49 protein-coding genes, 1 tRNA gene and 1 pseudogene (2 of these 51 cut by a window edge) are annotated in these 57099 nt (G+C 67.2%); 25 read left to right on the plus strand and 26 right to left on the minus strand.

Features of this window, described 5'->3' with window-relative positions; translation table 11 throughout:
- The 7 genes and pseudogenes from D8S75_RS10575 to D8S75_RS10605 form a co-directional block, all read left to right on the plus strand.
- Positions 1-4, plus strand: the 3' portion of a protein-coding gene (locus tag D8S75_RS10575) for a DUF1365 domain-containing protein (protein ID WP_119966295.1). It extends 809 nt beyond the left edge of the window; 4 of the gene's 813 nt are visible here — the last part of the coding sequence; its start codon lies beyond the left edge, outside the window; the stop codon is at positions 2-4.
- A 1-nt stretch (position 5) separates the two neighbouring features.
- Positions 6-1229, plus strand: coding sequence for an SAM-dependent methyltransferase (locus D8S75_RS10580; protein WP_119966296.1), 1224 nt, complete (start codon positions 6-8; stop codon positions 1227-1229).
- Positions 1230-1316: 87 nt separating this feature from the next.
- The gene (locus tag D8S75_RS10585) at positions 1317-1895 is read left to right on the plus strand and encodes a chalcone isomerase family protein (RefSeq protein WP_232829012.1); all 579 of its coding nucleotides are present in this window, start codon (positions 1317-1319) and stop codon (positions 1893-1895) included.
- Positions 1892-3187 (plus strand): MFS transporter, encoded by a 1296-nt coding sequence (locus D8S75_RS10590; RefSeq protein ID WP_119966297.1) that lies wholly within the window; start codon positions 1892-1894, stop codon positions 3185-3187. Before D8S75_RS10585 ends, D8S75_RS10590 begins: the two co-directional genes overlap by 4 nt.
- Positions 3184-3720 (plus strand): DUF3833 domain-containing protein, encoded by a 537-nt coding sequence (locus D8S75_RS10595; protein WP_119966298.1) that lies wholly within the window; start codon positions 3184-3186, stop codon positions 3718-3720. The genes D8S75_RS10590 and D8S75_RS10595 overlap by 4 nt, the downstream gene beginning before the upstream one ends.
- 13 nt (positions 3721-3733) lie before the next feature.
- Positions 3734-4516 carry an SDR family NAD(P)-dependent oxidoreductase gene (locus tag D8S75_RS10600; RefSeq protein WP_119966299.1) on the plus strand — a complete coding sequence of 261 codons (783 nt, stop codon included), beginning with the start codon at positions 3734-3736 and terminating at the stop codon, positions 4514-4516.
- A 3-nt stretch (positions 4517-4519) separates the two neighbouring features.
- Positions 4520-4992, plus strand: a pseudogene (locus D8S75_RS10605) (nuclear transport factor 2 family protein).
- Between the two features lie 75 nt (positions 4993-5067).
- Here D8S75_RS10605 and D8S75_RS10610 read toward each other — a convergent pair.
- From D8S75_RS10610 to tolB, 5 genes are all read right to left on the minus strand, one after another.
- Positions 5068-5143: transfer RNA gene (locus tag D8S75_RS10610), tRNA-Lys, on the minus strand.
- Positions 5144-5180: 37 nt separating this feature from the next.
- Complete coding sequence (locus D8S75_RS10615) at positions 5181-5978, minus strand: tRNA threonylcarbamoyladenosine dehydratase (RefSeq protein WP_232829018.1); 798 nt, start codon at positions 5976-5978, stop codon at positions 5181-5183.
- Positions 5979-6004: 26 nt separating this feature from the next.
- Complete coding sequence (gene ybgF, locus D8S75_RS10620) at positions 6005-6796, minus strand: tol-pal system protein YbgF (RefSeq protein ID WP_119966300.1); 792 nt, start codon at positions 6794-6796, stop codon at positions 6005-6007.
- Positions 6796-7332 (minus strand): peptidoglycan-associated lipoprotein Pal, encoded by a 537-nt coding sequence (pal, locus tag D8S75_RS10625; RefSeq protein ID WP_119966301.1) that lies wholly within the window; start codon positions 7330-7332, stop codon positions 6796-6798. Before pal ends, ybgF begins: the two co-directional genes overlap by 1 nt.
- Positions 7333-7376: 44 nt before the next feature.
- Positions 7377-8696, minus strand: coding sequence for a Tol-Pal system beta propeller repeat protein TolB (gene tolB / locus D8S75_RS10630; RefSeq protein WP_119966302.1), 1320 nt, complete (start codon positions 8694-8696; stop codon positions 7377-7379).
- A 118-nt stretch (positions 8697-8814) separates the two neighbouring features.
- Between tolB and msbA the strand changes: the two genes are divergently transcribed.
- Positions 8815-10605: a lipid A export permease/ATP-binding protein MsbA gene (gene msbA / locus D8S75_RS10635; protein WP_119966303.1), complete on the plus strand. Its 1791-nt coding sequence runs from the start codon at positions 8815-8817 to the stop codon at positions 10603-10605.
- Positions 10606-10718: 113 nt separating this feature from the next.
- Here the strand turns inward: msbA and D8S75_RS10640 are convergent, their stop codons facing one another.
- Genes D8S75_RS10640 through mltG form a run of 6 tightly spaced genes read right to left on the minus strand, consistent with a single transcriptional unit; the run spans position 10719 to position 15334 of the window.
- Complete coding sequence (locus D8S75_RS10640; RefSeq protein ID WP_119966304.1) at positions 10719-11396, minus strand: ankyrin repeat domain-containing protein; 678 nt, start codon at positions 11394-11396, stop codon at positions 10719-10721.
- Positions 11393-12199 carry a TatD family hydrolase gene (locus tag D8S75_RS10645; protein WP_119966305.1) on the minus strand — a complete coding sequence of 269 codons (807 nt, stop codon included), beginning with the start codon at positions 12197-12199 and terminating at the stop codon, positions 11393-11395. The genes D8S75_RS10640 and D8S75_RS10645 overlap by 4 nt, the downstream gene beginning before the upstream one ends.
- Positions 12200-12257: 58 nt before the next feature.
- Positions 12258-12617: a PilZ domain-containing protein gene (locus D8S75_RS10650; protein ID WP_119966306.1), complete on the minus strand. Its 360-nt coding sequence runs from the start codon at positions 12615-12617 to the stop codon at positions 12258-12260.
- Positions 12614-13639, minus strand: coding sequence for a DNA polymerase III delta subunit-related protein (locus D8S75_RS10655; RefSeq protein WP_119966307.1), 1026 nt, complete (start codon positions 13637-13639; stop codon positions 12614-12616). Before D8S75_RS10655 ends, D8S75_RS10650 begins: the two co-directional genes overlap by 4 nt.
- The gene (gene tmk / locus D8S75_RS10660; protein ID WP_119966308.1) at positions 13636-14301 is read right to left on the minus strand and encodes a dTMP kinase; all 666 of its coding nucleotides are present in this window, start codon (positions 14299-14301) and stop codon (positions 13636-13638) included. The genes D8S75_RS10655 and tmk overlap by 4 nt, the downstream gene beginning before the upstream one ends.
- 13 nt (positions 14302-14314) lie before the next feature.
- Positions 14315-15334, minus strand: a complete 1020-nt coding sequence (gene mltG, locus D8S75_RS10665; RefSeq protein ID WP_119966309.1) for an endolytic transglycosylase MltG — start codon at positions 15332-15334, stop codon at positions 14315-14317.
- 9 nt (positions 15335-15343) lie between these two features.
- On the opposite strand from mltG, the gene ygfZ reads away from it, so the two are divergent.
- Both ygfZ and dusA read left to right on the plus strand, forming a co-directional pair.
- A complete protein-coding gene (gene ygfZ / locus D8S75_RS10670) occupies positions 15344-16261 on the plus strand; it encodes a CAF17-like 4Fe-4S cluster assembly/insertion protein YgfZ (protein WP_119966310.1) in 918 nt (305 codons plus the stop codon).
- Between the two features lie 256 nt (positions 16262-16517).
- A complete protein-coding gene (gene dusA / locus D8S75_RS10675) occupies positions 16518-17465 on the plus strand; it encodes a tRNA dihydrouridine(20/20a) synthase DusA (protein WP_232829013.1) in 948 nt (315 codons plus the stop codon).
- A 19-nt stretch (positions 17466-17484) separates the two neighbouring features.
- Here dusA and D8S75_RS10680 read toward each other — a convergent pair whose 3' ends face one another.
- From D8S75_RS10680 to D8S75_RS10690, 3 genes are read right to left on the minus strand one after another with little or no spacing between them, the layout of a single operon-like run.
- Positions 17485-18687, minus strand: a complete 1203-nt coding sequence (locus tag D8S75_RS10680) for an MFS transporter (RefSeq protein ID WP_306419022.1) — start codon at positions 18685-18687, stop codon at positions 17485-17487.
- A gap of 47 nt (positions 18688-18734) precedes the next feature.
- Positions 18735-20471: a methyl-accepting chemotaxis protein gene (locus tag D8S75_RS10685; protein WP_119966313.1), complete on the minus strand. Its 1737-nt coding sequence runs from the start codon at positions 20469-20471 to the stop codon at positions 18735-18737.
- A 19-nt stretch (positions 20472-20490) separates the two neighbouring features.
- Positions 20491-21009 (minus strand): chemotaxis protein CheW, encoded by a 519-nt coding sequence (locus D8S75_RS10690; protein ID WP_119966314.1) that lies wholly within the window; start codon positions 21007-21009, stop codon positions 20491-20493.
- Positions 21010-21336: 327 nt separating this feature from the next.
- Between D8S75_RS10690 and D8S75_RS10695 the strand changes: the two genes are divergently transcribed.
- The 4 genes from D8S75_RS10695 (at position 21337) to rsxB (ending at position 27381) form a co-directional block, all read left to right on the plus strand.
- Positions 21337-24021: a bifunctional diguanylate cyclase/phosphodiesterase gene (locus D8S75_RS10695; protein WP_232829014.1), complete on the plus strand. Its 2685-nt coding sequence runs from the start codon at positions 21337-21339 to the stop codon at positions 24019-24021.
- 105 nt (positions 24022-24126) lie between these two features.
- Positions 24127-25233: a GTP pyrophosphokinase gene (locus D8S75_RS10700; protein WP_119966316.1), complete on the plus strand. Its 1107-nt coding sequence runs from the start codon at positions 24127-24129 to the stop codon at positions 25231-25233.
- A gap of 151 nt (positions 25234-25384) precedes the next feature.
- A complete protein-coding gene (locus tag D8S75_RS10705; protein WP_119966317.1) occupies positions 25385-26719 on the plus strand; it encodes a polyhydroxyalkanoate depolymerase in 1335 nt (444 codons plus the stop codon).
- 8 nt (positions 26720-26727) lie between these two features.
- Positions 26728-27381, plus strand: a complete 654-nt coding sequence (rsxB, locus tag D8S75_RS10710) for an electron transport complex subunit RsxB (RefSeq protein ID WP_119966318.1) — start codon at positions 26728-26730, stop codon at positions 27379-27381.
- A gap of 10 nt (positions 27382-27391) precedes the next feature.
- On the opposite strand, the gene D8S75_RS10715 is transcribed toward rsxB, so the two are convergent.
- Positions 27392-28906, minus strand: a complete 1515-nt coding sequence (locus D8S75_RS10715) for a methyl-accepting chemotaxis protein (protein ID WP_119966319.1) — start codon at positions 28904-28906, stop codon at positions 27392-27394.
- Between the two features lie 231 nt (positions 28907-29137).
- Here D8S75_RS10715 and dapC point away from each other — a divergent pair, with 231 nt between their 5' ends.
- From dapC to D8S75_RS10745, 6 genes are read left to right on the plus strand one after another with little or no spacing between them, the layout of a single operon-like run.
- Positions 29138-30352, plus strand: coding sequence for a succinyldiaminopimelate transaminase (gene dapC, locus D8S75_RS10720; protein WP_119966320.1), 1215 nt, complete (start codon positions 29138-29140; stop codon positions 30350-30352).
- Complete coding sequence (gene dapD, locus D8S75_RS10725; RefSeq protein ID WP_119966321.1) at positions 30349-31182, plus strand: 2,3,4,5-tetrahydropyridine-2,6-dicarboxylate N-succinyltransferase; 834 nt, start codon at positions 30349-30351, stop codon at positions 31180-31182. The genes dapC and dapD overlap by 4 nt, the downstream gene beginning before the upstream one ends.
- A 52-nt stretch (positions 31183-31234) precedes the next feature.
- Complete coding sequence (locus tag D8S75_RS10730; RefSeq protein ID WP_119966322.1) at positions 31235-32404, plus strand: PilT/PilU family type 4a pilus ATPase; 1170 nt, start codon at positions 31235-31237, stop codon at positions 32402-32404.
- Between the two features lie 18 nt (positions 32405-32422).
- The gene (gene dapE / locus D8S75_RS10735; protein ID WP_119966323.1) at positions 32423-33613 is read left to right on the plus strand and encodes a succinyl-diaminopimelate desuccinylase; all 1191 of its coding nucleotides are present in this window, start codon (positions 32423-32425) and stop codon (positions 33611-33613) included.
- Positions 33610-34542, plus strand: a complete 933-nt coding sequence (gene prmB, locus D8S75_RS10740) for a 50S ribosomal protein L3 N(5)-glutamine methyltransferase (RefSeq protein WP_119966324.1) — start codon at positions 33610-33612, stop codon at positions 34540-34542. Before dapE ends, prmB begins: the two co-directional genes overlap by 4 nt.
- The gene (locus D8S75_RS10745) at positions 34543-36594 is read left to right on the plus strand and encodes an ABC-F family ATP-binding cassette domain-containing protein (RefSeq protein WP_119966325.1); all 2052 of its coding nucleotides are present in this window, start codon (positions 34543-34545) and stop codon (positions 36592-36594) included.
- A gap of 320 nt (positions 36595-36914) precedes the next feature.
- Here the strand turns inward: D8S75_RS10745 and phbB are convergent, their stop codons facing one another.
- From phbB to phaC, 4 genes are all read right to left on the minus strand, one after another.
- Positions 36915-37652 (minus strand): acetoacetyl-CoA reductase, encoded by a 738-nt coding sequence (gene phbB, locus D8S75_RS10750; RefSeq protein WP_119966326.1) that lies wholly within the window; start codon positions 37650-37652, stop codon positions 36915-36917.
- A gap of 180 nt (positions 37653-37832) precedes the next feature.
- Entirely contained in the window at positions 37833-38609 is a 777-nt protein-coding gene (locus D8S75_RS10755) for an EAL domain-containing protein (protein WP_119966327.1), read from the minus strand.
- Positions 38610-38713: 104 nt separating this feature from the next.
- On the minus strand, positions 38714-39892 hold the full coding sequence (locus D8S75_RS10760; RefSeq protein ID WP_119966328.1) for an acetyl-CoA C-acetyltransferase: 1179 nt from the start codon (positions 39890-39892) through the stop codon (positions 38714-38716).
- A 92-nt stretch (positions 39893-39984) separates the two neighbouring features.
- Entirely contained in the window at positions 39985-41691 is a 1707-nt protein-coding gene (gene phaC / locus D8S75_RS10765; RefSeq protein WP_119966329.1) for a class I poly(R)-hydroxyalkanoic acid synthase, read from the minus strand.
- 123 nt (positions 41692-41814) lie between these two features.
- On the opposite strand from phaC, the gene D8S75_RS10770 reads away from it, so the two are divergent.
- Positions 41815-42120: a hypothetical protein gene (locus D8S75_RS10770; RefSeq protein WP_119966330.1), complete on the plus strand. Its 306-nt coding sequence runs from the start codon at positions 41815-41817 to the stop codon at positions 42118-42120.
- On the opposite strand, the gene pgeF is transcribed toward D8S75_RS10770, so the two are convergent.
- Together pgeF and D8S75_RS10780 are read right to left on the minus strand one after the other, a co-directional pair.
- Positions 42040-42867: a peptidoglycan editing factor PgeF gene (pgeF, locus tag D8S75_RS10775; protein ID WP_119966331.1), complete on the minus strand. Its 828-nt coding sequence runs from the start codon at positions 42865-42867 to the stop codon at positions 42040-42042. The two genes, D8S75_RS10770 and pgeF, sit on opposite strands and share 81 nt — an antisense overlap.
- Complete coding sequence (locus D8S75_RS10780) at positions 42864-43292, minus strand: MarR family winged helix-turn-helix transcriptional regulator (protein ID WP_119966332.1); 429 nt, start codon at positions 43290-43292, stop codon at positions 42864-42866. The genes pgeF and D8S75_RS10780 overlap by 4 nt, the downstream gene beginning before the upstream one ends.
- A gap of 91 nt (positions 43293-43383) precedes the next feature.
- Here D8S75_RS10780 and D8S75_RS10785 point away from each other — a divergent pair, with 91 nt between their 5' ends.
- Positions 43384-44079, plus strand: a complete 696-nt coding sequence (locus tag D8S75_RS10785; protein ID WP_119966333.1) for a fumarylacetoacetate hydrolase family protein — start codon at positions 43384-43386, stop codon at positions 44077-44079.
- Between the two features lie 73 nt (positions 44080-44152).
- A complete protein-coding gene (locus D8S75_RS10790) occupies positions 44153-44704 on the plus strand; it encodes an NUDIX hydrolase (protein WP_119966334.1) in 552 nt (183 codons plus the stop codon).
- Positions 44705-44750: 46 nt separating this feature from the next.
- Here D8S75_RS10790 and D8S75_RS10795 read toward each other — a convergent pair whose 3' ends face one another.
- Positions 44751-47378, minus strand: a complete 2628-nt coding sequence (locus D8S75_RS10795; RefSeq protein ID WP_119966335.1) for a penicillin-binding protein 1A — start codon at positions 47376-47378, stop codon at positions 44751-44753.
- A gap of 492 nt (positions 47379-47870) precedes the next feature.
- On the opposite strand from D8S75_RS10795, the gene D8S75_RS17455 reads away from it, so the two are divergent.
- Entirely contained in the window at positions 47871-48494 is a 624-nt protein-coding gene (locus D8S75_RS17455) for a hypothetical protein (RefSeq protein ID WP_157982633.1), read from the plus strand.
- Between the two features lie 157 nt (positions 48495-48651).
- The gene (locus D8S75_RS17460) at positions 48652-49620 is read left to right on the plus strand and encodes a hypothetical protein (protein ID WP_157982634.1); all 969 of its coding nucleotides are present in this window, start codon (positions 48652-48654) and stop codon (positions 49618-49620) included.
- A gap of 500 nt (positions 49621-50120) precedes the next feature.
- Here D8S75_RS17460 and rssA read toward each other — a convergent pair whose 3' ends face one another.
- The 4 genes from rssA to smc all read right to left on the minus strand — a co-directional run.
- Positions 50121-51050: a patatin-like phospholipase RssA gene (gene rssA / locus D8S75_RS10810; protein WP_119966337.1), complete on the minus strand. Its 930-nt coding sequence runs from the start codon at positions 51048-51050 to the stop codon at positions 50121-50123.
- Positions 51047-53134: an NAD-dependent DNA ligase LigA gene (ligA, locus tag D8S75_RS10815; RefSeq protein ID WP_119966338.1), complete on the minus strand. Its 2088-nt coding sequence runs from the start codon at positions 53132-53134 to the stop codon at positions 51047-51049. Before ligA ends, rssA begins: the two co-directional genes overlap by 4 nt.
- Positions 53135-53149: 15 nt before the next feature.
- Positions 53150-54265: a cell division protein FtsZ gene (locus D8S75_RS10820; RefSeq protein WP_119966339.1), complete on the minus strand. Its 1116-nt coding sequence runs from the start codon at positions 54263-54265 to the stop codon at positions 53150-53152.
- Positions 54266-54458: 193 nt separating this feature from the next.
- On the minus strand, positions 54459-57099 hold the 3' portion of the coding sequence (gene smc, locus D8S75_RS10825; RefSeq protein ID WP_119966340.1) for a chromosome segregation protein SMC. Its footprint extends 887 nt past the window's final position; only the last 2641 of its 3528 coding nucleotides appear in the window; its start codon lies beyond the right edge, outside the window; the stop codon is at positions 54459-54461.

Raw genomic sequence — 57099 nt, forward strand, 5'->3', positions numbered from 1 at the left:
CTGAGATGAACACCACCACCATCTGCCCCCCCGCCGCGCTGTTGCCCACCGATGTTCCCGCCGCCGCGCGCAGCGGCCTGCGGCTGCTGCAACGCCTGCACCATGGCAGGCTGCAACTGGAGCTGCCCGACGGCCGTGTCCTGCACCTGGGCAGTGGCGCGCACCCCGTGGCCAGCATGCGGCTGCACAACTGGAAGGTGTTCGGCGCCGTGCTGCGCTCGGGCGATATCGGACTGGCGGAAACCTATGTCGCGCAGGACTGGAGCACGCCGCACCTGGCCGACCTGCTGCGCCTGCTGCTGGCCAACCGCGACGCGCTGGAGTCGCTGGTCTATGGCGTCTGGTGGGAGCGGCTGGCGCACCGCCTGCGCCACCTGCTCAACCGCAACACGCGCACAGGCAGCCGCCGCAACATCCACGCGCACTATGACCTGGGCAACGCGTTCTATGGCCTGTGGCTGGACCCGAGCATGAACTATTCCTCGGCCTGGTTCCAGGGCGACCTGCAGGGCGATCTCACCCAGGCGCAGCATGCCAAGGTGCGCCGGGCCCTGCACAGCGCCGGGGTGCGGCCGGGCAGCCGTGTGCTGGAGATCGGCTGCGGCTGGGGTGCGCTGGCCGAGATGGCGGCGGGCGAATGCCAGGCACAGGTGACCGGCGTGACCCTGTCCACCGAACAGCTCGCGTTCGCCCGGGCGCGCCTGCAGGCCGTCGGCCTGCAGGCGCGCGCCGACCTGCGCCTGCAGGACTACCGCGACATCCGGGACGAGCCCTTCGACGCCATCTGCTCGATCGAGATGGTGGAAGCCGTCGGGCAGGAATACTGGCCCGACTACTTTCGCGCGCTGCAACGCCTGCTCAAGCCGGGCGGCAGGGCCTGCGTGCAAAGCATCGTGATCGACGACGCGCTGTTCGACCGCTACGTGCAGGGATCGGATTTCATCCAGCAGTACATCTTTCCGGGTGGCTGCCTGCCGAGCCCGGCGCGCTTCCGGGCCGCCGCGCAACAGGCCGGTCTGCGCGTGGAGCAGGAGTTCGCCTTCGGCCGCGACTATGCCGAAACCCTGCGCCGCTGGCACCAGCGCTTTGCGCAGCAGCGCGCCCAGGTGCTAATGCAGGGCTTTGACCAGCGCTTTATCCACCTGTGGGAGTTCTACCTGGCGTATTGCGAGGCGGCGTTCGATGCGCGGAGCATCGACGTGGTGCAGTACACCCTGGTCAAGGACTAGGGCCTGTTCATGCATGGCAATCATGTCGTGAAAATGCTCAAAAACCATAGCATCTCGCGCTTGCTGCATATGCCATGGAGCCGTTTTTTGCTTGAAAAACCCTGGCGCCATGCCGCTGCGCTTTGGGCCGTGCTGGCGCTGCTGCTGGCCCCGCAGTGGGCAGTGGCCTCGGGTACGCTGGCGCCACCGGCCCCCGTGCAACAGGCACTGGCCTCGGCCACGCTGGCGGGCGAGGGGCAGATGCGCTTCTGGGGCCTGCGCATTTACGACGCCCGGCTGTGGGTGCAGCCACGGTTTGAGCCCTCGGCGTTCGACCGCCTGCCCCTGGCCCTGGAACTGACCTACCACCGCGCCTTCAGCGGCGCGGCGATCGCGCAGCGCTCGATCGAGGAAATCCAGCGCCAGGTGCCTCTGTCGTCCGAGCAGTCCGAACGGTGGCAGCGCACCCTGAGCCGCTGGATTCCCGACGTGCAGCCCGGTGACCGGCTGACCGGCCTGTACCAGCCCGGCAGCGGCATGCGCCTGTGGCTGGGCGAGCGCGATCTGGGCGTGGTCCACGACGCGGAGCTGGCGCGCTTGTTCTTCGGCATCTGGCTGTCGCCGCGCACGTCGGAGCCGGGGTTGCGCGGCGCCCTGCTCGGGCGCGTGGTGGAGCGTGCGCCATGACGTCGCCGGCAGCCGCCCTGCCCTGGCGTGCCGGGCTGGCCTACGGCCTGCTGGGGATGCCGCTGGCCTTTGCCGCCCTGCCGCTGTATGTGGTGCTACCCCACCACTACGCGCGCGGCCTGGGGCTGTCGCTCGCCACGGTGGGCGCCCTGCTGATGGTGGTGCGCCTGATCGACGCCGTGGCCGAGCCGCTGCTGGGGCGCCTGAGCGATGCCTTGTATGCCCGCTCCTTGCGCGCCGTGCTCGGCGTGATGGGGGTATCGGCCCTGGCGCAGGTGCTGGGCATGTCGGGGCTGTTCCATCCGCTGGTGCAGGGCGAAGCCGCATTGGCGGCCTGGATGGTGGCCGGGCTGCTGCTGACCTGCCTGGCGCACAGCCAGTTGCTGATCGCCCACCAGGCCTGGGGCGTGCGCCTGGGAGGCGACCCGCTGCAGCGCGGCCGCATCGTCGCCTGGCGCGAAGGCCTGGGCCTGCTCGGTGTGATCGCGGCCTCGGGGCTGTCGGTGGCCTGGGGCACGGGGCCCATGCTCGCCACACAGGCGCTCGCGCTGGTTCTGGGCTGGCTGGCGCTGCGGCGGGCACCAGCGCCGCTGCCGGGCCCGGCATCCCCAGCCACCCGTGCGGCCACCTGGCAGCCCTTGCGCACGGCGGATTTCCGCCGCCTGCTGGCGGTCTATCTGTGCAACGGGATCGCCAGCGCGGTGCCGGCATCGCTGATGCTGTTCTTCGCGCAGGACCGGCTGGAGGCCAGCGATGCGCAGATCGCGTTGTGCCTGGCGCTGTATTTCCTGTGCGGCGCGGCGTCCATGCCCGGCTGGCTGTTGCTGGTGCGGCGCATCGGGCTGCAACGCGCCTGGCTCGCCGGCATGTTGCTGGCCGTGGCCTGCTTTGGCTGGACGGCCGGGCTGACGCGCGGCGAGACCGGGTCCTTTCTGCTGATCTGCGCGTTCACTGGCGTGGCGCTGGGGGCCGATCTGGCGCTGCCCGGCGCCCTGCTCGCGCTGCTGATCGAGCGCCAAGGCGCCCAGGGTCGCAACGACGGCGCCTACCTGGGCTGGTGGAACCTCGCCACCAAGCTGAACCTGGCGCTGGCCGCGGGTGCCGCGCTGCCGCTGCTGCAATGGGCCGGCTACGAGCCCGGCACCCAGGACCCGCAGGCTCTTGCGCACCTGGCCTGGGCCTACGCCCTGCTGCCCTGCGCCCTCAAGCTGTTGGCGGCCGCGCTGCTGTATGCCCTGCTGATCCGCCGCGAAACCCACATACCGGCCCCCACGAAAGGAATCACCCCATGACCACACGCCGCCTCGTGATGCTGGCCGCCCTGGGCGGTGCCGCCGGCCTGATGGGCTGCGCCAGCCCGCAGCCATCGCAGTACGCGCAGGAACGTCCGCTGCTCGAACTGGACCGCTACTTCAACGGCCGCGTGCGGGCCCATGGCATTTTCCAGAAGCGCGGCGGCGAGGTGGTGCGGCGCTTCACGGTGGTGATGGACTGCCACTGGGAAGGCAACCAGGGCGTGCTGGACGAGCGCTTCACCTATGCCGATGGCAGTACCGAGCGCCGCGTCTGGCGGCTGACCAAGCACGCGGACGGCCGCTACACCGGCCGCGCCGACGACGTGGTGGGCGAGGCCCGTGGGCAGACTGCCGGCAACGCCTTCCGCTGGAACTACACCCTGCGCCTGCCCGTGGACGGCACCGTGTACGAGGTGCAGTTCGACGACTGGATGTTCCTGATCGACGACCGCGTCATGCTCAACCGCGCCACCATGAGCAAGTTCGGCATCCGGCTGGGCGAGGTGCTGCTGTCCTTCACCAAGGAATGAACACGGGAACGCCATGGGACTGAACCCGGGAATCACCGACTGGCAGGGCCGGCGCGTCTGGCTGATCGGCGCATCGAGCGGCATCGGCCGGGCCGTGGCCGATGCGCTGCACGCCCGTGGAGCGCAGGTCTGCGTGTCGGCGCGGCAACGCGCCGCGCTGGAGGATTTTGAGCGCAGCCACCCCGGCAGCCGGGCGCTGGCGCTGGACGTGACCGACCGCAGCGCGACGCTGGCCGCGGCGCAGCACTTGCTCGCGGAAGGACCGCTCGACCTGGTCTGCTACTGCGCGGGCCACTACCGGCCCATGCGCGCGGACGCGCTCGACCTGGACGAAATGCTGCGCCACCAGCAGGTGAACCAGACCGGAGCGCTGCATGTGCTCGCCGCCGTGGTACCCGCATTGCTGGAGGCCGCGCGCCAGGGCCGCGCGCCGCACCTGAGCCTGGTAGCCAGCGTGGCCGGCTGGCGTGGGCTACCGCAAAGCCTTGCCTATGGCCCGACCAAGGCGGCGCTGATCAGCCTGGCGGAAACCCTGTTCCTCGACCTGCGGCCTCGGGGCGTGGGCGTCAGCGTGGTCAACCCGGGCTTTGTCGATACGCCGCTGACAGCGCAGAACCGCTTTCGCATGCCGGCATTGATCACGCCCGACCAGGCCGCCGCCGCGATGCTGCGGGGCTGGCAACGGGGGGACTTCGAGATGCACTTTCCCCGACGTTTCACGGGCATGCTCAAGGCCATGCGCTTGCTGCCTTACCGCTGGTACTTCGCGCTGGTGCACCGCATGACAGGACTTTGAACCATGGACCACGCTGCCCCCCCTCCCTCCACCGGTCTCGGCGAGGCCGTGCTGCGCGTCGCCCGCTGGTACGAACAGCTCACTCCCGCGAGCCTGCGCGATCTGGAGCACCACTACGCGCCGGCCGCCCGCTTCAAGGACCCGTTCAATGATGTCCAGGGCATACCGGCCATCGCAGGCATCTTCGAGCACATGTTCGCCACCCTGGATGCCCCCGGTTCCGCATCACCGACCGGGTGCTGCAGGGGGACCAGGCCTTCCTCACCTGGGAGTTCCACTTCCGCTTCCGGGGTTGGGACACGCGGAACACCCAATGCGTGCGGGGCGCCACCCACCTGCGCTTCAATGCCGAGGGGCTCATCGTCCTGCACCGCGACTACTGGGATGCGGCCGAGGAACTGTACGAAAAACTGCCAATCGTGGGCCGGCTGATGCGCTGGCTGCGCGGCAGGATGCGCTCGGCCGAACAGCGCTGAAGGCACTTCAGGGTAAAACGCCGATCGGGAGCCGCAATGAAAAAGGCCCTGTATCGCTACAGGGCCTCGAAGGATTGGTAGGACGTACAAGATTCGAACTTGTGACCAACGGATTAAAAGTCCGCTGCTCTACCAACTGAGCTAACGTCCCATCCACTGAACCAAATCAGGTCCAGCAAAGCCTTGAATTATAGCGCCTTTTTCGCGCCTGAATCGGAACTTCGAGCTAGCGCGTCGAGAATCCAACCCGCCGCACACTGGCCAAAGGTGGCCGTCACGGCCACCACGGAACCATAGCCGTGGCAGTTGAGTGTTCCATCGCCTTCGATGCCGCACGATGCATCGGGCGGTGCCACGGATTCACGGCTGAAAACACAGGCGATGCCGATTTTCTTGCCTTCTTTCGGGGCGCCGTGGTGCTTGCGCAAGCGGTAGCGCAGCTGGGCCAGAAGAGGATCGTGGGTGGTCTGCGAGAGGTCGTCCACATCGACTTTGTGGGCCAGGCGCTTACCACCCGCCGCGCCCACGCTGATGAACAGCTGGCGCGTGCCACGGGCCCACGCCGCCATGGCTGTCTTGGCCGGCACCTGGTCGCAGGCATCCACCACGGCATCCACGCCGCCGGGCAGCAGTGCGGGCCAATTGCCGGGCTCTACGAACTCTTCGATGCAAGTGACCTCGCAGTCCGGATTGATGCCAGCGATGCGTTCGCGCATGGCCTGCACCTTGGCTTGGCCCACGGTTTCTTCGAGGGCGTGGATCTGGCGGTTGATGTTGGACTCCGCCACATGGTCCAGGTCGATCAGCGTGAGGCGACCCACACCGCTGCGCGCCAAGGCCTCGGCGGCCCAGGAGCCCACGCCGCCGATGCCCACCACGGCCACATGCGCGGCCCGGATGCGGGCCGCGCCTTCCCTGCCATACAGGCGGTCGAGCCCACCGAACCGGCGCTGCTGCAGTGCCTGTCGCTCGGCCGCATCCACCACCGTGGTCCCGGGCGTGGTCTGCTCCACTATTTCAACCGCGACAGGCGTTCCTTGGCCGCTGCTGCGGCTTCGGATTGCGGGTAGGCGCGCAACAGGTCTTCCAGCGTCTTGCGAGCGCCGCGTGTTTCCTTGAGTTCGATCTGGCAATTGGCGATCGAAAGTGCGGCCTCGGGCGCGCGGGCATGGTTGGGCGCGCTGGCCAGCATCGCCTTGAAGTTGGTGATGGCTTCCTTGTAATCGCGGTTGGCATACTGGGCATTGCCCAGCCAGAAACGCGCCGAAGGCGCATAGCCGCTGCGTGGGTACTGCCGCGCGAATCCCGCGAACGCGGTTTCTGCCTCCGCGAACTTGCCTTCGCGGAACTTGGCCAGCGCGGCCTCGAAATCGCGTTTTTCAGCGGGATCGGCCTGGAACTCCAGCCCGTCGACCGTCACCTTGACGGGCTCGAACTGGCGCAACCGCTCATCCACGCCCTGGGCAATGTCTTTCTGGCGGCGCTGCAACTCGGCCGCTTCGCGCATCAACTGCTCGTTCTGCCCGCGCAGCGTGGCCATCTCGCTGCGCAAGGTTTCGATTTGCGTCTGCAAATCGAGCAGGCTGCGCCGCAGCTGGGTCGAGTCTTCCTGGGCTCGGCGCAGCTCGTCGGCAGAGCGCTGGCCGGTTTGCTGGAGCATGTCCACCCGTTGCCGCAGTTCCAGGATGGCGCGACGGGCTTCGCCGTCCTCGAAAATCGCGGCGCGGGCGGGCAGGAAGGCGCACGCCAGCGAAAGGGCCAGCAGCGTGCTGCGTGCAAGGCGCGGGGCGTTCATGGGGCGCATCAACGGTAGGACAGCTCGGCGCGGCGGTTCTGCGCGTGGACGTCTTCGCTGTTGCCTTGGGCCGCCAGCTTCTCCTTGCCGAAGCTCACGGCTTCCATCTGGCCGTCGGGCACGCCCAGCAGGCCGAGCGATCGGCGCACGGCCTCGGCGCGCTTCTGGCCCAGCGCCAGGTTGTATTCACGGCCGCCGCGCTCGTCGGTATGGCCCTCGATCACGACCTTGCGGGTATTGCCGGACTTGATGAAGCGCGCGTGCGCATCCACCACCGACTGGAAGTCGGGCTTGATGACGTAGCTGTCGTAATCGAAGTAGATCACGCGGCTCACACCCACTGGGCCGGCGCCATCGCGGCCCGACTGGGTCAGGTCCACGCCGCGCACGCCGCTCTGGCCGGTGTTGCCGGCATTGGCGCCGCCGTTGGTGGACAGGGCCGAACCGTTCTTGTCTTCGACGGGCACATTGTCGAGGTCGACGCCCGAACTGCAGCCGGCGACGATGGCAACGGCGGCAAGGGCAAAAGGAATGCGTTTGAACATGGAAAAAATCTCCTGAAATACAGAAATCGAAAAAGCGGAAAAGTTCAGTGCTGCTGGAACGGGCCCCAGTCGGGCTCGCGGATGTCTCCGCCCTGTCCAGCCAGGCGGGCCTTGATCTTGCCGTCCAGCGTGGTGGTCATCAGGGCTTCGCGGCCCTGCTGCTGCGAGGCGTAGACGATCAGGCGGCTGTTGGGCGCGAAGCTGGGGCGTTCGTCGGCGCCGGTATCGGTGATGGCCGTGACGGTGCTGGTGGCCAATTCCATCACATGCAGCTTGAAGGCACCGCCCACGCGCGAGATGTAGGCCAGCCAGCGGCCATCGGGGCTGAGGCTGGGCGAGATGTTGTAGCTGCCGCTGAACGTGACGCGTTCGGCGTTGCCGCCCGTGCTGGGCACCTTGTAGATCTGCGGCGCACCACCCCGGTCGCTGACGAAGTAGATGAAACGGCCGTCCGGCGAGTACGACGGCTCCGTGTCGATGCCGGAGCTTTGCGTGAGCCGGCGCGGCTCGCCACCGTTGGCGTCGATGGTGTAGAGCTGGGAGTTGCCGTCGCGGCTCAGCGTGACCGCCAGGGTACGACCATCGGGCGACCAGGCCGGTGCGCTGTTGGAGCCTCGGAAGTTGGCCACCAGGCGGCGCTTGCCGCTGGCCACGTCGTGCACATAGATGACGGGCTTGCGCGACTCGAACGACACATAGGCCAACTGGCCACCCGAGGGCGACCAGGCGGGCGAGATGATGGATTCCGGGCTGGAGAGCGCGGCCTGCGCGTTTTCGCCATCGGCGTCGGCCACCCACAGGCTGTAGCGCGAACCGGCCTTGGTGACATAGGCGATGCGCGTGGAGAACACGCCGCGCTCGCCGGTCAGCTTCTCGTACACGAAGTCGGCGATGCGGTGGGCTACCAGGCGCAGGTCACCCTGCACCACCACGTAGCTCTGGCCACCGAGGTCCTGGCCGCGCACCACGTCCCACAGACGGAAGCGCACATCGAAGCGGCCGTCCGCCAGGCGCGTGATGCTGCCCGAAACCAGGGAGTCCGCGCTTTTCTGGCGCCACAGGGCGACGTCGGGGCGCGAGGTTTCGTCCAGGCGTGCGCCAGCGGTGTCCACGCTGCGGAACTGGCCGCTGCGTTCCAGGTCGGCCTGCACGATGGCGGAGATTTTCTGCGGTGCCTGGGCCTCGTCGCGGAACTGCGCGATGGCGATGGGCAACTGGGTCATGCCCACGCCCGACACCTCCACCCGGAACTGGGCCAGTGCCGGCGCGGTGGCCAGGGCGGCGAAGGATGCCACCAGATGGCGGCGAGAGAGATGCGGCTGTGCCGCTGCGGAAGGGATTGGGAGGAATCGGTCGTTAGTCATTCGCAGCCATGGGAGCAACCGGACAACAGCCGATTGTCAGGCCCGAATGTTACACACTCGAACATACCCCCATGTCACAAACTGTTGGGCAGGGCGCCAAAAGTAGAATCCGTCCTACATGCAAGCCCCAGACACCGGCTCCAGGCCTTCCTCTTCCCTCCCCGCCCCCGAGCCCACCGACCGCCTGACGACCCGGCTGGCACGGCTTTCCGTTTATTTTGGCAACCAGCGCCTGGGCTGGACAGCGGCCATCATCGCCACGCTCGTCGGCGCCATCACCGAGCCACTGATCCCCGCCCTGCTCCAGCCCCTGCTCGACCGCGGCTTCACCGAGGGCTCGCTCCAGTTGTGGATGGTGCCCGTGGCCATCATGGGCGTTTTCCTGGTCCGCGGACTGGCGCAGTTCGTGGGCCAGTACGCGCTGGCGCGCATCGCCAACGAGGGCATGTTGATCCTGCGCAAGGCCCTGTTCGATCGGCTGCTGGCCGCCGAGATGGGCTTGTTCTCGCGCCAGACGGCCAGCGCCCTGTCCAACACCGTGGTGTACGAGGTGCAGACCGGCGCGACGCTGCTGGTGCAGGCCCTGCTGGGCATTTCGCGCGACGGTTTCACCCTGGTGGCGCTGCTGGCGTACCTGCTGTATCTGAATTGGCAGCTCACGCTGATCGTGGCCGTGGTCGTGCCGGGCGTGGCCTGGATCATGAAGACGCTCTCGCGCCGGCTCTACCACCTCACCAAAAGCGGCCAGCAGGCCACGGACGAGCTGGCCTACGTGGTCGAGGAAAATGTGCTCGCGCACCGCATGGTGCGCCTGCATGCGGCGCAGCCGTCGCAGGCCAAGCGTTTCGACACCCTGAGCCAGCGTCTGCGCGGGCTGGCCATCAAGTCCACCATCGCCTCGTCGGCCATGACACCGCTCACCCAGCTGCTGGCGGCGGCCGCGCTGTCGGCCGTGATCTGCGTGGCGCTGTGGCAAAGCCGCGCGGCCGGGACGAACGACGTGACGGTGGGCGGTTTCGTGGCCTTCATCACGGCCATGCTGATGCTCATCGCGCCCATCCGCCGCCTGGCCGACGTGGCCAGCCCCATCACGCGCGGCGTGGCGGCGCTGGAGCGCGGCCTGTCGCTGCTGGGCGAGACGCCCGCCGAGCGCGGCGGCACCCATGCGCCGGCCCAGGTACAGGGCGCGCTTTCGCTGCGCGAGGTGAGCGTGGCCTTCGCAGCCGACCAGGCGCCGGCGCTGGACCGTGTGAGCCTCGATGTGCGGCCCGGTGAGATCGTGGCGCTGGTGGGCCCCTCGGGCGCGGGCAAGACCACGCTGGTCAACCTGCTGCCACGCTTCGTGCAGCATGCATCCGGCCAGGTGCTGCTGGACGGCCATGCGCTTCAGGACTGGGACCTGGCCACGCTGCGCGCGCAGTTCGCGCTGGTGAGCCAGGACGTGGTGATGTTCAACGACAGCATCGCCGCCAACGTGGCGCTGGGCCAAGCCGTGGACGAGCAGCGCGTGCACGACTGCCTGGCGGCCGCCAACCTGGCAGGGCACGTGGCGGCGCTGCCGCAGGGCATCCACACGCTGGTGGGCCACAACGCCACGCAGCTCTCGGGCGGGCAGCGCCAACGGCTGGCGATTGCGCGCGCGCTCTACAAGAACGCGCCCATCCTCATCCTCGACGAGGCCACTTCGGCGCTGGACACCGAATCCGAGCGGCTGGTGCAGGAAGCCCTGCAACGCCTGATGCAAGGCCGCACCACGCTGGTGATCGCGCACCGCCTCTCCACCATCGAGCATGCCGACCGCGTGGTGGTGATGGAGCGCGGCCGCATCGTGGAACAGGGCACGCACGCCGAGCTGGTGGCGCTGGGCGGGCTGTATGCCCGGCTGCAGGCGCGGCCGGCCCAGGGCTGACCAGCCCCCTATTTCCATTTCCGAAATCGTTTGTGTCTAGGCACGAGGCCGCAGGCAGTGCGGTAGCACGGCAAGGCCGAGCAACGACGACACGGACGATTTAGAAATGGAAACTACCAGCGGCCCCGGTTGGGCTGGCGCTTGCGCACCGCGGCGCTGATGAGATCGGCCATGTCCTTGCGGCTGGCGCGCAGGGCGAAGTCGGCGGCGGTGAGGCCCAGATGGTTCTTCAACGAAGGGTCGGCCCCTTCTTGCAGTAACAGTTGCACCGAATCGCGCGTGCCGTAGTGCACGGCCATCATCAGCGGCGTGGTGCCGTTGGGCGATTCGGCATCGATGTAGGCGTGGTGCTCCAGCAGCAGCGCGATGATTTCGGGCTGCTGCGGCTGCGTACCGGTGGCGGCATAGTGCAGCGGCGTCCAGCCGGTCTTGTTGACATCGGCGCCGCGTTCGATCAGGGTGCGCGCGGCGTTCACATGGCCACGCAGCGCCGCCATCATGAGCGGCGTTTCGTCCTGGGCGTTGCGGGCATCCACCTGCAGGTTGCTGCCCAGCAGCAGCACCTCGAAGGCCTTGAGGTTGCCGCCCTGCAAGGCCAGCGTCAGCCCGACCTGCCCCTTGGTGTCGCGCGTGTTGACGTCGAAGCCGCGCAGCAGCAATGTGGTGAGGGTGCTGGCATCGTCGCGCTGGATGGCTACGAAGAAATCCTCGAACGAGCCCGCACGGGCCGCTACGGATGCGAGGCCCGCCGCCAGGGGCAGCAGCAGCAGGCCGCGGCGCAGGGGGCTCATGCCAGCACTCCCTTGAACAAGGTGTCGAAATTGCGGCTGGTGGCCTCGGCCACCGCCTCGACCTCCATGCCGCGCACAGCCGCGATCTGCCGCGCCACATGGGGCACATACGAGGGGTTGTTGGTCTTGCCCCGGTAGGGCACGGGGGCCAGGTAAGGGCTGTCGGTCTCGATGAGCATGCGGTCCAGCGGCACGAAGGCCGCGACGTCGCGCAGGTCCTGCGCGTTCTTGAAGGTGATGATGCCCGAGAACGAGATGTAGAAGCCCAGGTCGAGCGCGGCGCGCGCCACCTCGGCGGTTTCGGTGAAACAGTGGAACACGCCGCCCGCGCTGCCTGGGCCGCCGTCCTCGCCCTCCTCGCGCAGGATGGCCAGGGTATCGGCGGAGGCGCTGCGCGTGTGGATCACCAGCGGCTTGGCACAGGCGCGGGCGGCGCGAATGTGAGCGCGGAAGCGCGCGCGCTGCCATTCCAGGTCGGCGATGCTGCGGCCGCCCTTGCGCTCTTCCATGCCGTAGTAGTCGAGCCCGGTCTCGCCGATGGCCACCACGCGCGGCAGCGCGGCGCGGTCGAGCAGGTCCTGCACCGAGGGTTCGGCAATGCCTTCGTTGTCGGGGTGCACGCCGACGGAGCACCAGAAGTTATCGTGGGCCATGGCCAGGGCATGCACCTCGCCGAACTCTTCCAGGGTGGTGCAGATGCACAGCGCGCGGTCCACCTGGGCGGCCTGCATGGCCGCGCGGATGGCGGGCAGCTCGCTGGCCAGTTCCGGGAAGGTGAGGTGGCAGTGGGAATCGGTGAACATGGTCGTCAAGTAAAAAAGCCGACCCGCGCGGCGGATCGGCATCCGGAGCGAGGGCCGCTCAGATGGTTTGCGTGGGGCGGTCCGAGCCCAGCGCGGTGCCGAGCAGCTCCTCGATCTTGGCCTTGAGCTGGCGCGATTTCTCGTCCTTGGGGAACTGGATGCCCACGCCCTGCGTGCGGTTGCCGCCCGCGCGCGCGGGCGTCACCCAGGCCACGCGGCCGGCCACGGGGTAGCGCTGGGTGTCCTCGGGCAGCGTGAGCAGCACGTACACATCGTCGCCCAGCTTGTATTCGCGCGGGGTCGGCACGAAGATGCCGCCTTCGACGAAAAACGGGATGTAGGCCGCATGCAAGGCCGCCTTTTCCTTGATGGCCAGCTGCATGACGCTGGGGCGGGGTGCGGTGGTGGGGCTGCTCATGGTCTTGCGGGCGGTGGGGACTGGGGAGAGTGTAGGACGTTTCGCGCCTGGGCGACAAGCGCCTCCAGCATCAGCCCGGCGTTGAAGGGGTGCTCGGCCGTGCGCGCCTCCTGCATGAGGGCGCGCGACCAGCGGGCCAGCGCGCCGATGGAAGGCGGTGCCGGCAGGTCGGCGGCGGCGAAGTAGCGCGGCTGGGCGCCCACGCGCAGCGCCAGCAGGTCGTGGCACAGCTTCTGCAGGGCCTCGACGGCCTGCGCGGGCGTCCCGTCGGCCAACGCGCCCGGGGTGCCGCGCTGCAGCGCCTTCGGCAACTGCGCCCAGGCTTCGGGACCAGGGCCGGCCTGGGCCAGCGCCAGGGCGTCGTCGGGGCGCCCGCCCGTGGCGCGCAGGAAGGCCTCCGCCGCCGCGGGCGCCACGCCCTGCCCGGCCAGCCATTCCAGCATCTGTTCTTGCGCGGGCCAGACCATGGTGTGCCCCAGGCAGCGGCTGCGGATGGTGGGCAGCAGCTGGTGCGCGGCCTCGCTGGCGAGCACGAAGCGCACATCTCCGGCGGGTTCCTCCAGCGTCTTGAGCAGCGCATTGGCGGTGATGGTGTTCATCTGCTCCGCCGGATACACCAGCACGGCCTTGCCGCGACCGCGCGCGCTGGTGCGCTGGGCGAACTCCACGGCATCGCGCATGGCCTCGACACGGATCTCACGGCTGGGCTTGCGCGCCTTGTCGTCGATCTCGGCCTGGGCCTTCTGCGGCAGCGGCCAGCCCAGGGCCAGCATATCCACCTCGGGCATGAGCACGCAGAGGTCGGCGTGGGTGCGCACGTCGATGGCGTGGCAGCTCGCGCACTGGCCGCAGGCGCCCTGCGGTGTAGGAGCGTCGCACAGCCAGGCGCGCACCAGTTCGAGGCCCAGCCGGTACTGGCCCAGGCCCGAGGGGCCGTTCAGCAGCCAGGCATGGCCGCGCTGGGCCAGCAGCAGGTCGCGTTGCGCGGCGATCCAGGGAGCGAGCGGTGCCGTCGTGCTCAAGCCGTGACTCCCACGGCGGGCAGCCAGCCGCGCCGGGCCAGCACATCCTGCAATTGGCGCCAGACCCGCTCGCGCTCCTGCGCCGCGTCAAGCCGGGCAAAGCGGTTGGGTGCCTCGGCGGCGCGGCGCGCATAGCCCTGGGCCACGCGCTCGAAGAAGGCCACATCCAGCGCCTCGAAGCGGTCGGGCGCGCGTGCGCCCGCCAGGCGCTCGGCCGCCACGGCGGGCGCCAGGTCGAACCACAGGGTCAAATCGGGTTCACGCATCAAATCGGGCTGCAGGGCAAGACCAGTCTGCGCCAGGCGCTCCAATAATGAGAGCGCATTCCAGTCGAATCCGCGCCCGCCGCCCTGGTAGGCGAAGGTAGCGTCGGTGAAGCGGTCGCACAACACCACCTCGCCCCGCGCCAGCGCGGGCTCGATGACGTTGCGCAGGTGGTCGCGCCGGCCGGCAAAGACGAGCAGCGCCTCGGTCAGGGCGTCCATGCTGTCGTGCAGCAGCATCGCGCGCAGTTTCTCCGCCAGCGGTGTGCCGCCGGGTTCGCGCGTGCTGACCACGGCGCGGCCCTGGGCGCGGAAGGCCTCGGCGAGGGCCTCGATGTGCGAGGACTTGCCGGCGCCGTCGATGCCCTCGAAACTGATGAACAGGCCTGTGGATGCCATGCGTGGATCTTTCTTACTGGCCGCGCTGGTAGCGGTTGACGGCGCGGTTATGCTCGTCCAGCGTGGCGCTGAAATGGCTGGAGCCATCGCCGCGCGCCACGAAATACAGGGCCTTCGTGCGCTCCGGCTGCACCGCCGCCAGCAGCGAGGCCTTGCCGGGCATGGCGATGGGCGTGGGGGGTAGCCCCGCGCGGGTGTAGGTGTTCCAGGGGGTGTCGGTCAGCAGGTCCTTGCGGCGCAGGTTGCCGTCGAACTTCTCGCCCAGGCCGTAGATCACGGTCGGGTCGGTCTGCAGCAGCATGCCGTTGCGCAGCCGGTTGGTGAAGACTCCGGCGATCTGCGCGCGGTCGGAGGCGCGGCCGGTTTCCTTCTCGACGATGCTGGCGAGGATCAACGCCTCGTCGGCCGACTTGAGCGGCGTGTCGCTGGCGCGCTGCGCCCAGGCGGCCTCCAGGCGCCGGTCCATGGCGTGCAGCGCGCGGCGCAGCACGGCCAGTTCGCTCGAACCCTTGGCGTAGGTGTAGGTATCGGGGAAGAAGCGCCCCTCGGGATGCGCTCCGGGACGGCCCAGGCGCTCCATGAGGGCGGCGTCCGAAAGACCGGCCGTGTCGTGCTTGATCTGCTCCTCGCGGGCCAGCGCGGCGCGCACCTGGCGGAAGGTCCAGCCTTCCACCAGCGTGAGCGTGCGCAGGGTTTCCTCGCCGCGCACCAGCTTGTCGAGCAGCGTCAGGGGCGTGGTGCCGGGCGGAATTTCATAGTTGCCGGCGCGGATGTCGCGCCCACGGCCCGAGAGGCGGAAGAAGGCGTAGAGGATGCGCGCGTCCACGCGCACGCCGGCCGCCTGCACCTCCTGGGCCACGCCGCGCGGCAAGGTGCCGGGCTCGATGGCCAGCTCCAGCGCTTCGCTGCCCATGGGCAGCGGGGCATGCAGCCACCAGGCGGCCCCACCGCCGAGCGCCACCGCCAGAAACAATAACCATGCCAGAAGACGACGCACAACCCTGCTGCCTGTGTGAATGGGAGCGGGCATCATAATTCAGGGATGACTTTGAATTTCCAGGGCGTTGCCCCCCTGAACCACCTGGGCGTGATCCGCGCCGAAGGCGAAGACGCCGTCAAATTCCTCCATGGCCAGCTCACCCACGATTTCGCCCTGTTGGGCCTGGACCATGCCCGCCTGACTGCCTTTCTCTCGGCCAAGGGCCGCATGCAGGCCAGCTTCATCGGCTTCAAGCGCAGCCCCACCGAGGTCTGGCTGGTGTGCAGCCGCGACCTGCTGGCGCCCACCCTCAAGCGCCTGTCCATGTTCGTGATGCGCGCCAAGTGCAAGCTGAGCGATGCCACGGCAGACATCCAGGTGTTTGGCCTGGCCGGAAACGCTATTGAAACAATAGCTGGTAGCGCATATCCTGCTTGGTCAAAAGCCGATTTTGATGCAAAAACCGTGGTACACCTGCCCCCGGCGGCGGGCCAGCCCCGCGCGCTGTGGCTGGCGCCCGTGGGCGAGCCTGCCCCTGCCGGCCCCGCTCTCGACCCCGCCCTGTGGGCCTGGGGCGAGGTGCAGAGCGGCGTGGCGACCTTGACCGCCCCCCTGGTGGATGCCTTCGTGCCGCAGATGCTCAACTACGAGTCGGTCGACGGCGTGAGCTTCAAGAAGGGCTGCTACCCCGGCCAAGAGGTGGTGGCGCGCAGCCAGTTCCGGGGCGCCATCAAGCGCCGCGCCTACATCGCCCATGCGGACGCCGAACTGGCACCTGGCGCCGACGTGTTCTCGCCCGCCGACCCCGAGCAACCCTGCGGCACCGTGGTGCAAGCCGCCGCCGCGCCCGCTGGCGGCTGGGACGCCATCGTCTCGCTGCAGATCGCCGCCACCGGACAGGGACCGCTGCATGTGGGCTCGCCCACCGGCCCCCAGCTCACCCTGGGTACCCTGCCCTACGCGCTGCTCGAAGACATTTGAGAAGGTGTGAACGAACCCACCATGCCCGCTCATTCCGCCAAAACACACCCGCTCATCGTTGCAAATGCTCGCCATAGCCCGCGCTATGGCTGTGCTTTGCGCCTAGATCGGCCGCGTTTTGGCGGCCTGCTCGGGCACGCCGGATTCATTCGCACCTTCTGATTCCCTCCGGGGTGCCACCGCGCCCCGGCCGCCCCGATCCGCAGGCCTTCCCTTGGAACACCCACCGAACTCCCCTACGCACAGCCTTTGGCGCATGTCCGTCGCGCCCATGATGGACTGGACCGACCGCCACTGCCGCTACTTTCATCGCCTACTGACACGCCACACGCTGCTGTACACCGAGATGGTGAACGTGGGCGGCATCCTGTATGGCGGCACGGAACGGCACCTGCGTTACAACGCCGAGGAACACCCCGTGGCCCTGCAACTGGGCGGCAACGAGCCGGTCAAGCTGGCGCAGGCGGCGCGGCTGGGCGAAGAATGGGGCTACGACGAGATCAACCTCAACTGCGGCTGCCCCAGCGACCGGGTACAGCGCGGCGCCTTTGGCGCCAGCCTGATGAAGGCGCCCCAGCTGGTGGCGGACTGCGTCAAGGCCATGAAGGACGTGGTCGACGTGCCCGTGACCGTCAAGCACCGCATCGGTATCGACAAGGTGGAGGACTACGGGTTCGTGCGCGACTTTATCGGCACCGTGGCCGATGCGGGCTGCACGGTGTTCATCGTGCATGCGCGCAATGCCTGGCTGCAGGGCCTCTCGCCCAAGGAAAACCGCGACATTCCGCCGCTGCGCTACGAGGTGGTGCACCGCCTCAAGCAGGAGTTTCCGCAGTTCACCATCGCCATCAACGGCGGCATCCAGACCGATGAGGTGGTGCAGGAGCAGCTCCAGCACCTCGACGGCGTGATGATCGGCCGCGAGGCTTACCACAACCCCTGGTGGCTGGCGCGCTGGGACCAGCTCTACTACGGCGCGCCTGAAAACACCCTGACCCGCGAGGCCGTGGAGGAAGCGATGGTGGAGTACATGGAACGCGAGGCGGCCGCGCACGGCACGTCTTGGTACGCCATCGCCCGCCACATGCTGGGCTTGCGCCACGGCCTGCCGGGGGCGCGCCGCTGGCGCCAGGTGTGGAGCGACCACCGCCTCAAGGACAGCCCGGCGCGCGAAGTGTTCGCCCTGGCCCAGGCGCAGGCTTGAAGCGCAAGCCGGCTGACCCTCAGCCGGCCACGGCTGCAGGCCGCCCGCCGGAGCCCGTGTGGCGCACGCGCCAGTACAGCCAGCCGGAGATGGACAGGTTCAGCAGGTTCCACAGCAGGCCGTTGACGAAGGCCATGCGGTAGCTGCCCGTGGCGTCGAACACCCAGCCCGACATCCAACCCCCCAGCGCCATGCCCAGCAGCGTGGCCATGATGACCGCGCCCACCCGGGCGCCGGCCTCGTGCAGCGCGAAATGCTCGCGCACGATGATGGCGTAGGACGGCACGATGCCCCCCTGGAACAGCCCGAACATCGCCGAGATCACGTAAAGCGGCACCAGCCCGTCAAACGGCAGGAACAGCAGCAGCGCCACGCCCTGCAAGGCCGAGCCCAGCAGCAGCGTGCGGATGCCGCCGATGCGGTCGCAGATGGCGCCCGAGACCAGGCGGCTGACGATGCCGCACGCCAGCATCAGCGACAGCATTTCCGCGCCCCGCGCGGCGCCAAAACCCAGATCGGTGCAGTAGGCCACGATGTGCACCTGCGGCATGGCCATGGCCACGCAGCAAGCCACGCCCGCGATGCACAGCAGGAGCTGCGCATGCGCGGGAGCCAGGCCAAAGGGCCGGCTGCGGTCCTGCACCGGCGCATGGGCGCCGCCAGCAGGCACGGCCGACAACACCAGGGGCGGCCGCTGGCGCATGCACAGCGACAGCAGCAGCATGCCCGCACCGCACAGTAGGCCGAGCCCGATGTAGCTCTGGCGCCAGCCAATGGTCTCGATGCCATGCTGGACGATGGGCGGCCAGAGGGCCCCGGCGATGTAGTTGCCGCTGGCGCAGATGGCCACGGCGATGCCGCGCCGCCGGTTCCACCACAGGGCCGTGTCGGCCATGAGCGGCGCGAAGGTGGCCGAGCTGCCGATGAGGCCCATCAGCCCATGGGCCAGGCCGAAGCCCCAGACGCTGCCGGACATGCCGGCCCAGACAAAGCCGCCGCACACGGCCAGCGCCCCCACCCAAAGTACCGGCGCCAGGCCATGGCGGTCGGCCAGGCGCCCAGTCCAGAGGCCGCCGATGCCCAGGCAGACCATCATCAGGGTGTAGGGCATGGAAGCATCCGCCCGGCTGATGCCAAACTCGGCCTGGACCGCGGGCAGCACGACGGACACCACGTACATGCTGCTGTTGCCCAGCACCACCAGGCCCAGCGTCGCGAGCAACCGCCAGGCGGCCTGGCGGGAGTCGATGAGGGAGGGATCGGCAGGCTTCAGAACTGCTCCCAGTCACCGCCATCGTCGGTCTTGGCCGGCGATGCAGCGGGCGCGGGCGCCGCCGGAGCCAGCGCCTTCTTCACAGCGGGCTTGTGAGGCACCGGTTTTGCGGCCGGCTGCGCCGGCACGCTGGCGGCGGGCGTGGGCACGGGCGCCGCCACGGGACGCGCTGCCACGGACACCCCCTGCCCCTGGGCCAGCCTGAACACGGCCACGGTCTGCACCAGCTCCTGCGCCTGCGCACGCAGGCTGCTGGCGGCGGCGGCCATTTCCTCCACCAGCGCGGCGTTCTGCTGCGTGGCCTGGTCCATCTGCGTCACGGCCTCGCCCACCTGGGCCACGCCCGAGCTTTGCTCGCTGCTGGCCGCGCTGATCTCACCCATGATGTCGGTCACGCGCCGGATGCTGTTGACCACCTCGTTCATGGTGTGGCCCGCCTGGTCCACCAGCTGCGTGCCCTGCTCCACGCGCTCCACGCTGTCGGTGATGAGCTGCTTGATTTCCTTGGCCGCCTCGGCGCTGCGCCCGGCCAGGCTGCGCACCTCGCTGGCCACCACGGCGAAGCCCCGGCCCTGCTCGCCCGCGCGCGCCGCTTCCACGGCGGCGTTCAAGGCCAGGATGTTGGTCTGGAACGCGATGCCGTCGATCACGCTGATGATGTCGGCGATCTTGCGGGAACTGTCGCTGATGCCGCGCATGGTGTCCACCACCTGCGACACCACCTGCCCGCCCTGCACCGCCACGCTGGAAGCACTCTGCGCGAGCTGGTTGGCCTGGCGCGCGTTGTCGGCGTTCTGGCGCACGGTGGAGTTGAGTTCCTCCATGGAGGCCGCCGTCTGCTCCAGCGCGCTGGCCTGGGATTCGGTGCGCGCGCTCAGGTCCTGGTTGCCCTGGGCAATCTGCGTGCTGGCCGAGGCCACCGATTCACTGCCCTGGCGCACCGTGCTCACCACCTTGGCCAGGCTGTCCTGCATGGTGGCGAGCGTGTTGACCAGCTGCGCCACTTCGTCCCTGCCCTCGGCGTGGATGTCGCGCGAGAGGTCGCCCTGGGCCACGGCGGAAACGGCGTCCATGGCCCGGGACAGGGAGCGCTGGATGCCGCGGATCAGGCTCCAGCCGAGCAGGATGCCGAAAGCGGCCGCCGCCGCGAACAGCGCGATGCCGGTGATGCGGGTCGTCGAGAAGCTTGCCTGCGAGGCTTCGTATTCCCGCCGGGCTTCGTCCACCTGGATCTGCGTCAGCTTGGCCAGGCTGTCGCTGACCGGGCCGGACAGGGCTTCTTCCCGCTCGACGATCAGTTGCGTGGCCTTGACGGTGTCGTAGGCGGTCAGTGCCTCCACCGCGGGATTGATGAATTCGGTGACGAACTTCCCCCGGCTGGCCTCGAACTGCTTGACGAGTTGCTCCTCTTCGGAGGTCAGCCCCGTGGACGAATACTGCTTCCAGAGAGCCGTGATCTGCTCGCGGTTCTTGGCGACCTCCGTGCTCAGGCTGTCGAATCCCTTGGAATCGTTCAGCGCCACCGCGCGGTTGATCGCCACGCGGTTGCGCAAGATCAGCCGCTGCACCTCGTTGAGCTGCGCCAGCGCGACCGTCCGGTCTTCGTAAACGGTTTTCAGGCTGGCATTGGTCCGGTTCATGCCATTGATACCGATGAAGCCAACCACGAACATCAGCAGCGTGAGAACGCCGACCAGAACCGCCAGGCGGACGGAGATTTTCAGGTTGTTCATGTCACCTCTCCTTGTGGTCTTACCGTGCCTGCTGCGCCACCAGCCCCATGTCGGCGCTGGTCATGAGCTTCTGGATATCCAGGAGGATCAGCATGCGCTGGGTGTCGCCCTGCTGCAGCGCTGCCAGCCCGATCACGTTCTCGGTGGCGACGTTGCCGCTGAATTCAGGCGCTGGCCGGATTTCCCCGGCCTTCAGGGCCACCACGTCCGACACCGCATCGACCACCATGCCCACCACCCGGTCGCCGATGTTGAGCACGATGGTCACGGTCTGGCTGCCATACGCCACATCGGTGATGCCGAACTTGATGCGCATGTCCAGGATCGGAACGATCACGCCACGCAGATTGAGCACGCCGAGCAGATAGGCCGGGGCATTGACGATGCGCGTCGATGGCTCGTAGCCCCGGATCTCCTGCACGCTGAGTATGTGGATGCCGTATTCCTCGGTGCCCAGCCGGAACGTCAGGTATTCGCCGCCGCCCTCGCTGGCCGCGCTCTCTCCCACCAGATTTTCACCCCTGGCCATGGTATTCATATGCTCTCCCATCGTTTGTGCAACATTGCCGACCCGGCCGATTGTGACGACAAGGCCCCATGTCGATGCGGGCCTGGGGAATGTCCCTAGTCACCATCCCGCCCGGCCCGACAAATTCAACAGTAACCTGCAAAGCACCATGCCACAAGCCCATTGCAGCTTTCCGCCACCAATGGCCCCGTGCGACCCGGGCCGCCAGGCCGGGCCCGGGCCTGTGCGCGTGTCCTGGCGACTGCGGTCCGGCTCCGTTTCCCGATGCAAGCATCCGCTCCGTCGCCGTTGAAACTCCAACCCGCGGCCCCCAGCGGGTGGCGCAGGCCCGGGCGCGTGGCGGTCCTGATCACCATTTTCCTGCTGTGCCTGACCTTCGTTCACTGGCGCACCGAGATCGAGAAAGCGCACAGCCGCAAGCAGCAAGCCTTCGCCCTGGCGGCGGACCGGATCGCCTACAGCCTGAAGAACCGCATGGACACCTACCAGATGGTGCTGCGCGGGGTGAAGGGCTACCACGATGGCTCGGAGCAAATCGATGCCGACGAATTCCAAGCTTACGTGGGCGCGCTCGACCTGCAGCAAACCCTGCCTGGGCTGCAGGGCGTGGCCTACATCAAGCGCCTGCCCCGGGAGCAGTTGCAGACCCATGTGCAGATGGCACGCATGCAGGGGAATGCGCAATACCGCGTCTGGCCCGAGGGGGAGCGGCCGGCTTACTTTCCCATCACCCACATCGAGCCGTCCACCGAGGTCAACAAGCGGGTCGTGGGGTTCGATGTCGGGACCCTGCCAGGAGCCCTGGAAGCCTTGGAACGCGCCCGCGACCGTGGTGAACCCGCGCTCACGGAGGCCATCGCCCTGCGGCAGTTCAATGATCCCACGGAGCGCAAGGGCCTGGTCATGTACGTCCCGCTGTATCAGGGCGGCAACACGCCCGTGACCGTGCAGGAGCGCCAACGCCTGCTGGAGGGGTGGGTTTCGGCGCCCTTTCGCATGAGGGATCTGCTGCTGGGCATGCGCCAGCAGCTGGACAGCGACGTCGATCTGTCCATTCACGACGGTCCCGCGAGCGACCCCGCCAATCGCCTGACCGAAGCCGTTGATGTGCTCGCCACCCCCTTGCAGGAAACACGGTGGATCGACATCGGAGGCCGGCGGTGGACGCTGGTCATGCGGGCGCTGCCGGGTTTCGACGCCCGCCTGCAGGACACCGGGCCCGGGTTGGTGGCCCTGATGGGCATGGTTCTGAGCGTGCTCGTGGGCGGTATGGCCTGGATTCTGGCGACCGCGCGCGAGCGCGCCATGGCGCTGGCCATGCGCATGACCGAGACCTTGCGGACGACCAGCAACGACCTCGAAAGCACGCTCAATGCCATTCCAGACCTGCTGTTCGAGCTGGACCCCGAGGGCCGCATCTGCCACTTCCGGCCTGGGGGCGCCGATGTGCTGCAAGCCCCCGCGCAGATGTTCGTCGGACGCTTGCTGCAAGACGTCGTGGGCCCCGAAGCCGCCTCGGGCTGCCGTGCCGCGCTGGAGGCGGCCCAGCGCACAGGCCATTCCACCGGCCAGCAATTCCGGCTGGAGCTGGGACCGATGACCCGCTGGTTCGAACTGTCCATCGCGCGCAAGGCGGGTGAACAGCCTGGCCAAGTGCCTCGTCTCATCGCCTTGTCGCGCGATATCACCGAGCGCAAGCAGTCCGAGGCGCGCACACACCAGCTGGCATATTTCGACACGCTGACCAGCCTGCCCAACCGCCGCATGCTGCTCGACCGGCTCGACAATGCGCTGGCCTGGGCACGCAACTCGGGCCAGGTCGGCGCGTTGCTGTTCATCGATCTGGACAACTTCAAGCAGATCAACGATGCGCGGGGACACACCTTGGGGGACGGGCTGCTGCTGCAGGTCTCGCAGCGCCTGAGCGGCCTGATCCGCCCCGGCGATACCGTGGCGCGCCTGGGCGGGGATGAATTCGTGCTGCTGATCAATGAAATCGGGACCGACCTTGAAAGCGCGGGCCGCCAGGCCCTGCTTGCGGGCGAGCAGGTGCGCGTTACGCTGGAGGCGCCCTACAGCATCAAGGCCCATGCCTACGGCAGCACCGCGAGCATTGGCATCACGCTGTTCCCCAAACGCTCCGAAGGTATCGAGGATCTGCTGCGCGAAGCCGACACGGCCATGTACCGCGCCAAGGATCTGGGGCGCAACCGCATCTGCTTTTACGAGGAAGCCATGCAGGCCGACGTGCAGGAGCGCCTGGCCCTGGAACAAGACCTGAAAAAGGCGATGGCCACCGGTGAATTGGCTGCCTACCTCCAGCCCCAGGTGCGGCCCGATGGCACCGTGGTGGGGGGCGAACTGCTGATGCGCTGGAGCCATCCGGTGCGCGGCAGCGTGCCACCCTCGCGTTTCATCCCGGTGGCCGAGTCCTCGGGCCTGATTTTGCGCATGGGCGACTGGATGCTGCAGCAGGCCTGCGAGACGCTCGCGCGACTGCAATCGGCGCAGCGCCTGGTGTCCCTGTCGGTGAACGTGAGCCAGCGCCAGTTTCGCCAGGACGACTTTGTCGAGCGCCTGCGCGCCATGCTGGAGCTGACTGGCGCTCCGCCCGGATTCCTGGTCCTGGAAGTGACCGAAAGCCTGCTGATCGAGGATCTGGACAACACCATCGCCCGCATGACCGAGCTGGTGCGCATGGGCCTGAGGTTCTCCATCGATGACTTCGGCACCGGCTATTCCAGCCTGGCCTACCTCAAGCGCCTGCCGCTGTATGAACTCAAGATCGACCGCAGTTTCGTGCAGGACACGCCGGACGACCCGAACGACACGGCCATCGTCCAGTCCATCCTGTCGGTGGCGCGCCACCTCAGGCTGCATGTGGTGGCCGAAGGGGTGGAGACGCGCGCGCAGGCCGACTTCCTGACCGCCAGCCACTGCGACTGCCTGCAGGGCTATCTGTTCGGCCGCCCAGAGCCCCTGGCGGGGTGGTTGCGGCGGTTCCTGGAGTCGCCCCGCTGACGACCGGGCGGGGCCACCCGGCACGATTCCAGCCATCCTTGCCGCAATTGCGGTATACCGGCGCATCCGCTTCGCAAGACCCCGGCCTCTCCAGAAAGCCCCTCCATGCCATCGCTTGACTTCGAGCAGGAAGAAACCCGGTTTCTATCCTTTCACGCCCGGCACCTCCAGGAACTGCAGACCGCCTGCTCTGCCTTCGTGGCGCTGGTGGCGGGGCAACTGGCGTGCCATGGGCAGGTGGAAGTCTCCAAGATCGAAGGCCGCGTGAAGGACGGCGAGGAATGCGTGCGCAAGTTCTCCCGCAAATACCGCGCGGCACTGGAGGAAAGCGGCACGCCCTACGAGATCCGCCACTACATCAGCGATCTGATCGGCGTGCGGGTGGTCTGCCTCTACGAGGACGAGCTGGAAAAGGTGGCCGAGGCCATGAAGGCCCTGTTCGAGGTGATCGAGGTGACCGACAAAGTCAGCGCCGTCGAGGGCACGGAGGCATCGTTCGGCTACAAGGGCCTGCACCTGGATCTGCGGCTCAACGCCTCCCATTGCGCACAACCCGCCCACGCGGTCATGGCCCCCTGGCCCATCGAACTGCAGATCCGGACCATCATCCAGGACTCCTGGAGCGTGCTGGACCACAAAATCAAGTACAAGAAGGCCATTCCCGGGCCGCTCAAGCGGCGCATCAATGTACTGGCCGCGCTGTTCGAACTGGCCGACCGGGAGTTCCGGCAGATCCGCGATGAAACCGAGGCGGAACTGCTCAAGGCGCCAGATGACTCCGACGAAGAGTCCGCCACCGGCACCGAAACCCAGCCCACGCTCCAGGTGTCGGCCCTGGGCGGGCTCAACGCCTTCACGTTTCTCAAGATCGCCAACCACTTTTTCAAGGATTTCACGTTCGAGGCCCACAAGGTGGACAGCTTCGTCGATGACATCAATGCCTGGGCGCCCGGCATCACCCGCGCGCGCTTCAATACCCTCCTGCGGCACACGATCGGCATCGTCAAGCGCTACAAGCAGCATGCCGAGGAGCAAAAGCCGAACGGGAAATTCAATCCCTACACGGTCATCCGCCATTGCCTCTATCTCAGCGACAGGCAACTGTTCAACCAGGCGCTGCGCAAGGCGTCCCGCACACCCTTCGACGCCTGGCTGGACAGCCAAGGCGTTGCATCGCCGCCCTTCAAGAATTCAGATAAAAAACCGTCATAAGCCAATCTGGAATTGCGCCAAATGCTATATATTAAATAGCAAAAACCGCCCTCGCGCACTGTCGCGCACGCGACCTCTTCTTGGTATTTTCACCGCCTGCAGCCGTAACAAATTGCTGTTATATTGCACTGCAACATTTCGGATTCCGCCCATGCTCTACCAGATCTACGAAACCCAGCGCTCCTTCATGGAACCCTTTGCGGACTTCGCGCTGGCCGCCTCCAAGCTCTACAGCAACCCTTCATCGCCGCTGCAGAAAATGCCCCTGGCGCAGCGCATGTCGGCCGGCTACGACCTGATCTACCGCCTGGGCAAGGACTACGAGAAGCCCGAGTTCGGCATCAAGACCGTGCCGGTCGGCAGCGTGGACGTGGCCATCCACGAGCGCGTGGAGGTCGACAAGCCCTTCTGCGAGCTGCGCCGCTTCAAGCGCTTCTCGGACGATCCGAAAACGCTGGAAAAGCTCAAGGCCCAGCCCGTGGTGCTGATCGTGGCGCCCCTGTCGGGCCACTACGCCACGCTGCTGCGCGACACCGTGCGCTCCATGCTCGGCGACCACAAGGTCTATATCACCGACTGGAAGAATGCCCGCATGGTGCCGCTGTCCGAGGGTGAATTCCACCTGGACGACTACGTCAACTACGTGCAGGAATTCATCCGCCATCTGCAGTCGGTCTACGGCAACTGCCACGTCATCAGCGTCTGCCAACCCACCGTGCCGGTGCTGGCCGCCGTGTCGCTGATGGCCAGCCGGGGCGAGACCACGCCGTTGTCGATGACCATGATGGGCGGCCCGATCGACGCGCGCAAATCGCCCACGGCCGTGAACAACCTGGCCAACGAGCGCAGCTTCGAGTGGTTCGAGAACAACGTGATCTACCGCGTGCCGGGCAACTTCCCCGGTGCCGGGCGGCGCGTGTACCCCGGCTTCCTGCAGCACGCGGGCTTCGTGGCCATGAACCCCGACCGCCACGCGGTGAACCACTACGACTACTTCAAGAACCTCATCAAGGGCGACGACAACAGCACCGAGGCGCACCGCAAGTTCTACGACGAGTACAACGCCGTGCTCGACATGGACGCCGACTACTACCTCGAAACCATCCACACGGTGTTCCAGGAGTTCAAGCTGGTGAACGGCACCTGGGACGTGCGCTCGCCAGAGGGCAAGCTCGAACGCGTGCGCCCGCAGGACATCACCCAGGGCGCCCTGCTGACCGTCGAGGGCGAGCTGGACGATATTTCGGGCGCCGGCCAGACACGCGCGGCGCACGATCTGTGCAGCGGCCTGCCCGGCAAGGAGCAGCGCCACCTGGAAGCCAAGGGCGCGGGCCACTATGGCATCTTCAGCGGCCGGCGCTGGCGCGAGGAGGTCTATCCCCTGGTGCGCGCCTTCATTCTGGAACACCAGCAGCAACAGCCGGCCAAGGCTCTGGCCCCCTCGGTGCCCGCCACCAAGCGCCCTGCCCGCGCCAAGGCGGTCTGACCCCGGAAATGCCACGGCAGGAGGATCTGGCGGACCGCATCGACGCGGCCCTGCCCCAGACCCAGTGCACGCGTTGCGGCTACCCCGACTGCGCCGCCTACGCGCGCGCCATCGCCCAGGGCGAGGCGGGCATTGACCAATGCCCGCCCGGCGGCGAGGACGGCGTGCGCAGGCTGGCCGCGCTCACCGGCCTGCCCGCGCGGCCGCTCAACACCCAGCACGGCGCGGAAGGCCCGCGCGGCGTGGCGCTGATCGACGAGAACTGGTGCATCGGCTGCACCCTGTGCATCAAGGCCTGCCCCACGGACGCCATCGTCGGCGCCAACAAGCTCATGCACACGGTGATGCCCGAGCATTGCACGGGCTGCAAACTCTGCATCCCGGCCTGCCCGGTCGATTGCATCACCATGGAGAACGCCAGTGGCACGGCCACAGGCTGGTCGGCCTGGTCTCCGGAGCAAGCCGGGCACGCCCGCGCGCGCTATGCCCGGCACCAGGAACGCCTGGCGCGCGAGGAGGCCGAGGCCCTGGAAAAACACGTTCCACCGGCCGTGCAGCCGCGCACCAGCGCCGCTGCCGAAGCACCGCCCGAGGCCACGGACCCGAAAAAAGCCGCCATCGCGGCCGCGATGGCCCGAGCGCGCGCGCGCCGCGCCCCCTAACGCGAGCCGCTCACGCCCGCGCGGCGAGGGTTTTGTAGACGCCGCACCCCACGTACAGATCATCCACCTTGCGCACGAACGACATCTTGGTCTGCACCGCCCCGGTGGTCGGGTTGGCGATGTCGTATTCGACCCAGCCAGGGCCGCGCTCGGCCTGCGCGATGATGTCATCCACGAGCCGCTGACCGGCGATGCCCGGGATGTCCTGGACGCGCGTTCCCACCTTGGCCGGATTGCCGCCAAAAGACAGGTAGGTGCCCGCCGCGTCGAGCACGAAGACGTACATGTCGCGGTCGTGGAAGGGCTGCGCCTTGTCGGTGATGGCGCGCAGGAACTGCTCGCGCCCGGTGCCCGCGCGCATGGTCATGGCGCGCTGCACCAGCGCCACGGCCTCCTCTGCCGTGCCCTGCTGCAGACGGAAGGAGGACACTGCGCGCGACAGGGTGCCGGCGCGCCCTTCGAGCGCCGAGGACTGCAAGACAGCGTGCTCGACCATCTGGGCGTTGTCCTGCGTGATCTGGTCGAGGTGGCGCACGGCGGTGGTGATTTCCTGCAGGCCGGTGCTTTGCTCGGCGCCCGAGGTGGCGATCTCCGACATCGTGGCCGCCACATGCCGTATGCCTCCCGCCATGCTCGAAATGCCTTCACCGGCAGAGCGAATGAGCCCGGTGCTGCTTTCCACCTGCTGCACGGTGGCGCTGATGAGCGCGCGGATCTCCTTGGCGGCCTCGCCCGAGCGGCCCGCCAGCGTGCGCACCTCGGTGGCCACCACGGCGAAACCCCGTCCTTGCTCCCCGGCACGGGCCGCCTCGACGGCGGCATTGAGCGCCAGGATGTTGGTCTGGAAGGCGATGCTGTCGATCACGCCGATGATTTCGTGCATGCGGCGCGCGCCCTGCTGGATGGCCTCGACCGAGTCCACCGCCCGCGCCATGGCCTGCGTGCCCTGATCGGCGGCCAGGCTGACCTCGCGCGTGCGCCGGTCGGCCGCCTGGGCGGTCTGGGCATTGCTCTGCACCGTGGCGAGCAATTGCTCCACGCTGGTGGCCGTCTGTTCCAGGCTGGCGGCCTGCTGTTCGGTGCGTTCGGCCAGCGCCCGGTTGTCGGCGGCGAGGCTCTGGCCTGCGTGGGCCACGAGCGCCGCGTTGCTGCGGATGTCGGCCACCATGGACGACAGCGTCAGGACCATGCGGTCGAGCAGTTGCGCCAGATCGGCCAGTTCGTCCTGCCCGTGGACCTGCAGATGCGCGCAGAGATCGCCGCTGGTGGTCTGGCGCATGGCCCGCGCCAGGCTGGCCAGATCGGAGGCCAGGCTGGCATGCAGGGCCGTGAAAAGATAGAGAACGACAAGGGCGCAGGCCAGCAGCACGCCCCAGACCACCATCGTGGAAGCGCCCAGGGTCTCCAGGCTGGCCATGGCCACCAGCATGAGCACGACCACCAGGCCCAGAAGCAGCAATTTGCCCGGCAAGCGCAGGCGGCGCATCAGCCAGACACCGGGCTGCAGAAGCAAGGAATCGGTCATGAGAGACCTTTCGGGACCGTCATTTGTCTCCTTTGGCGGCCGTTCAGCGTGCCATGCAGGTCGCAAGCGACATGCCAGCCCGAAGACGCACCGTGTTGATTGGTAGCCAGCATCTAGTGTTCACACTCCCCTTGCACTGTACTGACATCCAGTCGCCAAGGCCACCGTGCAGTGCAGCATGGGTCCATGGCGGCCCATGCCGCCGGGCACCTTCGCCCATAATGGCGCCCCATGAACCCCCTGCTTTCCCACCTGCAGCCCTACCCGTTCGAACGGCTGCGCCAACTCTTCGCGGGCGTGACCCCGCCCGCCGCCTACAGCGCCATCAGCCTGGGCATGGGCGAGCCGCGCCATGCCACGCCGCCGTTCATCAAGGAGGCCCTGGTGGAAGGCCTGGGCGGCCTGGCCAGCTATCCGGCCACGGCGGGCGAACCGCGCCTGCGCGAGGCCTTTGCCGGCTGGCTGCAGCGCCGCTACGGCCTGGCCGTGGACGCGGCCACGCAGGTGCTGCCCGTCAACGGTTCGCGCGAGGCGCTGTTCGCCTTTGCCCAGACGGTGATCAATCCATCGAAGGGCGACGCGATGGTCGTGAGCCCGAATCCGTTCTACCAAATCTACGAAGGCGCGGCCCTGCTGGCCGGCGCCACGCCGTATTTCGCGCCCAGCGACCCGGCGCGCAACTTCGCGGTGGACTGGGACAGCGTGCCGGAAACGGTGTGGCAGCGCACGCAACTGCTGTTCGTCTGCTCGCCCGGCAACCCCACGGGCGCCGTGATGCCGCTGGCCGAATGGGAAAAGCTGTTCGCCCTGTCCGACCGCTATGGCTTCGTGATCGCCTCGGACGAGTGCTACAGCGAGATCTACTTCCGCGACGAACCACCGCTGGGCGGCCTGGAGGCGGCGGCCAAGCTGGGCCGAAACGATTTCCGGCGCTTGCTGGCCTTCACCAGCCTGTCCAAGCGCAGCAACGTGCCGGGCCTGCGCAGCGGCTTCGTGGCCGGCGACGCGGAACTGGTCAAATCCTTCCTGCTCTACCGCACCTACCACGGCAGCGCCATGGGCCCGGCCGTGCAGAACGCCAGCATCGCCGCCTGGAACGACGAGGCGCACGTGGTGGAAAACCGTGCCATGTACCGCGAGAAGTTCGCCCAGGTCACGCCGCTGCTGGAGCCAGTGATGGACGTGCGCCTCCCCGACGCCGGTTTCTACCTCTGGGCGGGCGTTCCGGCCCATCTGGGCATGAGCGACACCGAGTTCGCGCGCGCCCTGCTGGCTCAATACAATGTCACCGTGCTGCCCGGCAGTTACCTGGCGCGCGAAGTGGCAGGCGCCAACCCTGGTGCCCAGCGCGTGCGCATGGCCCTGGTGGCCGAAACCGCGCAGTGCGTGGAGGCCGCCCAACGCATCGTCCAGTTCATCCAATCCCGTACCGTATCAAGCCAATGACCCAAAACCTGCAGAGCACCATCGAATCCGCGTGGGACAACCGCGCCAATCTCTCGCCCGCCAGCGCGCCCAAGGAAGTGCTGGAGGCCGTCGAGCATGTCATCGCCGAACTGAACAACGGCAAGCTGCGCGTGGCCACGCGCGAGGCCGTTGGCCAGTGGACGGTGCACCAGTGGATCAAGAAGGCCGTGCTGCTGTCGTTCCGCCTCAAGGACAATGAACTCATCGAGGCCGGCGACCTGGGCTTCTACGACAAGGTGCCGACCCGCTTCGGCAACCTCAGCGCCGACGAAATGGCCGCCACCGGCGTGCGCGTGGTGCCGCCTGCCGTGGCGCGCCGCGGCAGCTTCATCGCCAAGGGCGCGATCCTGATGCCGTCCTACGTCAACATCGGCGCCTACGTCGATGAAGGCACCATGGTCGACACCTGGGCCACCGTGGGCTCGTGCGCGCAGGTGGGCAAGAACGTGCACCTCTCGGGCGGCGTGGGCCTGGGCGGCGTGCTCGAACCCCTGCAAGCCAACCCCACCATCATCGAGGACAACTGCTTCATCGGCGCTCGCTCCGAGGTGGTCGAAGGCGTGATCGTGGAGGAGAACTCGGTGCTGGGCATGGGCGTGTACATCGGCCAGAGCACCCCCATCTTCAACCGCGACACAGGCGAGATCAGCTATGGCCGCGTGCCCGCGGGCAGCGTGGTCATCAGCGGCAGCTTGCCGAAGAAGACCAAGACCGGCCAGGACTACGCCACCTACGCCGCCGTCATCGTCAAGACCGTGGATGCGCAGACGCGCTCCAAGACCAGCCTGAACGACCTGCTGCGCGACTGACAGGCAACCCGGCGCAGGCCCGCACCAGCACCCAACATCGAGGGAGTACACCATGAGCACGATGGAGCGAATCCTGCGCCTGATGGCCGAGAAGAAGGCCTCTGACGTCTATTTGTCGGCCAACGCACCGGCGCTGATCAAGATCAACGGTGAGTGCATCCCGATCAACAACCAGGTGCTGCCGCCGGATGCGCCGCGCAACCTGCTCTCCGAGGTCGTCCCGCCCGACCGCATCGAAGAGCTGGAGGAGACGGGCGAGCTCAACATGGGCGTGCCCCTCACCGGCGTGGGGCGCTTTCGCGTCAGCGCCATGCGTCAGCGCGGTAGCTACGCCGTGGTGATCCGCTTCATCAGCCAGCAGATCCCCGAGCTGGCCGACCTGAACCTGCCTGCGGTCCTGGGCGACCTGATCCTGGAAAAACGCGGACTGATCCTGGTGGTCGGCGCCACCGGCTCGGGCAAGAGCACCTCGCTGGCCTCCATGATCGACCGGCGCAACGGCCTGATGTCGGGCCACATCCTGACCATCGAGGACCCGGTCGAATACCAGTTCCGCAACAAGAAATCCATCGTCAACCAGCGCGAGGTGGGCAGCGACACCCAGTCGCTGCAGATCGCGCTGAAGAACGCGCTGCGCCAGGCGCCCGACGTGATCCTGATCGGCGAAATCCGCGACCGCGAAACCATGTCGGCCGCCATCGCCTACGCGCAGTCGGGCCACCTGTGCCTGGCCACGCTGCACGCCAACAACAGCTACCAGGCGCTCAACCGCATACTGAGCTTCTACCCCGTGGAAGTGCGCCCCACCATGCTGGGCGACCTGGCCTCGGCGCTCAAGTCCATCGTCTCGCAGCGCCTGGTGCGCACCGCCGCCGGCGAGCGCCTGCCCGCCGTCGAGGTCATGCTCAACACCAAGCTGGTGGCCGAGCTGATCGAGAAAGGCGACTTCTCGGGCGTGCGCGAGGCCATGGAAAAATCCATGGCCGAGGGCTCACAGACCTTCGAGGAGGATCTGGCGCGCCTCATCATGCAGAACCGCATCGACCGCAAGGAGGGCCTGGCCTACGCCGACTCGCCTACCAACCTCATGTGGCGCCTGCAAAACGACTTCTCTCTCGCCGCCAAGGCCGCACAGGCCAGCAAGGACGCGCGGGATGCCCAGAACCAGGACGACGCGCCCTCGTTCACCGAAATCGTGCTGGACATCAAGCCCGATACCTGACCCTCTTTCCGTTTCCCCATGTCTCGAACCCTGCACCTGGCCGAACAGCTCATCGCCCTTCCCTCCGTCACCCCCGACGATGCAGGCTGCCTGCAGCTGCTCGCCCAGCGCCTGGCGCCCCTGGGCTTCATCAACCAAGCGATGGACAGCGGCCCGGAGTCCTTCCGCGTCAGCAATTTGTGGTCAAAACGCACCGCAACGCCCACCAATAAAGCGCCAAAAGCTATCAAAACAATAGCATTCGCCGGCCATACCGACGTCGTGCCCACCGGCCCGCTGGAGCAGTGGAGCAGCGACCCGTTCAAGCCCACGCACCGCGACGGCAAGCTCTACGGGCGCGGCGCCAGCGACATGAAGACTTCCATCGCCGCCTTCGTGGTGGCAGTGGAGGAATTCCTGGCCGCCACCCCCGAGCCGTTGCTGAACATCGCCTTCCTGCTCACCAGCGACGAGGAAGGCCCCTCGGTCGACGGCACCAAGGTGGTGGTGGAGCAACTCCGTGCACGCGGCGAACAGCTCGACTACTGCATCGTCGGCGAACCCACGTCGGTGCAGAAAACCGGCGACATGATCAAGAACGGCCGGCGCGGCACGCTCAGCGGCAAGCTCACGGTGCGCGGCATCCAGGGCCACATCGCCTACCCGCACCTGGCGCGCAACCCCATCCACCAGGCCGTCCCGGCCCTGGCCGAACTGGCCGCCACGCGCTGGGACGAGGGCAACGCCTTCTTCCAACCCACAAGCTGGCAGATGAGCAACATCCATGGCGGCACGGGCGCGAGCAACATCATTCCCGGCGCCGTGGTGATCGACTTCAACTTCCGCTTCTGCACCGAATCAACGGCCGAGGGCCTGAAGCAGCGCGTGCACGCCGTGCTCGACCGGCACGAACTCGAATACGAACTGCAGTGGACGCTGGGCGGCCAGCCCTTCCTCACCACGCCCGGCGAACTGGTGCAGGCCGTGCAGCAGGCCATCACCGCGGAAACCGGCCTCGCCACCGAACTCTCGACCACCGGCGGCACCAGCGACGGCCGCTTCATCGCCACGCTGTGCCCGCAGGTGATTGAACTGGGCCCGCCCAACGCCAGCATCCACAAGATCGACGAGCACATCGCCATTGCCGACATCGAGCCGCTGAAGAACATCTACCGCCGCACGCTCGACAACCTGCACGCCCAGGCCCTGGCCGCCGCGGCCACCGCATGAGCACCGCCCCTACGCCAGCCTTGCCGGCGATCGCGGGCAATACCGTGGGTGCCCTGGTCGCATCGGGCGCCCGCCTGCTGGACGCCGCAGGGGTTTCGTTCGGCCACGGCACCACCAACGCCCGCGATGAAGCCGCCTGGCTGGTGCTCTGGCGCCTGGGCCTGCCGCTCGACACCCCCCTCGGCGACGATCCGGATTCCATAGAAAATCAGCCTGTAGCGCCCGCCCAGCAAGCGCTGGTAGCTACACTTTTTGAAGAACGCATCGCCACGCGCAAGCCCGCCGCCTACCTCACGCGCGAAGCCTGGCTGCAGGGCGTGCCGTTCTACGTGGACGAGCGCGCCATCGTGCCGCGCAGCTTCATCGCCGAACTCATCGCCGACGGCGGTTTCGACGACTGGCTGGGCGAACACACCCAGAACGTGCTCGACCTGTGCACCGGCAACGGCAGCCTGGCGGTGCTGGCCGCCATGGCCTGGCCCGACATCCGCGTCACTGGCGTCGACATCTCGCCCGACGCGCTGGCGGTGGCCCGCATCAACGTCGACCGCCACGGCCTGCAGGACCGCATCGCCCTGCAGCTGAGCGACGGCCTCGCCGCCGTGCCCGGCCCCTGGGACCTGATCCTGTGCAACCCGCCCTATGTCAACGCCGCCAGCATGGCGCAGTTGCCCGCCGAATACCGCGCCGAACCCGAGCTGGCCTTGGCCGGCGGCAGCGACGGCATGGACTTCATCCGCCAACTGCTGCAGGGCGCCACAGCCCGCATGACCGAGCACGCCGTGCTGGTGCTGGAAATCGGCAACGAACGCCCGTATTTCGAGGCGGCGTTCCCCAACCTTCCGGTGTTCTGGCTCGACACCAGCGCGGGCGAAGACCAGGTGCTGCTGGTGACCCGCGAAGCCCTATCCCGCTTTTCCCCTTCCTGAATGATCATTCTCAAAAACGTCACCTTGCGCCGCAGCGTCAAGGTGCTGCTCGACGGCGTCAGCGCCACCATCAACCCCGGAGAGAAAGTCGGTCTTGTCGGACGCAATGGCGCCGGCAAGTCCAGCCTGTTCGCGCTGCTCAACGGCTCGCTCCATGAAGACGGGGGCGATTTCAGCATCCCTGCGCAGTGGCGCATGGCGCAGGTGGCGCAGAACATGCCCGAAACCGACGAATCGGCCACCGATTTCGTGGTAGCTGGCGACACCCGCCTGGCCGAGCTGCAGGCCCAACTGGCCCGCGCCGAGGCGGAAGACGACGGCATGGCCATCGCCCATGCCTACACCGACCTGCACGACGCCGGGTCCCACGACGCCGTGCCGCGCGCCCAGGCGCTGATCCTGGGCCTGGGCTTCAAGGTGTCGGAGCTGGGCAAGCCCGTGAACAGCTTCTCGGGCGGCTGGCGCATGCGCCTGCAGCTGGCGCGCGCGCTGATGTGCCCGAGCGACCTGCTGCTGCTCGACGAGCCCACCAACCACCTCGACCTCGACGCCCTGGTCTGGCTCGAAGCCTGGCTGCAGCGCTATGCCGGCACGATGATCGTGATCAGCCACGACCGCGAGTTCCTCGATGCCGTGACCAACGTCACCATGCACATCGACAACGCCCAGCTCACGCGCTACGGCGGCAACTACAGCAAGTTCGAGGACCTGCGCGCCGAGCAGCTCGAACTGCAGCAGGCCAGCTACGCCAAGCAGCAGGAAAAGATCGCCCACCTGAAGAAGTTCATCGACCGCTTCAAGGCCAAGGCCAGCAAGGCCAAGCAGGCGCAGAGCCGCGTCAAGGCGCTCGACCGCATGGAGAAGATCGCGCCAGTACTGGCCGATGCCGAGTTCACCTTCGAGTTCAAGGAGCCCACCAACCTGCCCAACCCGATGCTGGCGATCACCGACGCCGCCTTCGGCTACCGCACCGAGGACGGCCAGGAAACCACCATCCTGCGCCAGGTGAACCGCTCGGTGCTGGCGGGCCAGCGCATCGGCATCCTGGGCGCCAACGGCCAGGGCAAGTCGACGCTGGTCAAGACCATCGCCCGCGAGATGAAACCGCTGGCGGGCACCATCACCGAGGGCAAGGGCCTGTCGATCGGCTATTTCGCCCAGCAGGAGCTGGACGTGCTGCGCCCTGCGGACAATCCGCTGGAGCACATGGTGCGCCTGGCCAAAGAATTGGGGCCCAACGCCCGCGAATCGGGGCGCGAGCAGGATCTGCGCAACTTCCTGGGCACCTTCAACTTCACCGGCGACATGGTCAAGCAGACCGTGGGCACCATGAGTGGTGGCGAAAAGGCGCGCCTGGTGCTGGCCATGATCGTCTGGCAGCGCCCCAACCTGCTGCTGCTGGACGAACCCACCAACCACCTGGATTTGGCCACGCGCGAGGCGCTTTCGATGGCGCTCAACGAGTTCGAGGGCACCGTCATGCTTGTCAGCCACGACCGGGCGCTGCTGCGCGCCGTCTGCGACGAGTTCTGGATGGTGGGCCGGGGCGCCGTCGGACCGTTCGACGGCGACCTGGACGACTACCAGCGCTACCTGCTCGACGAGGCCAAGCGCCAGCGCGAGCTGGCCCGGCTGGAATCCACGGCCGACAGTCTGCCCTCCCCTGGCGCAGAAGCCCAATCCGCTCCTGAAAGTGAAGCAGCTAGCGCAGAGCCATCAAGCCCTGGCAGCCAGAATGATGCCCAAAAACCGGCGGCCGCCCCCGTGCGCGACGCACGCGAACAGCGCAAGCTCGACGCCCAGGCCCGCCAGCAGCAGGCCGAAAAGCTGCGCCCGCTCAAGCGAGAACTGGAGCAGGTGGACAAGCGCCTGGCCGCCCTGGCCAAAGAGCGCGCGGAGCTGGAAGAGCGGCTGACCCAGCCCCTGCCGCCGGCCGAGATCGCCGACTGCGGACGCCGGCTCAAGGCCGGCAACGACGAGACCGAGGGACTGGAAGAACGCTGGCTGGAGCTGTCGGCCCAGATCGAGGAGGCCTCGGCGGCGAGCGCCTGAAGCCTATTGTTTCATGCTGGTTTTCGGTGTTTTTGCAGACCAGGCAAATGCATTTAGCTATCGAAAGAATAGCAAATCGACGGACGGCAAAAAATATTCATTTCGCGTGTCAACGGTCTGTTCGGGGCCTGCGTTGAAGACTCATCACAGGAGCTTTCCCCATGAACATGACCTCTATCCTGACTGCCTGGCCCGAAGACGAACGCGACCGCAAGCGCGCTCCCGTCCGCCTGTAAGCACCAGTCAATCGTCAAGACGTTTTTACTCCTCCAATAAAAAACCCCGCTTTCGCGGGGTTTTTTATTGGCCGCTGAAAACGCTCAGCCCATGTGCAGGCCGCCATTGACCGAGAAGTCGGCCCCGGTGGCGTAGCCGCCCTCTTCCGAGGCCAGCCAGGCGATGATGGAGGCGATCTCGCTGGGCTCGCCCAGGCGCTTGACGGGCACCGTGGCCACGATCTTCTCCAGCACGTCGGGGCGGATGGCCTTGACCATGTCGGTGCCGATGTAGCCCGGGCTCACGGTGTTCACCGTCACGCCCTTGGTGGCCAGCTCCTGCGCCAGGGCCATGGAAAAGCCGTGCATGCCGGCCTTCGCGGCCGAGTAGTTGGTCTGGCCGGCCTGGCCCTTCTCGCCGTTGACCGAGCTGATGTTGATGATGCGGCCCCAGCCCTTTTCCACCATGTCGGCCACCACCTGCTTGGTGACGTTGAACATGCTGTTGAGGTTGGTCTCGATCACCTGGTCCCAGTCCTCGCGGGTCATCTTGAGGAACATGCGGTCGCGCGTGATGCCGGCGTTGTTCACCAGCACGTCGATCGTGCCATGCTCGGCCTTGGTCTTGGAAAAGGCCGCGACGGTCGAATCCCAGTCGCCCACGTTGCCCACCGAGGCGTGGAAGGTGAAGCCCAGCGCCTTCTGCTCGTCCAGCCATTTCTGATAATCGCGCGTGGGGCCGCAGCCGGCGATGACCGTGAAGCCTTCCTTGTGCAAACGCTGGCAGATGGCGGTGCCGATCCCCCCCATGCCGCCCGTGACATACGCTACTTTCTTGCTCATCTGACTTTCTCCTTGTTGCTTCTCGGTACTCGATTCCACTCTAACCAACATTTGCGCCCATGCGGCTGAGGAAAACACCAACCTGGCATTTTTTGGCAAAAATTTGTCATCCGCATGACTCCGCGAACGCCGCGCACCGACACGGTGCACGCGGCGCCACCGCCAATCCTCCAGTGCAGGCTAACCGCCCGACAAAGGGAGCGACTCCCAGCCCGGCCGGGCAAAGTGAAAGCCCTGCTGGTAGCGGATGCCCAAGGAATGCAGATACTGCGATTCGGCCTCGGTTTCAATGCCTTCGGCAATGATGTCGATGCCCAGCCGCTCGCACACCAGTTCAATGCCTCCCGCGATGGCCTGCCGAACCGGGTCCTGGTCGATGTTCCGGATCAGTTCCATGTCGATCTTGAGCACATGGGGCTGGAACCGCGTGAGCATGTTCAGCCCCGCGTAGCCTGCGCCGAAGTCATCGATGGCCGTGATCAGACCCTGGCGGCGATACTCGTTGAAGATGGCCTTGAGGTGCTCGCCATGGTTCAGGGGTTCGTTCTCCGTCACCTCGAACATGATGCGGTAATGGGGAAACGAAAACTCCCTTGCCGCCTCCATGGTGGCCCGGATACAGGTTTCCGCCCGGTACACCGCATTGGGCAGGAAGTTGATGCTCAGACGGCAGTTGGACAAAGCCGTCAGGCCCAGCCGGGACGCCAGTTCAATGGCTTTGACACGGCAGGCCTGGTCGAACCGATAACGGTTGCTGTCATCGACCCACGACAACACGGTGGCGGCCGATTCGCCATCCGCTCCGCGCACCAGGGCCTCGTAGGCAAACGGACGGCCCGTTTCCAGATCCATGATGGGCTGGAAAGCCATGGTGAACTCGAAGGGCAGCAGCGACTTGTCCTTGCACGCGGTGCAACCCACCGGTTCGAAGGGCTGGGCAAAAATCGTCGTGGTCATGTGCGGTCTATCGTAACGCACGGACATGCTCAGCGCAGCCATGGGGATCGCCATGAAAAAGCCGCGTCGAAACGCGGCTTTTGGGGAGGCGCGGCGGCGAAAACTCAGCGTTCCAGCGCCATCGACACGCCCATGCCGCCGCCGATGCACAGCGCCGCCATGCCCTTCTTCGCGTCCCGGCGCTGCATTTCGTGCAGCAGCGTCACCAGCACGCGGCAGCCCGAGGCGCCGATGGGGTGGCCGATGGCGATGGCGCCACCGTTCACGTTCACCTTGGCGGGGTCGATGCCCAGCTCCTTGTTCACGGCGCAGGCCTGGGCGGCGAAGGCTTCGTTCAGCTCGAACAGGTCCACATCCTGGGCGTTCCAGCCGGCGCGCTGCAGCGCCTTGCGCGAGGCCGGCACCGGGCCCATGCCCATGGTGGCCGGGTCCAGGCCGCTGGTGCCGTAGGCGGCGATGCGCGCCAGGGGCTTGAGGCCCAGGGCGGCGGCCTTCTTCGCGCTCATCACCACCACGGCGGCGGCGCCGTCGTTGATGCCCGAGGCATTGCCCGCCGTCACGGTGCCCGCCTTGTCGAACGCCGGGCGCAGCCCGGCCAGCGCCTCGGCGTTGGTCTTGCGGTTGAGGTACTCGTCCACGTTGAAGAGGATGGGGTCGCCCTTCTTCTGCGCCAGGCTCACGCCCACGATCTCGTCGGCGAAGCGGCCCGCGTCCTGCGCGGCGGCGGCCTTCTGCTGGCTGCCCAGGGCCAGGGCATCCTGCATCTCGCGCGTGATGCTGTACTGCTTGGCCACGTTCTCGGCGGTGATGCCCATGTGGTACTGGTTGTAGACGTCCCACAGGCCGTCCACGATCATGGTGTCCACCATCTTCCAGTCGCCCATGCGCTGGCCGTCGCGCGAGCCGTTGAGCACGTGGGGCGAGAGGCTCATGTTCTCCTGGCCGCCGGCCACCACGATCTCGCTGTCGCCCGTGGCGATGGCCTGGGCCGCCAGCATCACGGCCTTGAGGCCCGAGCCGCACACGGCGTTGATGGTGAGCGCCGGGGTTTCCTTGGCCACGCCGGCCTTCATCAGCGCCTGGCGCGCGGGGTTCTGGCCCACGCCGGCAGCAAGCACCTGGCCCATGATGACCTCGCCTACCTGGTCGGGCGCGACGCGGGCGCGCGCCAGCGCCTCCTTGATGACCAATGCGCCCAGATCGGTGGCCGGCGTCTTGGCCAGCGCGCCGCCGAACTTGCCCACGGCCGTGCGGACGGCCGAAACGATAACGATGTCTTCCATGGAATGTCCTTCAGTCAGTCAGGGTGGATCGGTCGGGGCAGGCGCACGCCCCTTCACTGCGGATTACCCGCCCATTCTCGCCGCCGTGCAAGTCAGGACTTTTGCTTAACGTAGCGGCCCGGCGCGGGCTCGATGGCCTTGAACTTGGCACCCTTGCCGTAGGCCTTGGGCGCGGCGACCTGCTTGCCCGCGTGGCCCTGGAGCCACTGCGACCAATCGGTCCACCAGCTGCCCGGGTGTTCGGTGGCGCCTTCGAGCCAGGCGCCCAGCGTCGGCGGCAGCTTGCCGTCGGCGCGAATCCAGTGGCTGCGCTTGCCCTTGGCCGGCGGGTTGATCACGCCCGCGATGTGGCCCGAGGCCCCCATGACGAAGCGCTTCTTGCCCGCCAGCACCTGCGTGGAGGCGTAGGCCGCGTTGATGGGCACGATATGGTCCTCGCGCGAGCCGTAGATGTAGGCCGGAAGCGTGATGCGCCCCAGGTCGATCTTCTCGCCGCACACCGTCAGCTTGCCGGGCTTGACGAGGTTGTTCTCCAGGTAGAAGTTGCGCAGGTACCAGGCGTAGAACGGCCCGGGCAGGTTGGTGCTGTCGCTGTTCCAGTAGAGCAGGTCGAACGGCGGCGGCGTCTCGCCCTTGAGGTAGTTGCCCACCACGTAATTCCACACCAGGTCGTTGGGGCGCAGGAAGCTGAAGGTCGAGGCCATGTCCTGGCCCTTCATGAGGCCGCCCTGGCCCATCTGCAGCTCGCGGAACTGCACCATGGCCTCGTCGATGAACACGTCGAGAATGCCGGTGTCGGTGAAGTCGAGCAGCGTGGTCAGGAAGGTGGCGCTCGCCACCGGCTCCTCGCCGCGCGCGGCCAGCACGGCCAGCGCGTTGCCCAGGATGGTGCCGCCCACGCAGAAGCCCAGCGCGTTGATCTGCGGCGTGCCCGCGATCTGACGCGCCACCTCGATGGCCTGGATGGCGCCGTCCTGCACGTAGTCGTCCCAGGTCTTCTGGGCCAGCGATTCATCGGGGTTGCGCCAGCTCACCACGAAGGTGCGGTGGCCCTGCTCGACGGCGTAGCGGATCAGCGAGTTCTCCGGCTGCAGGTCGAGGATGTAGAACTTGTTGATGCACGGCGGAATGAGCAGGAACGGCCGCTCGTACACCTTGGCCGTGAGCGGCTTGTACTCGATGAGCTGGAACAGCTCGTTCTCGAACACCACCGCGCCCTCGGAGGTGGCCACGTTGCGGCCCACCTCGAACACCGTTTCGTCGGTCATCGACACATGGCCCTGGCGCAGGTCGTGCAGCAGGTTGGCCAGCCCCAGGGCAATGCTCTCGCCCTGGGTCTCGATGGCCTTTTTCTGCGCCTCGGCGTTGAAGGCCAGGTAGTTGCTGGGCGCCATGGCGGCGATCCACTGCTCCACGCCGAAGCGGATGCGCGCGCGCGTCTTGGGGTCGGCCTCCACGGCCTCGGCCAGGCCCATGAGGGTGCGCGCGTTGAGCAGGTAGGCCGCCGCCGAGAAGGTGGCCACCGGGTTCTCGGCCCAGCCCTGGCCGGCGAAGCGCTTGTCCGACGGCTGGGCCGGCGTGCCTTGCAGGCCCTGCAGCCAGAGCTTGCCGGCCTCCTCCACATACTGCTGCTGCAGCGCCTGGAGCTTTTCCGGCGCGATCTTCACGGGCGCCGCCGTGGCCGCCGCCGCGCCGACGTGCTCGACCGGCGGAAGCGACTGCAGCGCCTTGGTCCAGCCCTCGCTCAAGATCTGCTGCCATTGCTGGGCGCTCTGCGCCCAGAGGGAATCTGTATCCATGCTGCCTCCTGCTGTGGCCAAAAGCCCGCCCTTGGCAGGGCCTTCGCCCGGAATGTGGCCCGCCCCGCGGAGCCGTGCTGTTATGGTAACGCGGCTTTCCACCCGTTCACCCCACCCGCGCCGATGTATCTCGTCCTCATTGCCTGGCTTTACGTCACCCTCATGATGGCCGTGGCCGAAGCCGCCAGCCCCACCGGAACGCTGCTGGGCGCGCTCGTCACCTTCACGCTCTACGGCCTGCTGCCCATGGGCATCATCGGCTACATCCTGGGCACGCCCGGACGCAAGCGCAAGATCCATGCCCGTGAGATGGCCGAGCGCGCGGCGGCGGCCGAGGCGCAGGCCGCGTCAGCCGAGCCAGATACAGGCGGCCATGCGCCCGCTGCCGCCGAGGGCGGCGCTATCGCGCCGGTGCGAAAAGAACCGTGAGGGCCGCGAGACGGTGCACCAGTCCGGGCCGCCGTCGTTGCCATGCACGCTCGTGATGCCCAGCGCCGCCAGCCGCTGGCGCGCCAGGCCGGCCAGGTCGGCCAGGTACTTGCCGCCGCCCTGGTCCGTGAAGTGCCGTGCCGCAGCGGCATCGTGCGCGCAGAAGGCCGCGCGCACCTCGGCCCCCACCTCGAAGGCCCGGGGGCCGATGCAGGGCCCCAGCCAGGCCAGCGTATCGGCCGCATGCGCTATTGAATCCATAGCTTCCGGCGCTTGCCCAGCAAGCGCCAGTGCCGAAAAACCCTTGAAAACAGACTCCACCACGCCCACGCCGCCCTGGCCCGCCAGTCCGCGCCAGCCCGCGTGCGCCGCCGCCACCGCGCGGCCTTGCCGGTCGGTCAGCAGGATGGGCAGGCAGTCGGCCACCATGATGGTGCAGGCCAGGCCCGGCGTGGCCGCCACGCAGGCGTCGGCCACCATGCCATCCGGCAGCGCGGCGTGCAGGGCCGCCACCGCCGTGCCATGCACCTGCCGCAGGAACACCGGCCGCGCGCCGCCCAGCGCCGCCCCCAGCGCCGCGCGGTTGGCCCGCACGGCGCGCGGGTCGTCGCCTACATGGTCACCCAGGTTCAGGGTATCGAAAGGGGGGGCGCTGGCGCCGCCCGCGCGCGTGGTGCACAGCGCGCGCACATGGGCGGGCGCGGGCCAGAGGGGGCGCAGCCAGTCGGGGTGCGGGCCGCTCGTCATTCGCTGTAGACCAGCCGCTCCAGCAATTGCAGCAACCGTGCCTGGTCCTCGGGCGAGAGCGGCGCCATCAGGCGCTCCTGCACGCGCTCTGCCGGCTGCACCATCTGCTCCACCAGGGCCTCGCCCTCGGGCGTGATCCACAGCAGCTTGCGGCGGCGGTCGCGCGGGTCGCTCTCGCGCCGCACCAGCGCGCGCGCATGCAGCCGCGCCACGACGGCGCCCAGCGTGGCCGCATCCAGCGCCACGCGGCCCGCCAGCGTGATCTGGTCCTCGCCGGGCTGTTCAACCAGGGCGTTGAGGATGGCGAACTGCACCGGCGTCACATCGAAAGCGGCGGCCTCTTCCATGAAAAGCGCCACGGCGCGCTGGTGCGCGCGCCGCACCAAGTGGCCTGGCGCATGGTGAAAATCAAAGCTCTGTGGCATGCGCGCAGTGTATCCACTGCACGGCCGTCGCGCGCCCATGGCACACTCAGAATTACCCCTACCACTGCTTGAGAAGAAAGGCCCGGAACACATGAGCCACGCCTTCCCCCCCGCCCCCATCCCCAGCGTGCCCATCGTCGGCCGCGCCGAGCGTTTTCCCGTGCACCGCATCTACTGCGTGGGCCGCAACTACGAGGAACACGCCAAGGAAATGGGCTTCACCGGCCGCGAACCGCCCTTCTTCTTCATGAAACCCGCCGACGCGGTGGTGGCCGTGGAACCGGGCCAGACCGGCGAACTGCCCTACCCCAGCCTCACCGCCAACCTGCACCACGAGATCGAGCTGGTGGTGGCCATCGGCCAGGGCGGCAAGAACATCAAGGCGGCCGACGCGCTGCGGCACATCTACGGCTACGCCGTGGGCCTGGACATGACGCGCCGCGACCTGCAGAACGACATGAAGAAGCAGGGCCGCCCCTGGTGCATCGGCAAGGGCTTCGACGCCAGCGCGCCCATCGGCCCCATCACCCCAGCCGCGCAGGCCGGCGACGTGGCCCGGGCCGCCATCTGGCTGCAGGTCAATGGCACGGACCGCCAGCGCAGCACCGTGGCGCAGCTCATCTGGAACATCGCCGAGACCATCGAGCACCTCTCGGCCGCCTGGGAGCTGCAGCCCGGTGACCTCATTTACACCGGCACCCCCGAGGGCGTGGGCGCCGTGGTGCGCGGCGACCTGCTCGAAGGCGGCGTGGACGGCCTGGGCACGCTGCGCCTGCGGGTGGTGTGAGGCACTATATTTTCCATAGCTGCCTGCGCTTGCTCCAAAAGCGCGAAAGCCTGATTTCGTTCACAATCCTGGCATGACCTTCCGCAGCCCGATCCAACACTGCCGCGCCTGCGGCACGGCCGTGGTGTACCGCCTGCCCGACGACGGCGACACGCGCCAGCGGGCCATCTGCCCGCAGTGCCACACCGTGCACTACGAGAACCCGCTCAACGTGGTGGGCACCATTCCCGTGCTGGCGGACGGCCGCGTGCTGCTGTGCAAGCGCAATATCGAGCCGCGCTGGGGCAAGTGGACGCTGCCCGCCGGCTTCATGGAGCTGGACGAGACCACCGCCGAGGGCGCGGCCCGCGAAACCGACGAGGAAGCCGGCGCCCGCATCGAGATGGGCCCGCTGTTCAGCCTGCTGAACGTGCGCCGCGTCGGCCAGGTGCATCTGTTCTACCGCGCCACGCTGCTGAGCGACGCGTTCAACCCCGGCTACGAGACCATCGAGGCGCGCCTGTTCACCGAGGACGAAGTGCCCTGGGACGAACTGGCCTTCCGCACCGTGCGCGAAACGCTGCTGCGCTACTTCGCCGACCGCAAGGCGGGCGCGTTCGGCATGCACTGCGTCGATATCGAATAGCGGCGCCCCGGGTTTGCGCCGCTGCGGCAAGGCGCCGCGCGCCCGCTCAGGGGCGCGATTCCACAAAGAACGGCACGTTGTTCTGCGCCGCTGCCGGCGCGGGCACCACCACCCCGCGCTGCACCGGCGCCGTGACCACGACGCCCGGCTGTGGCAATTGCGCCGGTGGCATGGCGCCGGGAGCCGCCGGAGCGGACGCTGCCGGCCCGATGACGGGCGGAGTCGCCGGCCCCCCTCCTGGCCACGGCGCCGGCCCGCGCCACGCCGGCACGGCCTGCGCCGGCGAAGGCACCGCCCCCGGGCTGGCGGCCTCTGGCGCCTCGTCGTAGGTGACCGGCGGCAACGGTGGCGCCTGGGGCGTGGCGTTTTCCAGCGGCACCAAGGGCGCTTCGATGATCTCGGGCTGCTCCGCCGTGGCGGGCGGCGGCGGGGCTGCCGCTGTGCCTGGCGCGGGCACGGTGCCTGGGGTGTGGTCCGGCACGTCCGGCCCGCCCGTGCGGCGGCCGAACAGGTCGTACACCCAGTTGCGCACGCCGGCCACGGCGCTGCCGACCCAACTGGTTTCTTCCTCGTCGATGAAGCGCTGGCTGCTGTCGATCACCTTGGCGCGCAGCGCCTGCTGGAACACCTCGCCCACCATGGGCAGCGCGCTGTGCGCGCCCTGGCCCCAGTAATCGCTGCGCAGGGTGATGCGCCCGTCGTTGAAGCCCACCCACGCGCCGGCCACCAGCTGCGGGTGCATCAGGATGAACCAGCCGTCCGTGTTGTCCTGCGTGGTGCCGGTCTTGCCGGCCACGTCGGCGCTGATGCCGTAGCGGCCACGGATGGCCACGCCCGTGCCCTTGTCCACCACGCCGCGCATGGCGTCGCGCAGTTGCTGGGCGGCCGTCAGGCCCAGCACGCGCTCGGGCGCGGCGGGGGCGAACTCTTCCAGCAGCTTGCCGTTCTTGTCCTCGATGCGCGTGATGACCCGGGGCGCGCGGTAGCTGCCGGCGCTGGCAATGGCGCCGTAGGCCGCCACCATTTCCTTGAGGCTGACCGGGCTGGTGCCCAGGGCCAGCGCGGGCACCACGTCCAGCTTGGATTCGCGCACGCCCATGGCGCGCGCCAGTTGCGCCACGCGCAGCGGGCCCACCTGCTGCATGAGCTGCGCGGTGATGGTGTTCTTGGAGTACGCCAGGCCGTCGCTCAGCGTCATGGGCATATCGCTCGGCGGCTTGTTCCCGTCCGTGGGGCGCCACACCTGCTTGTTGCCCAGCGGGATTTCCACCGCTGCGTCCATCAGCGTGTCGGTGGGCAGCAGGCCCTGGTCGAACGCGGCGCCGTACACGAAGGGCTTGAACGTGGAGCCCGGCTGGCGGCGCGCGGCCTGCACATGGTCGAACGGGTCTTGCGCGAAGTCGCGGCTGCCCACCCAGGCGCGCACCTCGCCCGTGCGCGGGTCCATGGCCATGAAACCGGCCTGCACGCGCGTCTTCTCCTGCCGCAGCAAGCGCAGGAAGGCGGGGTCGGCCAGCAGGTCCTTCAGCGCATCGTCGGGCGCCGCGCCCTTGGCCACGGCGGCTTCGTAGCGCGCCGATTCGCGCACCAGTTGCCGCACCAGCGGGTTCTTGGGGTTCCAGGCGTTGCGCGCGGCCCAGGCCCCATCGGCCACGCCCTGCAGCGCCCTGCCCTGGCGCGCCACGGCCTGGTTGGCCAGCTGCTGCAGGCGGGAATCGATGGTGGTGCGGATCACCAGGCCGTCGGCATACAGGCTGTAGCCGTTGCGGTCGGCCCAGTCGATGAGCTGCTTGCGCAACTGCTGCGCCAGGTGCGGCGCGGGGCCGGCCGTTTCCACCTGCCGCTCGAAGCGAATGCGCAGCGGGCGCTTGCTGAGCGCGGCGTACTCCGCCTCGGCCAGCTTGCCGCGCTTCTTCATCTGCGACAGCACGGTGTTGCGCCGCGCCTGCGCGCGCTCGGGGTTGAGCACCGGGTTGTAGTAGGCCGTGCCCTTGAGCATGCCGATGAGCGTGGCGCTCTCCAGCACGTTGAGCTGGTCGGCCGACTTGTCGAAATAGGTGCGCGCCGCCATCTCGATGCCGTAGGCGTTGTAGAGGAAGGGCACCGTGTTCAGGTAGGTCTCCAGGATCTCGTCCTTGGAGTACAGCGCCTCGATCTTCAGCGCCGTGATGGCCTCCTTGATCTTGCGTGTGAGCGTGGGCGCGCGGCCAATGTCCTCGGGGTACAGGTTGCGCGCCAACTGCTGCGTGATGGTGGAGCCGCCCTGCTTGTCGCCCCCCAGCGTGCGCACCAGCGCCGACGCCGTGCGCCGCCAGTCCAGGCCCCAGTGGTTGTAGAAACGGTGGTCCTCGGTGGCGATCAGCGCGTCCACCACCGGCGGGGCGATCTCACTCAGCGGCACCCAGGCGCGGTTCACCCAGCGGTATTCGGCCAGCAGCTTGCCATCGGCCGCGACGAGTTGCGCCGGCTGCTCCGTCTTGGCCTTGCGGATGTCGCGGATGCCCGGCGTGAACGGAATCAGCACCAGCACATACAACAGCATCGCCAGCCCGGCGGCGATGAACGCCCAGAGTAGGCTGTGCAGCGACAGCAGCTTTTCAGGCCGCTGCAGCACACGCGCCCACACCGGCCGCAGCGCGGCCCAGCGCGTGCGCAGGAAAGCAGGGAAAGACATGGGGTTTAGAGTCAAAAGTGGCTCAAACGCTTGATGGGCAAGCGCTAGCAGCTATCAAATTGGGAGTTTTGCAGGCAGGATGGATTGGCTTGCAGATCGCCCATGCAGGGCGAGAGGTGCGTTGTTATACCGCCAATCGTTGGGAATTGCGGTTTGGGGTTGTAGCGGCCGAGGCCGTTGCAGGGTGCTTGATCGTGATGGTGCCTGGTGCTTGCGTTCGATCAATGGGAGACATTGATCCGCACTGCGTAAAGTAACTGGCTGTCATACTGCCAGTGCTGTGACCTCGGCACGCGAGAGATGGCGAGTTTGTCGGTTTGTTGTGCCTGTATATTTAACCAGCCCTCCTGGCTAAATCTATGATGCCAAACACTTATCATCGACTTGTTGAGCCATTTTATCCAGCAGATGAACGGGCATATCCGGCGATTTTCCGTCTGTATCAAAGCAATGCCTCGCAAAATCGGATTTTCCACGTACGCGGAAAGACATATGTCAAACAAAGTAATTCAGGAACAGTTCGGGCAAGCAATCATTGATGCGATGGCGAACTTCGCAAAAAATGACATCAAGGATGTGGCTGCACTTGAAGCAGAAGAGTTCGCTCATGTAGCGGACCCAGCCATGAAAACAGCCTTAGCCGAAACTCTTTACGGAGCGCGTTGGCTTTACAAACTAGGGTTGGCTCTCCTTGCAAACAATCAAGAGCAGTTTGCACATGTACGCGCACAGATAATTGACTATGCATCGGTTGCGGAAGCCTTGCTTGCTGACCTAATTGTTCAGGCTTATCGCAAAAAAAAGCTTCAAGGACAAAGGTGGCAATCCAAGCACGCTCGTGGGGCAACACCATTAATCTGGGACGAGGCAAACCCAGAGAAAACTGTCGTGCACACAACCTTCGAATGGAGAATCATAGTCGCACATGAGTCAGGTATTATCGATAGCAAACTGTCGGGCCAACTTAATGGCATTCGCACGAAACGCAATACCGTTCATCTTACTGCAAAGGTAAAAGCCGGCGTTAGCTACTATGCCGGCTTGGCCAAGCGTTCACATGCGGCCATGTTCGAAACGATTAAGCAAACAAAAGCTTGGTCAATTGCAAATCCTTAATAGTTCAAATCATCATGCGCTGCGGTCTGGCCTAACTGGTTGTTCAACAGCATAGCTACCATTTTCGCTAACAGCCGCCTGTTGACACGAGCATTGGACCCACATTTAATACGCTACTCCGTAAAACGTAAGGCTGCTGATTTTTCACGATGACCGTATGAACCTAAATCCTCTATCATTACTACTGACAGTCCTAGGCGGTCTTGTTGTCGCCGCCCTTCTTGGCTGGATAAGAAAACCCCGTCTAGTAGTTTTGGTTCCAAGAACCTTCTCCTATTCCCAGATTACAGAACGCGGCCAACTGGTTGAGATATCTGTATTTAATCGAAGCTTTAAAACAGAAGAGTCGATTGATGTAACGCTAAGCCCCACGATGTCTTATGAAATGCTTGGCGCAAATAGTCAGGATGTTGCAGTAGAAAAAAACAGAATCAAAATAAGCAGGATAGCCCCCTCCGATGAAGTCACAACACTATTAATTGTTGAGGGTGGCGTATTTAAGGCAGACGACATCAATCAAACAACATCAAAAGAAACCAAAGGAATCGTGGTTTCTAAGGTGGAAGACGTATCACCAACCGGACCACAAAGGATAGGTTTAGTGGCATTCTTCATTGGTTTTCCATTGGCTCTGTACGCAGGCTACTTGGGGCTGAATTCTTCTTTAAAAGCACCTCAGTTTTCGCCAATTTCTATGGCATCAGAAAGCGCAAATTCCGCCATCAAGCCGCCAAAGCAATGGATTGTTCCAGAATACTACAGAAGAACATCTCCAAAACTATTCGAAGCATTTGATAGCGAAAAAATAAATATAGAGATAGCTGAATCTCAGAGAAAATCTGATTTATTAACAATTCCTTTTAAAATAGAAAATAACACAGAAAAAATAATAAAAACCACGATCGACATGACCACAGCAGATTCGGAAAAGAAAATCAGATCATATGAAAGAAGAATATCTGACATCGTCGTTCTCCCTGGCACCAAGCAAGAAAGAAGTTTAAAGGTTGTCGTTCCATTAAATGCCGACAATGCCGCACAAAAAATCGTTTTTATCGACGCATTCCTTGAAACGAGTGATGGTGAAACACTCTCGATTAAACGTGAATATATCGCAAAAAAATAATGCAATTTAACGCATTGATGCGCCTGCCTGAATGCTATTGAAAATCGAACCTATGATCGTCCGGGATGCAATATTTAAGCAACTCACTCCGGTTGTTTGTCGTTTGTCATTGCTATCGGGACGAAGGCAACATCATTCGCTTTATCTCTGCTCGCAAGGCAACAACCCAAGAATCCAGGTTTTATCCGTAGAGGTGCCACATGCGCAAAGAGTACGACTTCTCCGCTGCAAGAAAGAATCCCTATGCAGCGCAACTCAAGAAGCAAATCACCATTCGGCTCGATGAAGAGTCCATCACGTACTTCAAGTACCATTTTTGAAGACGTTGGCATTCCGTATCGGAGCCTCATCAATTTGTACCTGCGAGACTGTGCGGCCTCGCACCGGAAGCTGAATCTCAACTGGAAGTAAGTTGTCTTGCGGCACGAGACGTCCAGCCATCTCATCGTCCAAAAGACACGGGCGCGCAACGCGCACCGCGTGAGTAAAGACAGAACAGCCTACACCGACCCCAACCCCAACTGCTGCAAAAACGGCAGCGTCTTCTCCGCCGCCCGCTGCCCCTCGGCAATGGCCTCTTCGGCGCGGTAGAAGTCCATCAGGCCCAGGTGGGCCAGTTGCGGGGCGATCACCACCTCGGGCGGGTCGCCGGCCATGCGGCTGCGGGTGATGCGCACCTGCATGATGTTGACGCTGGCCAGCACCACTTCCAGCAGCGATGGCGTGGGCACGCGGGCCGGGTCGGGGGTGGGCAGCAGGGATGCAAAGCCGTCCTGGAGGCGATCCAGCCAGCCGGCGGTGTCCTCATCGTCCTCCGGTGCCTCGGCGGGCGGCTTGGCCGCGCCGTTGGCGCCGGGCTTGCGCAGGTGGCGGCCCAGGATGTCGGCGTTCAGGTCCACGGCGATCACGATGTCGGCCCCCATGGCGCGCGCCAGGGACACGGGCACGGGGTTGACCAGCCCGCCATCGACCAGCAGACGGCCTTCGCGCTGGGCGGGCGTGAACAGGCCGGGCAAGGCCATCGATGCGCGCACTGCGTCGGCGGTGGAGCCGGTGCGCAGCCACACCTCGCTGCCCGAATGCAGGCCCGTGGCCACGGCGGCGAAGGGAATGTCCAGCGCCTCGATGGGGCGGTCGGAGAAGCGGCTGCGGAAGAACTCGATCACCCGCTCGCCCTTGAGCATGCCGCCCGCGAGCTTGAAGTCCATGAACGAGAACATCGTGCGCCCGGTCAGGCCGCGCGCCCAATGCTCGAAGCGGTCCAGCTCGCCCAGCGCGTAGGCCGCGCCCACCACGGCGCCAATCGACGCGCCGCACACCAGGTCGGGCTTGATGCCCGCCTGCTGCAGCGCGCGGATCACGCCGATGTGCGCCCAACCGCGCGCCGAGCCGCTGCCCAGGGCCAGGCCGATGACGGGTTTGCGGTTCATGCTTGCGGCTCCGTGGGTGCCGGTGCGGCCAGCAGGGCCAGCATGCCGGCCTCGTCGAGCACGGGCACGCCCAGCTCCTGCGCCTTGGCCAGCTTGCTGCCGGCCTCCTCGCCCGCCACGACGTAGTGGGTCTTCTTGCTCACCGAGCCGGCCACCTTGGCGCCCGCGGCCTCCAGCATGTCCTTGGCGGCATCGCGGCTCAACGTGGGCAGCGTGCCGGTGAGCACCACCGTCTTGCCGGCCAGCGGCAGCGTGGCGCGCTCGGCCGGGGCGCCCTCTTCCCAGGTGACGCCGCAGGCGCGCAGTTGCTCGACCACCTCGCGGTTGTGCGGCTGGGCGAAGAAGGTGTGGATGGCCTCGGCCACCACGGGGCCCACGTCGTTGACCTGCAGGAGCTGCTCCACGCTGGCGTCCATGATGGCGTCGAGCCCGCCGAAGTGGCGCGCCAGGTCCTTGGCCGTGGCCTCGCCCACGTGGCGGATGCCCAGGCCGAACAGAAAGCGCGGCAGCGTGGTCTGCTTGGACTTTTCCAGCGCGGCCAGCACGTTCTGGGCCGATTTCTCGGCCATGCGCTCCAGCGCGATGAGCGCCATGAGGCCCATGCGGTACAGGTCGGGCAGCGTGCGGATCACGCCCTGGTCCACGAGCTGGTCCACCAGCTTGTCGCCCAGGCCCTCGATGTCCATGGCGCGGCGCGCGGCGAAGTGCAGGATGGCCTCCTTGCGCTGCGCCGGGCAGAACAGGCCGCCAGTGCAGCGGTGGTTGGCCTCGCCCTTCTCGCGCACCACGGCGCTGCCGCAGACCGGGCAGGCCTTGGGCATTTGGAAGTTGGGCACATAGCCGCTGCGCTGGCCTGGCACCACGCCTACGACCTCGGGAATCACATCGCCCGCACGGCGCACGATGGCGGTATCACCCACGCGCACGCCCTTCTTGCGGATCTCGAACAGGTTGTGCAGCGTGGCGTTGGTGACGGTGACGCCGCCCACGAACACCGGCGCCAGCCGCGCCACGGGCGTGAGCTTGCCGGTGCGGCCCACCTGCACGTCGATGCCCTCGATGCGCGTGGCCATCTCCTGCGCCGGGTACTTGTGCGCCACGGCCCAGCGCGGCTCGCGCGTGACGAAGCCCAGCTGCTTTTGCAGCGCCAGGCTGTTGACCTTGTAGACCACGCCGTCGATGTCGTAGGGCAGCGCATCGCGCGCGGCGCCGATGCGCTGGTGAAACGCTATCAATTCAGAAGCGCCTTGCGCAATACCCGCTTGCTCCGCGACCGGAAAACCCCATGATTTTAGGCATTGCAGCACCTCGTGGTGCGTGGCGAACTGCACGCCTTGCACCTCGCCCAGCCCGTAGGCGAAGAACGACAGCGGCCGCTGCGCGGCAATGCCCGAGTCGAGCTGGCGCACGGCACCCGCCGCCGCGTTGCGCGGGTTGACGAAGGTCTTGCCGCCCTGGGCGCGCTGGCGCTCGTTGAGGGCGTCGAAATCGGCGCGGGCCATGTAGACCTCACCGCGCACCTCCAGCACGGGCGGCGCATCGGCCGGCAGCGCGAGGGGAATCTGGCGGATGGTGCGGATGTTGTGCGTGACGTCTTCGCCCACCTCGCCGTCGCCGCGCGTGGCGGCCTGCACCAGCTTGCCGTGTTCGTAGCGCAGGCTCATGGCCAGGCCGTCGAACTTGGGCTCGACGATGTATTCGACCGGCGGGTCCTCCGGCGTGAGCTTGAGTTCGCGCCGGATGCGCGCATCGAACGCCTCGGCGCCGCTGGCCTCGGTGTCGGTTTCGGTGCGGATGCTGAGCATGGGCACGGCGTGCCGCACGGGGGCTAGGCCGTCCATCACGGCGCCGATCACGCGCTGCGTGGGCGAATCGGGGGTGACCCAATCGGGGTGTTCGGCCTCCAGCGCCTGCAGGCGCTGGTAGGCGCGGTCGTATTCCGCGTCGGGCACGCTGGGGGCGTCCTGCACGTAATACTCGTGCGCCCAGCGGTTGAGCTGCTCGCGCAGCGCTTCAATTTCGATAGCTGCTTGCGCCCGTCCATCGGGCGCTGGAGGCGGAAAAAGCTCCAAGTTTTCAGTCATGGGCGGCAGGCCCCGTCAACTGAAGAGCCTGCGGGCCTGCGGCGAGCCGGCGGAAAGGTCGCGGCCGTCGAGCTGGTCGTAGAGCTGCTCCAGATCGGCGGCGATGGGGTCCATGGCCATGGCGGGCAGGGGCTGGCCGTTCTGGTCGCACAGCAGGCCGTCCATGGCCTTGCACAGCACTGCGGCCACGTCGCGCAGGCGGGCGAAGGGCTGCTCGGCGCGGTCCACCTGGGCCACGTCCAGGCTCAGCGACAGTTCGCGGATGGCGGACTGCTCGGGGTCGTCCGACAGCGCGGCCTGGGTGTCGAAGGCCAGCACCAGCACGGGCATGCGGCCCGGCCCGTCCGAGGGCAGCACCAGGCGGCCCGGAATGGCGCCGGGCACGAAGCCCAGGCGCGCGGCGTTCTGCTGCACGTAGCCGGGGCTCCAGGCGGCGTGGCGGGCGCGCAGCAGGAAGGCGAGCTGCGCGTCGTGCTCGCTGGCGAACTGGTCCAGCTCGCGCGCGCGGGCCACCTCCTGCAGCATTTCGGGAAACTCGGGCGCGGCGTTGATGGCGTCGGCGAAGGCCTGCGCCTTGACGACGAATTCAGAGAACTCGATCTCGTTGAGCGCGCCCAGGCGGTTGGCCAGTTGCACGCCGGCCTGAAAGGCCCGGTAGCGCTGGCCCGGGGCCGGGGTTTCCCACTGCTGCGTGGCCTCGTTGAAGCCTTCGATGGCGAAGGGCTTGCTGCCGGCGCGGCGCGTGGGCGGCAGCGCGGCCAGCGCGGCCTCGCCCGGCACGGACTGCTCGGGCACGAGGGGGGCGATGGCGTCGATCAGCGGGTCGAGCACGGGCCAGCGGTCGTGCGCCAGCGGCGGCGGCGCGGGCAGGTCGAGGGCATCGTCGATATCGACGCCATGGATGGCCGGGTCGGGCCCGTGGTCCAGGCCATGCACCGCGCTGGCGGGCACGGCGGGGATGTCGTCGTCCAGCGCGGGCTCGTGGCGCTGCGCGGGTTCGGCCTTGCGGTCGCCCTCGGGCGGCAGCGCCTTGCGCGGCGTGTTGCGGTGCGTGGTCCAGGCGTTGTAGGCCACGATCAGGGCCAGCAGCAAGGCGCCGATGACGGCGAGGCTGATTTGCAGGGTGCTCATGGGTCGAAAAGAATAGGGGAATCAGTGTCTCATGGAGCGTCACGCCACCCGCGACGCATGAAACTGGCGCGCCCCAGGCCAGGGCCGCCGCGCAAGGGCCGCCCCGCCGCGCTGGCGGCGTCCCCCTGCCCGCGTCGCGCAGCGAGGCGAGAGCGGGGGGAAGGCGCGAAGCGACTCAGGGGGGTGTCCCATCTCATGCATCGGCCATGGAGAGGGCAGACTCCATGTCCACCGCCACGATGCGCGAGACGCCCTGCTCCTGCATGGTCACGCCGATCAGTTGCTCGGCCATTTCCATGGCGATCTTGTTGTGGCTGATGAACAGGAACTGGGTGCCCTGCTTGCTCATGCTGGTGACCAGCTTGGCATAGCGCTCGGTGTTGGCGTCGTCCAGCGGCGCGTCCACTTCGTCCAGCAGGCAGAATGGCGCAGGGTTGAGCTGGAAGATGGCGAACACCAGCGCGATGGCGGTGAGCGCCTTCTCGCCGCCCGAAAGCAGGTGGATGGTCTGGTTCTTCTTGCCCGGCGGCTGGGCCATGACCTGCACGCCGGAGTCGAGGATTTCGTCGCCGGTGATGATGAGCCGCGCCTGGCCACCGCCAAACAGCTCGGGGAACATGCGCCCGAAGTGCTGGTTGACGGCGTCGAAGGTGCCCGAGAGCAGGTCGCGCGTTTCGGCGTCGATCTTGCGGATGGCGTCTTCCAGCGTGGTCATGGCCTCGGTGAGGTCGGCGGTTTGCGCATCGAGGAAGGTCTTGCGCTCGCGCGCGATGCCCAGTTCCTCCAGCGCGGCGAGGTTCACCGCGCCCAGGGCCTGGATCTCGCGGTGCAGGCGGTCGATCTCGCCCTGCAGGCCCGACAGGCGCACGCCGCCGTCGGCCACGGACTGGGCCACGGCCTCCAGGTCGGCCTGGGCGTCCTGCAAGAGCGTGGTGTATTGCTCCAGGCCCAGGCGCGCGGCCTGTTCCTTGAGCTGCAGCTCGGTGATGCGCTGGCGCAGCGGGTCCATGGCGCGTTCGAGCTGCATGCGCCGCTCGTCGCTGCCACGCAGGCGCGCGGTGAGGTCGTCGTACTGGCTGCGCTGCGCGGCGAGTTCCTTCTCGCGCTCCATCTTCAGCGCCAGCACGTCCTGCAGGCCGCCCTGGGCTGCGGCGTCGGACAGGCGCTCCAGCTCGCCCTGGGCGCGCTGGCGTTCGTCCTGCAGGGCCTGGGCCTGCTGGTCGGCCGTGGCCAGGGTGCGCGAGAGTTCGGCGCGACGCGCCTCCAGGCTGCGCTGCGAGAACGTGGCCTCCTGCGCCTGGCGTTCCAGGCTGCGCTGCTGCTCGCGGCTTTCGGCCAGCTTGCGCTCGGCCTCGATCACGCGGTCGCCGAGCTGGGCGTGGCGCTCCTGGCTGTCGGCCAGTTGCATGTCGAGTTCCTCGAAACGCGCCTCGGCGGTCACGCGGCGCTCCTGCAGGTCGGCCAGCTGGGCCTCGACCTCGGCGAGGTCGGCGCCGATCTGGGCGCTGCGTGCGCGCGTCTGCTCCACCAACTGCGCCAGACGCAGGTGCTCCACCTGCAGCTCGTGCGCGCGACCCTGGGCCTCGCTGGCTTCGCGGCGCACGCCGGTCAGGCGCTGGGCGGCGTCGGCGTACTGGGATTCAGCGCGCACCAGCGCCGAGCGCGACTCTTCGGCGATGAGGGCCTGGGCGCGCAGCTCCTTGTCGAGGTGCTCGATCTCCTGCGCGCGGGCCAGCAGGCCCGATTGCTCGGAATCCTGCGCGTAAAAGCCCACGCTGTGCGCGGTGACGGCGTGGCCGCCGGGGCAGTAGATGGCCTCGCCGGCCTGGAGCTGGTCGCGCTTGGCCAGGGCCTCGTCGAGCGAGGGCGCGGTGTAGCAGCCGGTCAGCCAGTCACTCAGCACGGCGCTCAGGCCGGTGTCGTTGATGCGCAGCAGGTCGGCCAGGCGCGGCAGCTTGGCACCCGCCACGGGCAGGGCGGCGGCGGGCGGGGTGAAGAAGGCCAGCTTGGCCGGCGGCGCATCGCCCCCGGCGCTGCCCAGGAAGCCGCGCACCATGTCCAGGCGCCCCACTTCGAGCGCGCCCATGCGCTCGCGCAGCGCGGCTTCCAGCGCGTTTTCCCAACCGGTTTCGATGTGGATGCGGCTCCACAGGCCGGCCAGGCCGTCGAGGCCGTGCTTGGCGAGCCAGGGGCGCAGCTTGCCGTCGGTCTTGACCTTTTCCTGCAGGGCCTTGAGGGCCTCCATGCGCGCCGACAGGTCGGCCTGGCGCGCGCTCTCGTCATTCACGGCCTGCTGGCGCGCGCGCCGCTCGTCGTCGAGGCGGGGCACAGCCTCCTGCAGTTCTTCCAGGCGGGCGGCGGCGAGTTCCTGCGCCTCCTGGGCCTCGTCGAGCTGGCCGCGCAGGTTGGCCAGGCGCGCCTCGTCGGGCGCGGCCAGGGCGTTGCGGTCGGCGCGCAGGCGCTCAAAGCGGGCCTCTGCCTGGCGGCTTTGTTCGTCGATGCTGCGCTGCTCGGCGGCTAGCACCTGGATCTGCTGCTGCACCTGGGCCACGGCGCCGCGCTGGGCGTCGGCCTGGGCCTGGCTCTGGCGCAGGGCTTCTTCGAGGTCGGGCAGGCGCATGGCCTGCTCTTCCACCTGGGCGGCGAGCAGTTCGGCCTTTTCCTCGGCGTCCACGCCCGCGCCGGCCAGGCCTTCCAGCTCGGCCTCGGCATCCTCGCGGCGGGCCTGCCACTGGGCGATCTGCTCGGCCAGGGTGACGAGGCGCTGCTCCACGCGCTGGCGCCCCTCGATCACGTAGCGGATCTCTGCCTCCAGCCGCCCCACCTCGGCCGTG

Origin of the sequence: Simplicispira lacusdiani, assembly GCF_003604195.1 — a bacterium.
In the GTDB taxonomy this organism is placed as follows: Bacteria; Pseudomonadota; Gammaproteobacteria; order Burkholderiales; family Burkholderiaceae_C; genus Simplicispira; species Simplicispira lacusdiani.

Coding starts and splice junctions, on each gene's coding strand:
- D8S75_RS10580 (WP_119966296.1), top strand. CDS start 6: ATGAACACCACCACCATCTGCCCCCCCGCCGCGCTGTTGCCCACCGAT.
- D8S75_RS10590 (WP_119966297.1), top strand. CDS start 1,892: ATGACGTCGCCGGCAGCCGCCCTGCCCTGGCGTGCCGGGCTGGCCTAC.
- D8S75_RS10595 (WP_119966298.1), top strand. CDS start 3,184: ATGACCACACGCCGCCTCGTGATGCTGGCCGCCCTGGGCGGTGCCGCC.
- D8S75_RS10600 (WP_119966299.1), top strand. CDS start 3,734: ATGGGACTGAACCCGGGAATCACCGACTGGCAGGGCCGGCGCGTCTGG.
- ybgF (WP_119966300.1), bottom strand. CDS start 6,796: ATGCGCCCCATGAACGCCCCGCGCCTTGCACGCAGCACGCTGCTGGCC.
- pal (WP_119966301.1), bottom strand. CDS start 7,332: ATGTTCAAACGCATTCCTTTTGCCCTTGCCGCCGTTGCCATCGTCGCC.
- tolB (WP_119966302.1), bottom strand. CDS start 8,696: ATGACTAACGACCGATTCCTCCCAATCCCTTCCGCAGCGGCACAGCCG.
- msbA (WP_119966303.1), top strand. CDS start 8,815: ATGCAAGCCCCAGACACCGGCTCCAGGCCTTCCTCTTCCCTCCCCGCC.
- D8S75_RS10640 (WP_119966304.1), bottom strand. CDS start 11,396: ATGAGCCCCCTGCGCCGCGGCCTGCTGCTGCTGCCCCTGGCGGCGGGC.
- D8S75_RS10645 (WP_119966305.1), bottom strand. CDS start 12,199: ATGTTCACCGATTCCCACTGCCACCTCACCTTCCCGGAACTGGCCAGC.
- D8S75_RS10650 (WP_119966306.1), bottom strand. CDS start 12,617: ATGAGCAGCCCCACCACCGCACCCCGCCCCAGCGTCATGCAGCTGGCC.
- tmk (WP_119966308.1), bottom strand. CDS start 14,301: ATGGCATCCACAGGCCTGTTCATCAGTTTCGAGGGCATCGACGGCGCC.
- mltG (WP_119966309.1), bottom strand. CDS start 15,334: ATGATGCCCGCTCCCATTCACACAGGCAGCAGGGTTGTGCGTCGTCTT.
- ygfZ (WP_119966310.1), top strand. CDS start 15,344: ATGACTTTGAATTTCCAGGGCGTTGCCCCCCTGAACCACCTGGGCGTG.
- dusA (WP_232829013.1), top strand. CDS start 16,518: ATGTCCGTCGCGCCCATGATGGACTGGACCGACCGCCACTGCCGCTAC.
- D8S75_RS10685 (WP_119966313.1), bottom strand. CDS start 20,471: ATGAACAACCTGAAAATCTCCGTCCGCCTGGCGGTTCTGGTCGGCGTT.
- D8S75_RS10690 (WP_119966314.1), bottom strand. CDS start 21,009: ATGAATACCATGGCCAGGGGTGAAAATCTGGTGGGAGAGAGCGCGGCC.
- D8S75_RS10700 (WP_119966316.1), top strand. CDS start 24,127: ATGCCATCGCTTGACTTCGAGCAGGAAGAAACCCGGTTTCTATCCTTT.
- D8S75_RS10705 (WP_119966317.1), top strand. CDS start 25,385: ATGCTCTACCAGATCTACGAAACCCAGCGCTCCTTCATGGAACCCTTT.
- rsxB (WP_119966318.1), top strand. CDS start 26,728: ATGCCACGGCAGGAGGATCTGGCGGACCGCATCGACGCGGCCCTGCCC.
- D8S75_RS10715 (WP_119966319.1), bottom strand. CDS start 28,906: ATGACCGATTCCTTGCTTCTGCAGCCCGGTGTCTGGCTGATGCGCCGC.
- dapC (WP_119966320.1), top strand. CDS start 29,138: ATGAACCCCCTGCTTTCCCACCTGCAGCCCTACCCGTTCGAACGGCTG.
- dapD (WP_119966321.1), top strand. CDS start 30,349: ATGACCCAAAACCTGCAGAGCACCATCGAATCCGCGTGGGACAACCGC.
- D8S75_RS10730 (WP_119966322.1), top strand. CDS start 31,235: ATGAGCACGATGGAGCGAATCCTGCGCCTGATGGCCGAGAAGAAGGCC.
- dapE (WP_119966323.1), top strand. CDS start 32,423: ATGTCTCGAACCCTGCACCTGGCCGAACAGCTCATCGCCCTTCCCTCC.
- prmB (WP_119966324.1), top strand. CDS start 33,610: ATGAGCACCGCCCCTACGCCAGCCTTGCCGGCGATCGCGGGCAATACC.
- D8S75_RS10745 (WP_119966325.1), top strand. CDS start 34,543: ATGATCATTCTCAAAAACGTCACCTTGCGCCGCAGCGTCAAGGTGCTG.
- phbB (WP_119966326.1), bottom strand. CDS start 37,652: ATGAGCAAGAAAGTAGCGTATGTCACGGGCGGCATGGGGGGGATCGGC.
- D8S75_RS10755 (WP_119966327.1), bottom strand. CDS start 38,609: ATGACCACGACGATTTTTGCCCAGCCCTTCGAACCGGTGGGTTGCACC.
- D8S75_RS10760 (WP_119966328.1), bottom strand. CDS start 39,892: ATGGAAGACATCGTTATCGTTTCGGCCGTCCGCACGGCCGTGGGCAAG.
- phaC (WP_119966329.1), bottom strand. CDS start 41,691: ATGGATACAGATTCCCTCTGGGCGCAGAGCGCCCAGCAATGGCAGCAG.
- D8S75_RS10770 (WP_119966330.1), top strand. CDS start 41,815: ATGTATCTCGTCCTCATTGCCTGGCTTTACGTCACCCTCATGATGGCC.
- pgeF (WP_119966331.1), bottom strand. CDS start 42,867: ATGACGAGCGGCCCGCACCCCGACTGGCTGCGCCCCCTCTGGCCCGCG.
- D8S75_RS10780 (WP_119966332.1), bottom strand. CDS start 43,292: ATGCCACAGAGCTTTGATTTTCACCATGCGCCAGGCCACTTGGTGCGG.
- D8S75_RS10785 (WP_119966333.1), top strand. CDS start 43,384: ATGAGCCACGCCTTCCCCCCCGCCCCCATCCCCAGCGTGCCCATCGTC.
- D8S75_RS10790 (WP_119966334.1), top strand. CDS start 44,153: ATGACCTTCCGCAGCCCGATCCAACACTGCCGCGCCTGCGGCACGGCC.
- D8S75_RS10795 (WP_119966335.1), bottom strand. CDS start 47,378: ATGTCTTTCCCTGCTTTCCTGCGCACGCGCTGGGCCGCGCTGCGGCCG.
- D8S75_RS17455 (WP_157982633.1), top strand. CDS start 47,871: ATGTCAAACAAAGTAATTCAGGAACAGTTCGGGCAAGCAATCATTGAT.
- D8S75_RS17460 (WP_157982634.1), top strand. CDS start 48,652: ATGAACCTAAATCCTCTATCATTACTACTGACAGTCCTAGGCGGTCTT.
- rssA (WP_119966337.1), bottom strand. CDS start 51,050: ATGAACCGCAAACCCGTCATCGGCCTGGCCCTGGGCAGCGGCTCGGCG.
- ligA (WP_119966338.1), bottom strand. CDS start 53,134: ATGACTGAAAACTTGGAGCTTTTTCCGCCTCCAGCGCCCGATGGACGG.
- D8S75_RS10820 (WP_119966339.1), bottom strand. CDS start 54,265: ATGAGCACCCTGCAAATCAGCCTCGCCGTCATCGGCGCCTTGCTGCTG.